This is a genomic window from Stenotrophomonas sp. LM091 (assembly GCF_001806305.1).
Classification (GTDB): domain Bacteria; phylum Pseudomonadota; class Gammaproteobacteria; order Xanthomonadales; family Xanthomonadaceae; genus Stenotrophomonas; species Stenotrophomonas bentonitica_A.
Window position 1 is genome coordinate 1,030,128 of sequence record NZ_CP017483.1, and the last position, 57,671, is coordinate 1,087,798.

44 protein-coding genes (2 of these 44 cut by a window edge) are annotated in these 57,671 nt (G+C 68.3%); 17 read left to right on the forward strand and 27 right to left on the reverse strand.

Annotated features, from left to right (window positions below; translation table 11 throughout):
- Window positions 1-847 carry the 5' portion of an amino acid permease gene (locus BIZ42_RS04610; protein ID WP_167390317.1) on the reverse strand. It extends 554 nt beyond the left edge of the window, so the window shows 847 of its 1,401 coding nt (coding positions 1-847); it begins with the start codon at window positions 845-847; the stop codon falls past the left edge of the window.
- Between the two features lie 75 nt (window positions 848-922).
- Window positions 923-1,633 carry an AraC family transcriptional regulator gene (locus BIZ42_RS04615; protein ID WP_019183477.1) on the reverse strand — a complete coding sequence of 237 codons (711 nt, stop codon included), beginning with the start codon at window positions 1,631-1,633 and terminating at the stop codon, window positions 923-925.
- A 182-nt stretch (window positions 1,634-1,815) separates the two neighbouring features.
- Here BIZ42_RS04615 and BIZ42_RS04620 point away from each other — a divergent pair, with 182 nt between their 5' ends.
- Both BIZ42_RS04620 and BIZ42_RS04625 read left to right on the forward strand, forming a co-directional pair.
- Window positions 1,816-3,906 carry a catalase gene (locus BIZ42_RS04620; protein ID WP_019183478.1) on the forward strand — a complete coding sequence of 697 codons (2,091 nt, stop codon included), beginning with the start codon at window positions 1,816-1,818 and terminating at the stop codon, window positions 3,904-3,906.
- Window positions 3,907-3,942: 36 nt separating this feature from the next.
- The gene (locus BIZ42_RS04625) at window positions 3,943-4,428 is read left to right on the forward strand and encodes a HupB (protein ID WP_070425685.1); all 486 of its coding nucleotides are present in this window, start codon (window positions 3,943-3,945) and stop codon (window positions 4,426-4,428) included.
- A 26-nt stretch (window positions 4,429-4,454) separates the two neighbouring features.
- Here BIZ42_RS04625 and BIZ42_RS04630 read toward each other — a convergent pair whose 3' ends face one another.
- Genes BIZ42_RS04630 through BIZ42_RS04640 form a run of 3 tightly spaced genes read right to left on the reverse strand, consistent with a single transcriptional unit; the run spans window position 4,455 to window position 7,534 of the window.
- Window positions 4,455-5,720, reverse strand: a complete 1,266-nt coding sequence (locus BIZ42_RS04630) for a HAMP domain-containing sensor histidine kinase (RefSeq protein ID WP_070425686.1) — start codon at window positions 5,718-5,720, stop codon at window positions 4,455-4,457.
- Window positions 5,717-6,403: a response regulator transcription factor gene (locus BIZ42_RS04635; RefSeq protein WP_070425687.1), complete on the reverse strand. Its 687-nt coding sequence runs from the start codon at window positions 6,401-6,403 to the stop codon at window positions 5,717-5,719. The genes BIZ42_RS04630 and BIZ42_RS04635 overlap by 4 nt, the downstream gene beginning before the upstream one ends.
- A gap of 3 nt (window positions 6,404-6,406) precedes the next feature.
- The gene (locus BIZ42_RS04640) at window positions 6,407-7,534 is read right to left on the reverse strand and encodes a DJ-1/PfpI family protein (RefSeq protein ID WP_083279784.1); all 1,128 of its coding nucleotides are present in this window, start codon (window positions 7,532-7,534) and stop codon (window positions 6,407-6,409) included.
- Window positions 7,535-7,724: 190 nt separating this feature from the next.
- Between BIZ42_RS04640 and BIZ42_RS04645 the strand changes: the two genes are divergently transcribed.
- On the forward strand, window positions 7,725-8,585 hold the full coding sequence (locus tag BIZ42_RS04645; RefSeq protein WP_070425688.1) for a PA4780 family RIO1-like protein kinase: 861 nt from the start codon (window positions 7,725-7,727) through the stop codon (window positions 8,583-8,585).
- A gap of 95 nt (window positions 8,586-8,680) precedes the next feature.
- Here the strand turns inward: BIZ42_RS04645 and BIZ42_RS04650 are convergent, their stop codons facing one another.
- On the reverse strand, window positions 8,681-10,813 hold the full coding sequence (locus BIZ42_RS04650; protein ID WP_070425689.1) for a methyl-accepting chemotaxis protein: 2,133 nt from the start codon (window positions 10,811-10,813) through the stop codon (window positions 8,681-8,683).
- Window positions 10,814-11,019: 206 nt separating this feature from the next.
- Here BIZ42_RS04650 and BIZ42_RS04655 point away from each other — a divergent pair, with 206 nt between their 5' ends.
- Window positions 11,020-12,000, forward strand: coding sequence for a L,D-transpeptidase (locus BIZ42_RS04655; RefSeq protein ID WP_070425690.1), 981 nt, complete (start codon window positions 11,020-11,022; stop codon window positions 11,998-12,000).
- A 4-nt stretch (window positions 12,001-12,004) separates the two neighbouring features.
- Complete coding sequence (locus tag BIZ42_RS04660; RefSeq protein WP_070425691.1) at window positions 12,005-12,703, forward strand: M23 family metallopeptidase; 699 nt, start codon at window positions 12,005-12,007, stop codon at window positions 12,701-12,703.
- On the opposite strand, the gene BIZ42_RS04665 is transcribed toward BIZ42_RS04660, so the two are convergent.
- Window positions 12,663-13,094, reverse strand: coding sequence for a hypothetical protein (locus tag BIZ42_RS04665; RefSeq protein WP_216636706.1), 432 nt, complete (start codon window positions 13,092-13,094; stop codon window positions 12,663-12,665). The two genes, BIZ42_RS04660 and BIZ42_RS04665, sit on opposite strands and share 41 nt — an antisense overlap.
- Before the next feature lie 165 nt (window positions 13,095-13,259).
- On the opposite strand from BIZ42_RS04665, the gene BIZ42_RS04670 reads away from it, so the two are divergent.
- Window positions 13,260-13,670, forward strand: a complete 411-nt coding sequence (locus tag BIZ42_RS04670; RefSeq protein ID WP_070425693.1) for a hypothetical protein — start codon at window positions 13,260-13,262, stop codon at window positions 13,668-13,670.
- 90 nt (window positions 13,671-13,760) lie between these two features.
- Here BIZ42_RS04670 and BIZ42_RS04675 read toward each other — a convergent pair whose 3' ends face one another.
- The 4 genes from BIZ42_RS04675 to hflK form a co-directional block, all read right to left on the reverse strand.
- Entirely contained in the window at window positions 13,761-15,053 is a 1,293-nt protein-coding gene (locus BIZ42_RS04675; protein ID WP_019183490.1) for an adenylosuccinate synthase, read from the reverse strand.
- 290 nt (window positions 15,054-15,343) lie between these two features.
- The gene (locus tag BIZ42_RS04680) at window positions 15,344-15,532 is read right to left on the reverse strand and encodes a DUF2065 family protein (RefSeq protein ID WP_070425694.1); all 189 of its coding nucleotides are present in this window, start codon (window positions 15,530-15,532) and stop codon (window positions 15,344-15,346) included.
- A gap of 70 nt (window positions 15,533-15,602) precedes the next feature.
- A complete protein-coding gene (locus BIZ42_RS04685) occupies window positions 15,603-16,466 on the reverse strand; it encodes a protease modulator HflC (RefSeq protein ID WP_070425695.1) in 864 nt (287 codons plus the stop codon).
- Entirely contained in the window at window positions 16,463-17,584 is a 1,122-nt protein-coding gene (gene hflK, locus BIZ42_RS04690) for an FtsH protease activity modulator HflK (RefSeq protein ID WP_070425696.1), read from the reverse strand. Before hflK ends, BIZ42_RS04685 begins: the two co-directional genes overlap by 4 nt.
- 176 nt (window positions 17,585-17,760) lie before the next feature.
- Between hflK and BIZ42_RS04695 the strand changes: the two genes are divergently transcribed.
- Together BIZ42_RS04695 and pilH are read left to right on the forward strand one after the other, a co-directional pair.
- A complete protein-coding gene (locus BIZ42_RS04695) occupies window positions 17,761-18,756 on the forward strand; it encodes a YhdH/YhfP family quinone oxidoreductase (RefSeq protein ID WP_070425697.1) in 996 nt (331 codons plus the stop codon).
- A gap of 89 nt (window positions 18,757-18,845) precedes the next feature.
- Window positions 18,846-19,229, forward strand: a complete 384-nt coding sequence (gene pilH, locus BIZ42_RS04700; protein ID WP_019186088.1) for a twitching motility response regulator PilH — start codon at window positions 18,846-18,848, stop codon at window positions 19,227-19,229.
- Window positions 19,230-19,239: 10 nt separating this feature from the next.
- Here pilH and BIZ42_RS04705 read toward each other — a convergent pair whose 3' ends face one another.
- Window positions 19,240-20,136, reverse strand: a complete 897-nt coding sequence (locus tag BIZ42_RS04705; protein WP_019186087.1) for a DnaJ C-terminal domain-containing protein — start codon at window positions 20,134-20,136, stop codon at window positions 19,240-19,242.
- A 250-nt stretch (window positions 20,137-20,386) separates the two neighbouring features.
- Here BIZ42_RS04705 and BIZ42_RS04710 point away from each other — a divergent pair, with 250 nt between their 5' ends.
- Window positions 20,387-20,869, forward strand: coding sequence for a peroxiredoxin (locus BIZ42_RS04710; RefSeq protein WP_070425698.1), 483 nt, complete (start codon window positions 20,387-20,389; stop codon window positions 20,867-20,869).
- A 29-nt stretch (window positions 20,870-20,898) separates the two neighbouring features.
- Complete coding sequence (locus BIZ42_RS04715) at window positions 20,899-21,483, forward strand: ferritin-like domain-containing protein (protein WP_070425699.1); 585 nt, start codon at window positions 20,899-20,901, stop codon at window positions 21,481-21,483.
- 181 nt (window positions 21,484-21,664) lie between these two features.
- Here BIZ42_RS04715 and pbpC read toward each other — a convergent pair whose 3' ends face one another.
- The 9 genes from pbpC to prpB form a co-directional block, all read right to left on the reverse strand.
- A complete protein-coding gene (gene pbpC, locus BIZ42_RS04720; RefSeq protein WP_070425700.1) occupies window positions 21,665-24,040 on the reverse strand; it encodes a penicillin-binding protein 1C in 2,376 nt (791 codons plus the stop codon).
- Between the two features lie 53 nt (window positions 24,041-24,093).
- The gene (locus BIZ42_RS04725) at window positions 24,094-29,013 is read right to left on the reverse strand and encodes an alpha-2-macroglobulin (protein WP_070425701.1); all 4,920 of its coding nucleotides are present in this window, start codon (window positions 29,011-29,013) and stop codon (window positions 24,094-24,096) included.
- Between the two features lie 144 nt (window positions 29,014-29,157).
- A complete protein-coding gene (locus tag BIZ42_RS04730) occupies window positions 29,158-30,615 on the reverse strand; it encodes a bifunctional 2-methylcitrate dehydratase/aconitate hydratase (protein WP_070425702.1) in 1,458 nt (485 codons plus the stop codon).
- A 20-nt stretch (window positions 30,616-30,635) separates the two neighbouring features.
- Window positions 30,636-31,820 (reverse strand): 2-methylaconitate cis-trans isomerase PrpF, encoded by a 1,185-nt coding sequence (gene prpF / locus BIZ42_RS04735; RefSeq protein WP_070425703.1) that lies wholly within the window; start codon window positions 31,818-31,820, stop codon window positions 30,636-30,638.
- Between the two features lie 73 nt (window positions 31,821-31,893).
- Window positions 31,894-32,220, reverse strand: coding sequence for a type II toxin-antitoxin system RelE/ParE family toxin (locus BIZ42_RS04740; RefSeq protein ID WP_070425704.1), 327 nt, complete (start codon window positions 32,218-32,220; stop codon window positions 31,894-31,896).
- Window positions 32,217-32,465, reverse strand: coding sequence for a type II toxin-antitoxin system ParD family antitoxin (locus BIZ42_RS04745; RefSeq protein ID WP_070425705.1), 249 nt, complete (start codon window positions 32,463-32,465; stop codon window positions 32,217-32,219). Before BIZ42_RS04745 ends, BIZ42_RS04740 begins: the two co-directional genes overlap by 4 nt.
- Before the next feature lie 78 nt (window positions 32,466-32,543).
- Entirely contained in the window at window positions 32,544-35,159 is a 2,616-nt protein-coding gene (gene acnD, locus BIZ42_RS04750) for a Fe/S-dependent 2-methylisocitrate dehydratase AcnD (protein WP_070425706.1), read from the reverse strand.
- A gap of 139 nt (window positions 35,160-35,298) precedes the next feature.
- On the reverse strand, window positions 35,299-36,456 hold the full coding sequence (prpC, locus tag BIZ42_RS04755) for a 2-methylcitrate synthase (RefSeq protein ID WP_070425707.1): 1,158 nt from the start codon (window positions 36,454-36,456) through the stop codon (window positions 35,299-35,301).
- A gap of 28 nt (window positions 36,457-36,484) precedes the next feature.
- Window positions 36,485-37,375 carry a methylisocitrate lyase gene (prpB, locus tag BIZ42_RS04760; protein ID WP_070425708.1) on the reverse strand — a complete coding sequence of 297 codons (891 nt, stop codon included), beginning with the start codon at window positions 37,373-37,375 and terminating at the stop codon, window positions 36,485-36,487.
- Window positions 37,376-37,532: 157 nt separating this feature from the next.
- Here prpB and prpR point away from each other — a divergent pair, with 157 nt between their 5' ends.
- Window positions 37,533-39,152, forward strand: a complete 1,620-nt coding sequence (gene prpR, locus BIZ42_RS04765; protein WP_172838033.1) for a propionate catabolism operon regulatory protein PrpR — start codon at window positions 37,533-37,535, stop codon at window positions 39,150-39,152.
- Window positions 39,153-39,161: 9 nt separating this feature from the next.
- On the opposite strand, the gene BIZ42_RS19750 is transcribed toward prpR, so the two are convergent.
- Together BIZ42_RS19750 and pdxH are read right to left on the reverse strand one after the other, a co-directional pair.
- Entirely contained in the window at window positions 39,162-40,595 is a 1,434-nt protein-coding gene (locus tag BIZ42_RS19750; protein ID WP_237393559.1) for a DoxX family protein, read from the reverse strand.
- A 36-nt stretch (window positions 40,596-40,631) separates the two neighbouring features.
- Window positions 40,632-41,231, reverse strand: a complete 600-nt coding sequence (gene pdxH / locus BIZ42_RS04775) for a pyridoxamine 5'-phosphate oxidase (RefSeq protein ID WP_070425709.1) — start codon at window positions 41,229-41,231, stop codon at window positions 40,632-40,634.
- 41 nt (window positions 41,232-41,272) lie between these two features.
- Here pdxH and BIZ42_RS04780 point away from each other — a divergent pair, with 41 nt between their 5' ends.
- Window positions 41,273-42,100 carry a kinase gene (locus tag BIZ42_RS04780; RefSeq protein WP_070425710.1) on the forward strand — a complete coding sequence of 276 codons (828 nt, stop codon included), beginning with the start codon at window positions 41,273-41,275 and terminating at the stop codon, window positions 42,098-42,100.
- Window positions 42,101-42,127: 27 nt separating this feature from the next.
- On the opposite strand, the gene BIZ42_RS04785 is transcribed toward BIZ42_RS04780, so the two are convergent.
- Window positions 42,128-42,331, reverse strand: a complete 204-nt coding sequence (locus BIZ42_RS04785; protein WP_019186071.1) for a dodecin family protein — start codon at window positions 42,329-42,331, stop codon at window positions 42,128-42,130.
- Between the two features lie 95 nt (window positions 42,332-42,426).
- Here BIZ42_RS04785 and BIZ42_RS04790 point away from each other — a divergent pair, with 95 nt between their 5' ends.
- From BIZ42_RS04790 to mdtD, 5 genes are all read left to right on the forward strand, one after another.
- Window positions 42,427-42,969, forward strand: a complete 543-nt coding sequence (locus BIZ42_RS04790) for a shikimate kinase (RefSeq protein WP_070425711.1) — start codon at window positions 42,427-42,429, stop codon at window positions 42,967-42,969.
- On the forward strand, window positions 42,966-44,075 hold the full coding sequence (gene aroB, locus BIZ42_RS04795; protein WP_070425712.1) for a 3-dehydroquinate synthase: 1,110 nt from the start codon (window positions 42,966-42,968) through the stop codon (window positions 44,073-44,075). The genes BIZ42_RS04790 and aroB overlap by 4 nt, the downstream gene beginning before the upstream one ends.
- Window positions 44,076-44,146: 71 nt before the next feature.
- Window positions 44,147-44,398: a WGR domain-containing protein gene (locus BIZ42_RS04800; RefSeq protein ID WP_019186068.1), complete on the forward strand. Its 252-nt coding sequence runs from the start codon at window positions 44,147-44,149 to the stop codon at window positions 44,396-44,398.
- A gap of 61 nt (window positions 44,399-44,459) precedes the next feature.
- Window positions 44,460-45,533: a uroporphyrinogen decarboxylase gene (gene hemE, locus BIZ42_RS04805; RefSeq protein WP_070425713.1), complete on the forward strand. Its 1,074-nt coding sequence runs from the start codon at window positions 44,460-44,462 to the stop codon at window positions 45,531-45,533.
- Between the two features lie 183 nt (window positions 45,534-45,716).
- Window positions 45,717-47,120 carry a multidrug transporter subunit MdtD gene (gene mdtD / locus BIZ42_RS04810; RefSeq protein ID WP_070425714.1) on the forward strand — a complete coding sequence of 468 codons (1,404 nt, stop codon included), beginning with the start codon at window positions 45,717-45,719 and terminating at the stop codon, window positions 47,118-47,120.
- A 58-nt stretch (window positions 47,121-47,178) separates the two neighbouring features.
- Here the strand turns inward: mdtD and BIZ42_RS04815 are convergent, their stop codons facing one another.
- The 3 genes in view from BIZ42_RS04815 to BIZ42_RS04825 are tightly spaced (at most 53 nt apart) and all read right to left on the reverse strand, a layout consistent with a single transcriptional unit that may run on beyond the window.
- Window positions 47,179-50,730, reverse strand: coding sequence for an ATP-binding protein (locus BIZ42_RS04815; protein WP_070425715.1), 3,552 nt, complete (start codon window positions 50,728-50,730; stop codon window positions 47,179-47,181).
- A gap of 53 nt (window positions 50,731-50,783) precedes the next feature.
- Window positions 50,784-54,293, reverse strand: coding sequence for a response regulator (locus BIZ42_RS04820; RefSeq protein ID WP_172838034.1), 3,510 nt, complete (start codon window positions 54,291-54,293; stop codon window positions 50,784-50,786).
- Window positions 54,290-57,671, reverse strand: the 3' portion of a protein-coding gene (locus BIZ42_RS04825) for a sensor histidine kinase (protein ID WP_070425717.1). 125 nt of this gene lie beyond the right edge of the window; the window shows 3,382 of its 3,507 coding nt (coding positions 126-3,507); the start codon falls outside the window, past its right edge; the stop codon is at window positions 54,290-54,292. Before BIZ42_RS04825 ends, BIZ42_RS04820 begins: the two co-directional genes overlap by 4 nt.

Here is a 57,671-nt window from a genome sequence, read left to right on the forward strand (position 1 = left end):
CGGCGAACGGCGAGCGGAGCGCCTCGCTGGTCCACGGCACCACCGCGATGATCACGCTCAGCGAGCCGATGTAGAACACCAGGATGCGCCAGGCCACGGTGCGGATCGCGCGGGCGATGCTGCGCTCGGGATCTTCGGTTTCCGCCGCGGCCACCGCCACGATCTCGGTGCCGCCGAAGGCGAACACCACCACCAGCAGCGCCGCGCCGATGCCGGCCAGGCCTTTGGGCATGAAACCGCCGTGCTCGGTGAAGTTGCGCAGGCCAGGCGAGGCCACGTCCGGCAGCCAGCCCATCAGCAGCGCCACGCCGATCAGGATGAAGCCGACGATCGCGGCCACTTTCAGGATCGCGAACCAGAATTCGAACTCGCCGAAGTTCTTCACCCCGAGCAGGTTGATCGCGGTGAAGAACAGCATGAAGGCCAGCGCAGCCATCGGCACCGGGATCGCCGGCCACACCGTGGCGAGCAGGCCAGCCGCACCGACCGCTTCAGCGGCGATCACGATCACCAGCTGCACCCACCACAGCCAGCCCACCGTGGCACCGGCAGTGGCCCCCATGGCATCAGCGGCGTACACCGAGAACGCGCCGCTGGTCGGCTTGGCTGCGGCCATTTCGCCCAGCGCGTTCATCACGATGATCACCAGCGCGCCGGCCACCAGATACGACAGCAGGACCGCCGGGCCGGCGGCCTGGACGCCCACGCCGGAGCCGAGGAACAGGCCGGCGCCGATCGCGCTGCCCAGGCCCATCATGATCAGCTGGCGGGGCTTGAGCGCGTGCCCGAGGCGGGTATCGGCGGGCGGAGTGGCAGGAGCCGGAGTCTGGGATGCGGGCATCGGAATCGATTGGCGGGCAACAAGTGCGACACCATACCCTGTCGGCCGCGCGGCGGCATAGGCCACAAGCCCCACCCCGCCTCAGGCGGCGGCGCGCTCCCCGATCTGGGCGCGATAGGCCCGGGGCGACAGCCCGACCTCGGCCTTGAACTTGCGGGTGAACGCACTCTGGTCGGTGAAGCCACAGGCCTGCCCGATGCTGGCAATGCTGTCTGGGCCGTGCAGCAGGTGCACCGCCATCTGGATGCGCAGCCGGGTCAGCACCTGCTGCGGGGTCATCTGGAACACCTTGCGGAAGGTGCGCTCCAGCTTGGACAGCGAGAAGCCGGTGATGTCGAGCAGGGTCTGCATGCGCACGTTCTCGGCGTAATGCGCATTCAGATGGGCCAGGGCCAGGCGCAGCTGTTCGTACTGGGTGCCCAGGCTGTCCTTCTGGCCGAGGTCGCGCGAGATGCCGATCAACCCGCGGATCTGCCCGTCCACCAGCAGCGGCCGCTTGCAGGTCAGGCACCAGCCCGGCTCGCGGTTGGCGAACAGATGCAGTTCCATCAGGTTCTCGATGACCTTGCCGGCCAGCACCTGCTCGTCCTGGGTGGCGTAATCGGCCCCCAGGCCGGTGGGATAGATCTCCGCCGCGGTCCGCCCGATCACCTCCTTGCGCGACTTCAGGCCCAGCCGGCGCAGCATGGTCTGGTTGATGTGCGTATAGCGCCCGTCGCAGTCCTTCATGAAGAACAGGACGTCGGGGATCGCATCAAACAGGGCTTCGATGTCGGCGGGTTCAACGCGCATGCGGCTGGGAAAGACAGGAGAAGACGCGCCCAAGGATACCTGCCCGCGCGCGCCTCACCCAGCGCCCGGGCGCCGCATGTGAAGCGCGGGTGCAAGCAGCGTCGTGTTTTCGCACCTTCGATTAACGCCCGGCCCGCCAGTGTGAGGTGATCCCCCTTCCCGCCAGCTCCCGGAGTCGCCTCATGGCCGCCAGCAAGAAAAGCACGAAGAACGCCCCCGCACCCGCCACCGATGTCCGCGGCGAAGGGGATGAACTGCACCAGCGCGCGGGCAACGGCCACCCCGGGCTGACCACCAACCAGGGCATTCCGGTCGGTGACAACCAGAACTCGCTGCGCGCCACCCCGCGCGGGCCGACCCTGCTGGAAGACTTCATCCTGCGCGAGAAGATCACCCACTTCGATCACGAGCGCATCCCCGAGCGCATCGTGCATGCCCGCGGCAGCGCGGCGCACGGCTATTTCGAGCTGACCCGCTCGCTTGGCGAGTACACAAGGGCGCGGATCCTCAACGAAGTGGGCGTACGCACCCCGGTGTTCACCCGCTTCTCCACCGTGGCCGGTGGCGCCGGGTCGGTCGACACCCCGCGTGACGTGCGCGGCTTCGCGGTCAAGTTCTATACCAAGGAGGGCAACTGGGACCTGGTCGGCAACAACATCCCGGTGTTCTTCATCCAGGACGCGATCAAGTTCCCCGACCTGATCCACGCGGTGAAGATGGAGCCGGACCGGGCATTCCCGCAGGCAGCCAGCGCGCACGACACCTTCTGGGACTTCGTCTCGCTGATGCCCGAGTCGATGCACATGATCATGTGGGCGATGAGCGACCGCACGATTCCGCGCTCGCTGCGCACCATCGAGGGCTTCGGCATCCACAGCTTCCGCCTGATCAACGATGCCGGCGAGTCGACCTTCGTCAAATTCCACTGGCGGCCGAAGCTGGGCATCCAGTCCACCGTCTGGGACGAGGCGGTGAAGCTGCAGAGCGCGGACAACGACTTCCACCGCCGTGATCTGTTCGAGGCGATCACCACCGGCAACTTCCCCGAGTGGGAACTGGCGGTACAGCTGTTCACCGAGGAACAGGCCGAGGCCTTCCCGTTCGACCATCTGGATTCGACCAAGATCATTCCCGAGTCGCTGGTGCCGCTGACCGTGATCGGGCGCATGGTGCTGGACCGCTGGCCGGACAACTTCTTCGCCGAAACCGAGCAGGTCGCCTACTGCCCGGCCAACGTGCCGCCGGGCATCGACTTCAGCAACGATCCGCTGCTGCAGGGCCGCCTGTTCTCCTACCTGGATACCCAGCTCAGCCGCCTGGGCGGCCCGAACTTCCATCAGATTCCGGTCAATGCGCCCAAGTGCCCCTTCGCCAATCATCAGCGCGACGGGCACATGCAGATGAACATCCCCAAGGGACGGGTCGCCTACGATCCCAGTTCGCTGCAGGGCGACAGCCCGCGCGAGACCGCCGATGGCTTCCCGAGCCACGCCACCGCGCCGGATGACGGCCGCAAGGGGCGCGTGCGGGCAGACAGCTTCGCCGATCACTACAGCCAGGCCCGGATGTTCTTCCGCAGCCTGGAGGCACCGGAACAGGCCCATCTGGCCTCGGCGCTGGTGTTCGAGCTGTCCAAGGTGGAGACGGTCAAGGTGCGCGAGCGCACCGTGAGCCATCTGCGCAACATCGATGAGGCCCTGGCCAAGCGGGTTGCCGATGGTCTGGCGATGCCGGCCCTGCCCGAGCCGGCCGCCACCCAGACCCCGGCGCAGGATTTCCCGAAGGCGCCGGAAGTGCGCATCATCGGCCGCACCAAGGACCTGCTGACCGGTCGCTGCATCGGCATCCTGTTCGACGAGGGCTCCGATGCGGCGCTGATCGCCAACCTGCGCAAGGCGGCCGACAAGGCCGGCGCCAGCGTCAAGCTGGTTGCGCCCAAGATCGGCGGCGCCAGGCTCAGTGACGGCAAGACGCTGGCGGCGGATGGCCAGCTGGCCGGTACGCCGTCGGTGGTCTTCGATGCGGTGGCCGTCGTACTCAGCCCCGAGGCGGCAAAGAAGCTGGGCAAGGAATCGGCCGCAATCGATTTCGTCAGCGATGCCTGGGTCCACCTGAAGGCGATCGCCGCCGATGATGGCGCGCAGGCGCTGTTGAAGATCGCGCGTGTCGGCAACGATGCCGGGGTGGTGGAAGCCGAGGATGCCAAGGCCTTCCTTGCCGCCGCCGCTACGCGGCAGTGGGCCCGCGAACCGAAGGTGCGCACGCTCTCCTGAGCGGCGCCACCTTCGTCACCAGACAGGAGCATGACCATGCCGCGCGGTGATAAATCCAGCTATACCGACAAGCAGAAGCGCAACGCCGAGCACATCGAGGAAAGCGAGAAAGACCAGGGCCGCAGCGAAGCGGCTGCGGAGCGCATCGCCTGGGCCACGGTCAACAAGCAGGATGGTGGCGGGAAGAAGAGCGGTAGTGCGAACAAGACCGCCGCCAAGACCACGAAGACCTCGAAGACCGCGGCGACGAAGAAGGCAGCGGTAAAGAAAACAGCTGCGAAGAAGGCCGCTGCGAAAGCAGCGCCCGCGAAGGCCACCAAGAAGACTGCAAAGAAGACGGCGAAGCAGGCCGCTGAAAAAGCGACGACGAAAACCGCGATCAAGAAAACGGTAAAGAAGGCGACGAAGAAGACCGTCGCCAAGCAGGCCACCGGCAAAGCAGCCTCGAAAACCGCCACCGGGGCGCCGGCGAAAAAGACGGCAGCGACCGGCGCCCGCAAGCGAGCGGCCGGCAAGTCCTGACATACGCGCAGGGCCGGCCGTGCATCTTACTGCACGCTGAAACTGGCGACCGTGGCGTGCTCGGTTCCCTCGATGCGCAGATCGATGGCGAAGCGGTCGCACAGCCGGTGCACGATCGCCAAGCCGAGCCCGAAGCCGGCGCTGCCCTCGCCTTTCGCGAATGGCTGCATGATCGTGTCAGGGTCACCTGCCGGCGCCGTGTTGCGGATGCGCAGTCGTCCAGCCGCCACATCGATGTACACCTCACCCGCCCGGGTATGCGCGAACGCATTGCCGACAAGATTGGCCAGCAGCATGTGCAGCACCGGCCCCGGTACCGGCAGCCTCACGTCGGCTGGCACGTCCACCCGCACCGCCACCGGCTTGCCCTCCAGCAGCACGGCCTGCTCGACCACCACCTGTTCCAGCACCGGCAGCACCGCCAGTGGCGTCGCGTCCTGTTCCACGTTCTCTTCGCGGGCCAGTGTCAGCAGGGTGATGACGGTCTGTTCGAGTTGACGCGCCGAATGCTGGACATGCGCGAGCTGCCGCCGCCCGGCCCCGGACAGGCCAGGTTCGCTGGCCAGCTGTTCGGTGGCACTGCGGATCACCGCCAGGGGCGTGCGCAGCTCATGGCTGGCATCACGGGTAAAGGCATGCTCGCGCGCAATGAAGGCACGCACGCGCCCGCTCAGATTGTCCAGGCCGCGGGCGAGCACGCCGACCTCGTCATCGGGGAAGTCCCCGGCGAACCCCACCGGCAACCTGTCCGGCGCCATGCCGTCGACCAGCGCCGCCAGCTTCGACAAGGGACGCGTGGTCCGTCGCGCCAGCCATGCGCCGGCCAGGATGGCGACCACCACCACGGCCAGCCCGGACCAGACCAGCAGCGCCAGAATCTGGCTGCGCATCGGCCGCACCACCAGCTGCTGGCTGACCTCGGCGACCAGCCATCCCGGTGTACCGGCTCCGCCCGGCGGCAGCGCGCGCAGGTGATAGTGCCGCCCTTCGGTGCCGCCGATCTCGCGGCGCCACGGCTCAGCATCGAAGGCGGCCTTGAGATCCGTGGGGAAGCTGGCAGGGCTGTCATGGACCGCCATGAACGCATTGCGCGGTGGCGACCAGGTCCCACTCGCGGCCCGCTGCTCCAGTTGCTGCTGCGCTTCCTGCTCAAGCATTGCATCGAAGAACCGGTCTTCGACGCTGTACACGAACACCGCCACGTACAGGCCGAACAGGCCGGCCACCGCCAGCGCGAACACCGCGAAGGCCAGCATCAACCGGTTGCGCAGGCGATGCACCCGTGCCGTCATGCGTCGGCCTCCAGCCTGAAGCCGACCTCGTGCACGGTCTTGAGCATCGGCCGGTCGAAGGGCTTGTCCAGCCCCTGTCGCAGCAGATACAGATGCGAGCGCAGCGGATCCGAGGGCGGTGCTTCATCGCCCCAGAGGCGCCGGATCAACTCGCTGCGGGTCACCGTACGCGGCCAGGCTTCGGCAAGCAGCACCAGCAGGCGGTAGGCCGTCTGCGGCAACTCGATCGGCTGCTCACCGCGGTGTACGGTCCCGCTGCGGCGGTCGATGCCGAGAGATCCGACGCGCAGCACATGCCCGTCGCGTCGGCCGTGCCGATGGGCCAGGGCCAGGCACCGCGCCAGCAGTTCCTCGCCTGCGAACGGTTTGACCAGGTAATCATCGGCACCGGCCTGGAAGCCGACCAGCTTGTCGGCCAGCGTGTCGCGCGCGGTCAGCATCAGGATCGGGATGTGGCGGTCGGCCTGCTCACGCAGATGGCTGCATACGCGCAGGCCATCCATGCCCGGAAGGGTGAGGTCCAGTACCAGCACATCCGGCGGTTCTTCCAATGCCATCCGCAGGCCACTGCGGCCATCGGCGGCGAAGGCCACGCGATGGCCGCGGGCCTCCAGCAGCGTGGCCATGCCGGCGCGCAGCGCCGGGTTGTCCTCGATCACCAGGATGTGCAGGCCATCGTCCATGGGTCAGCCTTCGATCGTGTCCTTGAGCTGCCTAGCTTCGGCCATGTCCGGGTGGGTTTCCAGCAGTTTGCCGAGTACCGCGCGCGCCTGTGCCACCTCGCCCAGCCGCCAATGCGCCTGTGCGATGCCCAGCGGCAGCTGCGGTTCGCTCATGTACGGGGCGGCCAGCTGCATGATCGACAGCGCGTCACGTACCGCCGCATCGTCCTGCGCGGCCTGCAGCTGGTAGTAGCCGAGCACGCCGATCAGCTGATCGTGATAGCCGGTACGGTTGCTGGCCAGCTCGCGCTTGACCGCCTCGCCTTCACCGGCCAGCAGGCGTTGCACCAGCGCCATGCTGGCCTCATCGCGCCACGGCGTGCGCGCGATCGGCGTGCGGCCGGTGGCCCGCACGATCGCCTCGGCCACGGCCGGTGTCGAATAGGGGTTCTGCCCGGTGATCAGGCGCCCGTCCACCACCAGCTTGGGCATCATCAGCGGCGCCTGCTCCCAGCGCGCGCCACGCTCGCGCAGCGCGGTTTCCAGCAGGAACGGAAACTCCTTCGCCCAGCGCTTGCCGAACACCCCTTCCTCTGCATTGGTGAAGCCGGTCATGCGGCGCCCGGCCACCAGCAGCGATCCGTCCGCCAGCCGCACGTCCACCAGTGCGGCCGGGCCGTGGCAGACCGCCGCGACCACCGCGCCACGGTCGTGCATCGTGCCGAGCAGCCCCCGCAGCGCGGCGTCGGCCGGCAGGTCGAACATCGCGCCCTTGCCACCGACCACGTAGACCGCCGCATAGTTGGCGGCGCTGAGGGTCGCGGTGGCGCGGGTATCGGCCAGCAGTGCGGCCGCGGCCGGATCGGCCAGGACGCGTGCGTTGAAGGGCTCCTCGGCGTTGAACTTGTCGGCCTCGACCGGTCCGCCTTGCGGGCTGGCGACCTGCACCGCCAGGCCGTTGTCGCGGAAGATCAGGTAGGCCTGCGCGAACTCGTCCATCTCGAAGCCGGGACGGGTCCTGCCCTGGTCGCGGCCTTCGCCGCTGACCACGATCAGCACGGTATCGGTGGCCGCAGGGCGGGCATGCACGGTGGAAACGGCCAGCAACATGGCCAGGGCGGCACCGGTGCGGCGCAGCAGGGACAGCATCATGGGCGACACTCCTTGGAAGGTGGCCCCAGCCTGCCGCGCCGATGTGAATCAGATTTCAAGCTGTCGCGCACGTACACGCAGCTGAACGACCTCACTGCGCCGGGCCGGGTCGATGGCTCCCCCGGCCCGAAGATGCGAAAATCCCTCCCCCTCCAGGGCAGGCCCCGCGCCAGCCGATTCCCGAGATACCGTGAAGACCCCCCAAGGCTTGCAGGCGCTGATCGACGACGGCGTGATCGATGAAGTGCTCCGCCCGCTCAAGAGCGGCAAGGAAGCAGCGGTATACGTGGTCCGCAGCGGCGACGATGTGCGCTGTGCCAAGGTCTACAAGGACATGGCCCAGCGCAGTTTCCAGCAGCGCGTGCAGTACCAGGAAGGCCGCAAGGTTCGTGGCAGCCGCGAAGCGCGCGCCGTGGGCAAGGCGAGCAATTACGGCCGCAAGCAGCAGGAAGCGGCCTGGAAGAACACCGAGGTCGAAGCGCTGTACCAGCTGCGCGATGCCGGCGTGCGCGTGCCCGAGCCGTACGGCTACTTCCACGGCGTGCTGGTGATGGAGCTGGTCACCGATGCCGAGGGCTATTCCGCCGCGCGCCTGGGCGAGGTCGAGCTCAGTCCTGAACAGGCCCGCGAGTTCCACCGGATCCTGGTCCGCCAGGTGGTGCGGATGCTGTGCTGCGGCCTGATCCACGGCGATCTGTCGCCGTACAACGTGCTGGTCGGCCCGGAAGGCCCGGTGGTGATCGATTTCCCGCAGGTGGTCAGTGCGGCGGGCAACAACGCCGCGCGCACGATGCTGCTGCGCGACGTCAACAACCTCACCGCCTATCTGGGCCGCTGGGCGCCGGAACTGCTGGAGACCTGGTACGGCGAAGAGATGTGGGCGCTGTTCGAGGCCGGCGACCTGCTGCCGGACAGCGTGCTGACCGGCGAATTCGAACAGGATGAAAGCAGCATCGACCTGGATGGCGTACGCCATGCCATCAACGATGCGCGCGAAGAAGCGCTGATCCGCCAGCAGGGTCGCGAGGCGGCGGAAGAGAACGACGACTGAGCCCGTCCGCCGGCAGCGTGCGCCGGCGGACGGGTTCGACCGGCACAACGCCCCGCCGACGCGGGGCGTTCCGGTTTACCCGGCGGGCCGCGCGATCATGCCGCCTGCAACGGCGCCGGCCGGACCCGCGCCGTGGCATCGGGTTCCAGGGTGAACACCGCCACCGACCCGGTCAGTGCGTGCGCCTGCTGCTCCAGCGCGCGGCTGGCGGCGGTGGCTTCTTCCACCAGCGCCGCATTCTGCTGGGTGACCTGGTCCATCTGCACTACCACCTGGTTGACCTGCTCGATGCCCGCGGCCTGTTCCTTGGTCGCCGCGGCGATGTCGCTCATCAGCTGGTTGGTGCGCGAACTGGCCTGGGTCAGGCGGGCGATCGCCGCTTCGGACTGCACCGTGACATTCAGCCCGGTCCTGACGTTGGCGCTGGCGTCGTCGATCAGCTCCTTGATCTCCTTGGCCGCGGTGCCGGCACGCTGGGCCAGGGTCCGGACCTCGGTGGCGACGACCGCGAAGCCGCGCCCGTTCTCGCCGGCGCGGGCCGCTTCCACCGCAGCGTTCAGCGCCAGGATGTTGGTCTGGAACGCGATGCCGTCGATGACCGAGGAGATCTCGGCGATGCGCGCCGAGGACTGGTCGATCTGGCTCATCACCGCCGCCATCTGCGCGATCGCCTGCTCGGTCGCCTTGACCGCGGCACCGGCTGCATGGGCTTCAAGGTCGGCCTGGTTGGCCAGTTCGGCGTTCTGCCGGACCGTGGAGGTCAGCTCTTCCATCGACGCGGCCGCCTCCTCCAGATTGGCGGCCTGCTGCTCGGTGCGGCGCGACAGGTCATTGTGGCCGGCCGCCAGTTCCTGCGCGGCATCGTTGATGCTGCCGGCCGCGCCCTGGATCTGACGCACGATGCCGGTCAACTGCCCGGCGGTCGCCGTGGCATCGTCGCGCATCTGCGCGAAGACACCCTCGTAGTGGCCCTCCATCCGCGCGGTCAGGTCGCCGGTGGAGATCGCGCGCAGCACCTGCGACAGGTCGGCGATGCTGCTCTGTGAGCTGGCCATCATGCCGTTGAGCTGGGCCACCATGGCCCGGAACTGGAACTGGAAGGCCTGCTCGCTGCCGCGCACCGAGAAGTCACCGGCACGCGCGGCGGCGGCCAACGTTTCGATCTGCTGGTTGATCGCCATCAGGCTGTCCTTGACGTTGGCCATGGTGGTGGTCAACACGGCCTTCTCGCCGGGGTAGCTGTCCAGGTCGCGACTGAGGTCGCCGATCGCGTAGCGCTGCATCACCTCGACCATGTGGAACTCGACGGCGACGTGAGAACCGACCAACGCGTTCGTGGCGTGGATCATCCGCCCGAAATCACCGGGGAAGGCCGTCTCATCCATGCGATGGCTGATGGCCCCGGCTTCATGCTGACGCGCCATGTCCAGCTGCGCGGCGATGGCGCCCTGGACGCTCTGCCGAACCGTGGCCATCGCGTTGCCGAGCTGGGTGATCTCATCGCGGCCGCCCAGATCCACGTCGTCGGCCAGATCACCCTTGGCCATCCGGTTGGCCAGACCGACGGCGCGGGCCAGCGGACCGGTCAGGCTGCGGCCGATCAGCACGGAGGCGGCGATGCCGACCACCAGCGCGATCGCCCCCAGCACCAGCAACTGCAGCAGGGTCCGCTCACCCAGCCGGATCGCCTCGGCAGCGGCCTGGCGGCTTTGCTTTTCCTCGTAGACCACGCCATTGCTGAGCGCCTGGTTCCAGCCATTGGCCGCCTGCTGCACGGCGCCGAGGGTGAGCGCCGTGGCACCGGCAACATCGCCCTGCTGCAGCTGTTCGCTCATCTGCTTGTTGAGCGGACGCGCCACCGCGCGGGCCGCCGCGATGGCCTCGCCGATGGTCTTGTCCTCGGGTTGCGTGGGCAGCGCCTGGTAGGCGGCCCAGCTGGCTTCATAGCGCGCGACCAGCGCGGCGATGCGCGCTTCGTCATCGGCCAGACCGTCGCCCTGGCGGATCAGCATCTCCCGGCGCACGACCATCATCTGGTTGTTGGCATCGAGCATGTCCGAGAGCAGCCTCACCTTGGTCACGTTGACCTCGACCACCTGCTGCATCGCGCGCTTCTGCACGGCGCTGCCGGTCGCGCCGGTGGTCACGACGGCCGCCACCAGCAGCAACAACAGGCCAAAACCCATACCTAGACGCCAGACGACACTGACGTTGCGCAGATAATTCATGAGACATCCAAAAACGTGGGGGGTGGGCTGGTATCGGCGCCGGGGCCAGCGGCTTGACCGACTGCCGTGATCACGCTGTGAATGGATTCACCTTAGGCGCGCCGTAGGCGGATTCCCGTACGCCACTCAGCCGCGCGTCAGGGTTTTCACGGCGAGTGCGCACACCGGGCAGGCATGGTGGAAACACGTTCCCGCTGGAGTTGCCGATGTCCCTTCGCCTGCACCGAATCGCCCGCCTCACCGCGCTCGCCCTCGCCTTGGGAGCGTCCTCCGGCTGGGCGGTCGCACAGACGGCACCCGCGCCCACTCCCGCTGACACGGCCACCGCCAAGACACCCGTGGCGACCGGCGTCCGCTCTGATCTGCACGCGCAGGTGTTGCTGGATCGCGCCCATTTCTCGCCGGGGCAGATCGATGGCGAAGTCGGTTCGAACCAGAAACGCGCGGTCTCCGGCTTCCAGGCCGCGCGAGGATTGAAGGTCACCGGCGAACTGGACGATGCGACGTGGAAGGCCCTGCAGCCGGACAGCGCTCCGCCCCTGGTGCGCTATACGCTGACCGCCGAGGACGTTGCCGGCCCGTTCAACCCCGTGCCGAAGGGCCCGGCCGAACAGGCCAAGTTGAAAGCGCTCGGCTTCGGCTCGGTGGAAGAAGCGCTGGGCGAACGCTTCCATGCCTCGCCGGAACTGCTGAAAACCCTCAACCCGGGCGTGGACCTGGGCAAGGCCGGCAGTGTGATCCAGGTACCGAACATCTCCGTCACGCCGCTGGCCAAGGCCAGCAAGCTGGTGATCGACAAATCCGACTCGACGCTGCGCCTGTTCGATGCCGAGGGCAAGGTGTATGCGCAGTTCCCGGTTTCCTCGGGCAGCAAGCATGACCCGCTGCCGATCGGGAAGTGGAAGATCCTGGGCATTTCGCGCGATCCGACCTTCCACTACAACCCCAAGCTGTTCTGGGACGCCAAGGCCGGTGACAGCAAAGCGGTGCTGCCGCCCGGCCCGAACAATCCGGTCGGCGTGGTCTGGATCGATATCTCCAAGCCGCACTACGGCCTGCACGGCACCCCGGAGCCCGGCCACGTTGGCAAGACCGAATCGCACGGCTGCGTGCGCATGACCAACTGGGATGCGCTGCAGGTGGCCGACGCCGTGGATGCCTCCGTGCCGGTCGTGATGCAGGAGTAAGCAGATGAAGATCCTGCGACTGCTGGCGGTGGGCCTGGTCATCGGCGTGGTCGGGTATTGGCTGCTGGGGCCTGGCCCCTCTGCCCGCCTGGGAGCCGCCGAGCCGGCCAAGATAGGCTCGGCCACGAGTTCCACCCGCGCCGCACTCGATGCGCCACCGCCACCTGCTGCCACCCCGGCCCCGACGCCGGTACCGATCCAGACCACGCCCACACCGCCCGCGCCTGACGCGGGCGGTGCCGCACCGGCACCGGAAAACGCGGCCGGGGCCTTGCTGCTCCCGGTGCAGGGCATCGGTGCCGAGCAACTGCAGGACACCTTCACCGATGCACGCAGCGAAGGTCGCGTGCACGATGCGATCGACATCCTTGCGCCAAACGGCACGCCGGTGCTGGCGGTTGCCGATGGGACGGTCGAAAAGTTGTTCGACAGCGTGCGGGGCGGGCTGACCGTGTACCAGTTCGAGCCGAGCGGCCGCTACTGCTACTACTACGCGCACCTGGACCGCTATGCCGACGGTCTGGCCGAGAAGAAGACCATCAAGCGTGGCGAGGTGATCGGCTATGTCGGCAGCACCGGCAATGCCAGCCCCGACGCGCCGCACCTGCATTTCGAGATCCACGTACTGGGCCCGGAAAAGCAGTGGTGGAAAGGCGAATCCATCAATCCCTATCCGGTGCTGAAAGGTCAGCAGGCGCTCTGATCAACGGGGGCCGGGTAGCGTCCCGGATCGCCCGCGCCAGTTCCCAGGCACGGCCGCGCAGCGCATCCAGGCGGTCATTGAGTTCGCCAGCGTCTGCCTTCCACTGGAAGCGGCCGTTGCTGTAATCCTGGCCAAGCGCGAGGTCGTTGAAAGACCCCATGCCACCGTAGGCGCGCAGCAGGCTTTCCGGCGCGCCGGCATTGCCCTGCTCGAGCTGGGTGATGACGCGCCGCATCCAGTCCGCCCAGTGGCGTTCGCCGTCGCCGCGCAACAGCACTTCAAGCTCGGATACCACCGCATGCAGGGCGAGGTACGCGCTGCTCATGCCGATGCCCGCCTGATCTCCCGTTTCCATGCCGCCCCGGCGTCTCGTTGAGTGGCTGCACAGCATGCCATGGTGTCGATGGCGCGGGCGCGAACGTTGCGGTCAGCTGCCCGGGCGCACTCAGTAAAACTACTGGCGCGAATGCGGGAAATTGCCGTTGTCGTGGTCATCCACGCGGCGGACACTGGGCCCTGACGGCACGCCCTGCCCGTTCTGGAGAAGACCGTGACGATGTCCGCGCCCCGTATCGCCCTGCTCGCGTTGTCTGGCGTACTCGCAGCAGGTGCTGCCGCGGCGCAGGACCTGCCTGCCACCGCATCGGACCGCTTCGCGATGCTGGATCGCAATGGCGATGGCAAGGTCAGCCGTGATGAGTACGACGGTGACGCGTTCTTCCGTGTGGTCGATGCGGATCACAACTACCGCGTGAGCGTCGATGAAGTGCAGGCGGTGCTGGGGCCGCAGCGTGATGGCGAGTTCTCGGCAGCCGAATGGGTACGCATCGCCGACCAGAACGGTGACGGCGAAATGAGTGCCGAAGAGATGCGCCGCTCCTCGGAGATGCGTTTCCAACGGCTGGATGCGAACCAGGACGGCAACCTGGAGTTGTCCGAAGTGCGGATGGGCATCGGCCAGCGCTGAGGCGCCCCCGCCACGAAAAAGCCCCGCTTTCGCGGGGCTTTTCCTGCACCTTCAGGCACTACCGGGCATGCCCGGCACGCCCGCGCCTGATCAGGCGAACGGGTCCTGCAGGACCATGGTGTGGTCGCGGTCCGGGCCGGTCGAGACGATGCTGACCGGGCAACCGGCCAGCTCTTCCAGCGCGCGCAGGTAAGCGCGGGCGGCCGGCGGCAGGTCATCCCAGTTGGTGATGCCGTGGGTGTTCTCGGTCCAGCCCGGGAACTCCAGGTACACCGGCGTGCATTCTTCCCAGCCCTGCGCGTCCAGCGGCGCGTACTCGGTACGCTTGCCACGGTATTCGTAGGCGATGCAGACCTTCAGCTTCTCCATGCCGTCGAGCACGTCCAGCTTGGTGATGCACAGGCCGCTGATGCCGTTGATGGCCACGGCGCGCTTGAGCGCGACGATGTCCATCCAGCCGCAGCGACGCGGGCGGCCGGTCGAGGCGCCGTATTCGGCACCGCGGTCGCGGATGCCCTGGCCGACTTCATCGTCCAGCTCGGTCGGGAACGGGCCACCGCCGACGCGGGTCGCGTAGGCCTTGGCGATGCCCAGCACGTAGTCGATCGCATCGGCGCCGACGCCGGCACCGGCCAGTGCACCACCCACGGTGGTGTTGGAGCTGGTGACGTACGGGTAGGTGCCGTGGTCGATGTCCAGCAGTGCGCCCTGGGCGCCTTCGAACAGCACGCGCTTACCCTGCTTGCGCAGGTCGTGCAGGATGCCGGCGACGTCGGACTTCATCGGCTCGACGTATTCGCCGAAGGCCAGTGCTTCGTCGTAGGTCTTCTGGAAGTCGACCGCGTCGGTATTGAGGTACTTGGTCAGCACGAAGTTGTGGTAATCCAGCGCGGTGCGCAGGAGTTCTTCCAGCTGGGCCGGGTAATGCAGGTCGGCGATGCGGATGCCGCGACGCGCCACCTTGTCTTCATACGCCGGGCCGATGCCACGGCCGGTGGTGCCGATCGCCTTGCCGCCGGCAGCGCGTTCGCGCGCCTGGTCCAGGGCGATGTGGTACGGCATGATCAGCGGCGCGGCCGGGGAGATCTTCAGGCGCGAACGCACTTCCACGCCGGAGGTTTCCAGCTCGGCGATTTCCTTCTGCAGCGCGGCCGGCGAGATCACCACGCCGTTGCCGATCAGGCACAGCGCGTCTTCGCGCAGGATGCCCGACGGGATCAGGTGCAGCACGGTCTTCTTGCCATTGATGACAAGGGTGTGGCCGGCGTTGTGGCCGCCCTGGAAACGCACTACGGCACCGATTTCCTCGGTGAGCAGATCGACGATCTTGCCCTTGCCTTCATCGCCCCACTGGGCACCAAGCACTACGACAGACTGACCCATGACGGGCTCCTCATATGTTGCGGCCATCGGGGCCGCGGACGGGTAAACCGTGGCAGGGCTGGCCAGCGCGGTGATGGCGGCTCCAAACGGGGAGCGGCCGGCGATGGAAGGCCCAGACACGGAAAAAGCCGAACGGGGAGGCCCGTCCGGCTTTTTTGCATTATCCGGGTTTCCCTGGGCAGGTGCCACCCCGCTGGCGGCCCGTGTTGGCAACCGGTCAGGACGGGGGCCCACCGGGTAGTACCGGCCAGAGGCCGGCAACCGTGTCAGGGGCCGGGCAACGTCCGGCGCTATGCGTGACGGATCCACCAGAGCGTGGTCAGGCCGGCCAGCAGGATCATCCCGCCCCACGCACGCAGGGCGCTGCTGCGCAGCATCAACAGCTGTTCGGCCATGCGCTTCCAGGCCAACGGGGCGGCGAACAGGAACAGGCCTTCAAGCACGGCGACCAGGCACAGGGCCGAGAACAACTCTTTCATGACATCTCCACCAACAAAACGGGGACCCGGTCTGCACCGGGTCCCCGTGGGTTACCTGCCGCCTGCGGCCTCAGCGATCGCTCTTGAGGTACTGCAGGAACGGGTCGTTCTTGTCGAGCACGATCACGCCGTTACCGTCGGCCATCGACCCACGATAGGCCTCCAGGCTGCGGTAGAAGGCGTAGAACGACGGGTCGGCCGAGCCGGCCTTGCCGTAGATGCGCGCGGCTTCGGCATCGCCGGCACCACGCAGCTGCTGCGCATCGCGCTCGGCTTCGGCCACGATCACCGTGCTGTCGCGGTCCGCCTGGGCACGGATGGTCAGCGACTGCTCCTCACCCTCGGCGCGCAGCTTTGCGGCCTCCTGCTTGCGCTGAGCGCGCATGCGCTCGTACACATCGTTGATCACCTGACTGTCGGTGGGCAGGTCGATCTGCTTGATGCGCAGGTCGACGATCTCCATGCCCAGTTCCTTGACCGCCTTGTTGATGCCGGTCAACTGGTTGGCGATCAGTTCGGTGCGGTCGCCCGACACCAGCTGCTGCAGGGTGCGCGAGTTGATCTGGTTGCGCAGCGAGTCGGTGATGATCGGCGCCAGGCGGGCGTTGGCCAGGGTCGCATCGCCGCCGGTGGCGCGGTAGTAGCTGCGCACGTCGGAGATCCGGCCGATGGCGAAGAAGTCCACGCTGACGTCCTTCTGCTCGGCGGTGAAGTAACGCGCCGGCGCGGTGTCCAGCACCTGGAAGCGGCGGTCGAACACCCGCACCGTTTCCACCAGCGGCACCTTGAAGTGCAGGCCCGGCTTGATGTCCGCACGGACCACCTTGCCCAGGTTCAACACCATCGCGGTCTGGTCCTCACGGACCACGTACACCGAGCCCAGCAGGCCCAGCAGGACCGCTACGGCCAGACCAATCCACAGTGAACTTCTCATCGGCTGCCCTCCTCACGACCGGTCGGGCGCGTCGTCGGACGCTCCGCATTGCGAACGCCATCCACGGCCGTGCTGGCAGGCAGCGACGGCAGCATGACTTCCGGGGTCACCGCCGGAGCGGCGTTGGTGCTGGTGCGGGTGTCGCCCGGCATCGGCACGTAGATCAGCTGGCGGCCATCGCCGCCGATGATCTTGCGGTTCTCCGAGAGCACCGTCTGCACCGTTTCCAGCCACAGGCGCTTGCGGGTGACTTCCGGGGCGTCCTTGTACTGGGCCTGCAGCAGGCTGAAGCGCTCGGCATCACCCTCGGCCTTGGCAACCACGGCCTGCTTGTAACCTTCGGCGGTGGTACGTGCACGCGAGGCCTGGCCGCGCGCTTCCGGCACGACCTTGGCCGCGTAGGCCTGGGCTTCGTTGATCAGGCGTTCCTTGACCTGCTGGGCACCGTTGACCTCGTCGAAGGCCGGCTTCACCTCTTCCGGCGGGCGCGCATCGGGCAGGGTCAGGCCGGTCACGACCAGACCGGTCTGATAGGCCTTCAGCGAGGTCTGCAGGCGCTCTTCGGCGACCACGGCCAGCGGGCCGCGGTTGTTCAGCACGGCATTGAGATCGGCACGACCGACCTGTTCGCGCACCGCGCTCTGCGCCGACTGCTCCAGCACCTGGTCGGCCGAGACCGAACCGAACAGGTACTGCTGCGGATCGGCGATGCGGTACTGCACGTTGACCGAGACGTTGACGATGTTCTCGTCCCGGGTCAGCACCGGTACCTGGCTGCTGAAGGTCTTGATCTGGGTGGCGTTGACCTTGGTCACCGACTCGATCGGCCAGGGCAGCTTGAAGTTCGGGCCGGGCCCCAGGATGCGCGAGAACTGGCCAAAGCGCAGGACCACACCGCGTTGCTGTTCGCCGATCAGCTGGAAGCTGGAGAACAGCAGCAGCAACACCGCAGCCACCGCGACCCACCGCAGGATGCCGCCATCGAACAGGTCTTTCAACGGACCGGGCAAACCGCCCCAACCGCCGCCATTGCCGCCACCGCGAGGACCGAACGGCCCACGTCGATTCTCGTCGGGGCCTTGTCCGCCCTTGTTGCCGCCGGGTGTATTCCAGGCCATGCACGCTCCATCAAGGTAAGGTTGCCTGCGGGCCACTCCCGCACCGTCAACCGTTAAAACGTTGTCGATTCTACTAGATGGGGCAGATCGACAGGATTGGAAGGGGTCACGCATCTCCGGGAACGATTCATAACCGCAGCGGGTAAGGTAGTGGTTTCCCCCCGTCAGGCATCTTCATGGCAATTCCCGACCGGTTCAACGCCTTCCGCATCCACCAGGACGATACCGGCTACCACGCCGGGCTGGAACCGATCGGGCTGGCGCAGCTCAACCCGGGCGAGGTGGTGATCCGCGCGCACTGGTCCTCGGTCAACTATAAAGATGCGTTGGCTGGCACCGGCAAGGGCAGGATCCTGCGGCGTTTCCCGCTGGTCGGCGGCATCGACGTGGCAGGCACGGTGGTCGCCTCGACCGATCCGGCCTACGGCGAGGGTGATGCGGTGCTCGCCACCGGCTGCGGGCTGAGCGAGACCCGCGATGGCGGCTACAGCCCGTATGTGCGCCTGGCCGCCAGCGCGGTGATCCGGCAACCGACGGGACTGACCCCGCGCGAGGCGATGATCCTGGGCACGGCCGGCTTCACCGCCGCGCTGGCCCTGGTGCGGATGCTGGACAACCGGCAGACCCCTGCCCACGGGCCGCTGGCCGTGACCGGGGCCACCGGCGGGGTCGGCTCGCTGGCGGTGGACATCTTTACCCGCGCGGGCTTCGAGGTGCATGCGATCAGTGGCAAGGCCGACCAGGCCGACTATCTGCGTGGCCTGGGTGCGCGCGAGGTCCTGCCGCGTGAGGTGCTGGCAACCACCCGCCCGATGGAGTCGGCGCGCTTCGGCGGTGGGCTGGACAACGCGGGTGGCGCGATGCTGACCAGCCTGCTGGCCCAGACCGTGCCTTACGGGTCCGTGGTCAGTGCCGGCCTGGCCGCCAGCGCGGAGCTGGAGATGACGGTGATGCCTTTCATCATCCGCGGCGTGTCGCTGATCGGGGTGTCCTCCTCCAGTGCACCGCGCGAGCTGCGCGAAGCGGTCTGGGAGAAGCTGGGTGCTGCGTGGAAGCCGGCGCATCTGGACGCCATCTGTACGGGCGAAATCGGGCTGGATGGCCTGCCGGCGGCGTTCGATACCCTGCTTGCCGGCGGCAACCACGGCCGCACGGTGGTACGAATCGACTGAGCGTGGCAGCCGGGCGACGGACGGCACGCCCGGCGCTTCACGACGGCGCGATGCCCGCACTACACTGCGGGCATCACACGGGGAACACCATGGCACGCATTCTGATCGTCGACGATTCACCGTCGCAGCTGTTGGGGATACAGCGGATCGTCGAGAAACTCGGGCACCAGATCCTGACCGCCACCGACGGCGCGGCCGGGGTGGAAGCGGCCAAGGCCGAGCTGCCCGATCTGGTGCTGATGGACGTGGTGATGCCCAACCTCAACGGTTTCCAGGCGACCCGGACGCTGGCCCGCGACGCCTCGACCAGGCACATTCCGGTGATCCTGGTGACCACCAAGGACCAGGACACCGACCGCATGTGGGGCATGCGGCAGGGGGCGAAGGCCTACATCACCAAGCCGTTCTCCGAAGACGAGCTGTCGGAGGTGCTGGAGCGCGTTTTCAGCCACCAGGAACCGCCGACGGCGTGATGCCGATGCCTCACACCTTCTCGCCGAAGGCCTTGGCCAGCGCCTTGTAGGCCTTCTTCTGCGCCTCATCGGTGGGCGCCGGTGCGATGATTTCCAGCTCCACGATCTGATCGCCATCCGGGTTGCCCGGCAGGCCACGGCCACGCAGGCGCAGCTTGCGCCCGGCATCGGACTCGGCCGGCACCTTCAGGTCCACCGCACCGCCCAGGGTCGGCACGCTGATGCTGGTGCCCAGCGCCGCCTGCCACGGGGTCACCTGCAGGGTGTACAGGATGTTGCGGCCATCCACCTCGAACTGCGGGTGCTCGGCGTACTCCACTTCCAGCAGCAGGTTGCCGCCACCGGTGCCCTGCCCTGTCAGGCGGATCACCTGGCCCGGGCGGATGCCCTTGGGCACGCGCACATCCAGCTGCTTGCCGTTGACGTTGATGCGCAGGCTGTCGCCCTGGTAGGCGGCCTCCAGCGGGACCGACAGCTTGGCGCGGGTGTCGCGGGTCGGCTGCGGGCCCTGGCTGGCACCGCCGAAACCGCTGGCACGCCCGCCGCCACCGCCGCGCTGGCGCGCGAACAGACTTTCGAAGAAATCGCTGAAGCCGCCGCCACCGGCGCCGCCCCCGAACACCTCCTCGAAATCATAGCCCTGCCCACCGCCGTAGTTCGGCGGGGTATGGAACTCCTCGCCGGGCCGGTAGCCCTGCGCCTTGAGCTGGTCATAGGCCGCGCGCTTCTGCGGATCGCGCAGCGCCTCATACGCCTCGTTGACCGCCTTGAATTTGTCCTCGGCCCCGGCTTCCTTGCTCACATCCGGGTGGTACTTGCGCGCCAGGCGGCGGTAAGCGGTCTTGATCTCAGCATCGCCCGCGGTGGGTTCCACCCCGAGCGTGGCGTAGTAATCCTTGAATTCCATCCAAACACCTCGACTAAGTTCGGCCACCCGCGTGGGCGGGCGCCGTCCGCGCAATTCTAGCTGCTGCGGGTCGGCCCACCGTGACGCCGGGGGCGAATGATCCTGCGCAATGCGGCGGACATCCCGGGCGGCTACGCTGCCCCCGTGGCCCGCCTTTCCCACTGAAGATGGGTCTGCACGGCCGGTTTTCAACATGTTGACATGGCCATCCCATGCCCCTCACTACCCTGCCTGTGTCCAAGGAGTCCGCATGACCATCCACGTTGGCGACCGCATTCCCGAAGTCACCCTCAAGCGCATCCGCGAGGGCATGGAGACCATCGACACCCATGCCCTGTTCGACTCGCGCAAGGCGGTGCTGTTCGGCGTGCCCGGCGCATTCACCCCGACCTGTTCGGCCCGGCACCTGCCCGGCTTCATCGAGCAGTTCCCCGAATTCCGCCACCGCGGCATCGAGGTGTTCTGCATGGCGGTCAACGACCCGTTTGTCATGAAGGCCTGGGGCGAGAGCCAACAGGTCCCCGAGGGGCTGCAGATGCTGTCCGACGGCAATGGTGAATTCACCCGGGCGCTGGGCCTGGAAATGGATGCCAGCAGTTCGGGCATGGGCACGCGCTCGCGTCCCTTCGCGCTGTATGTGGAAGACGGTGTCGTGCGCGAAACCTTCATCGAGGAACCCGGAAAATTCGAGGTGTCTTCAGCGCAGTACGTGCTGGAGCATCTCCCCCGCTAGACCCACGCAACAAAGGAAACCGGCCAGCCATGTCCAAGCCAGCCAACAAGCAACACAACGCCGCTCCCGACAACGCCCGTCCGCCGGGCATCAGCGACACCGCGACCCTGCGCGCCAAGGCCCGCAAGGATATCGAAGACGGCGCGATCACCGACAGTTACAGCGCCGACCGCGAGGCGGTGATCAAGCTGCTCAACGATGCGCTCGCCACCGAATACGTGTGCGTGCTGCGCTACTACCGCCATTACTTCATGGCCAAGGGCATGCTCGCCGACGCGATCAAGGCCGAGTTCCTGGAGCATGCACAGCAGGAACAGGCGCACGCCGGCAAGCTGGCCGAACGCATCGTGCAGCTCGGCGGCGAACCGGACCTCAACCCGGATACGCTTACCGCGCGCTCGCACGCCGAGTACAAGGAAGGCAGCGACCTGCGCGACATGGTCCGTGAGAACCTGATCGCCGAACGCATCGCGATCGACAGCTACCGCGAGATGATCAACTTCGTGGGCGACAAGGACACCACGACCAAGCGCATCCTGGAAGAGATCCTCGCCCAGGAAGAGGAGCACGCCGACGAATTCGCCGATCTGCTCGACGGCTGGATCGGGGAGTAACCCCGGCCACGTACCGGCTCCGCGCAGGACCCGGACAGACGTGTAGTGCCGGCCGCTGGCCGGCTCCGCGCAGGATCCGAACAGACGTGTAGTGCCGGCCGCTGGCCGGCTCCGCGCAGGATCCGAACGCACTGCGATGCCGGCCAGCGGCCGGCACTACCGGCGTCTTCGCGGCGCGACGTCAGCGCAGGATACGGAACCGCACCTGCGTCCATGCACCATCGGCCGCCAACGCGGTCAACGTGTGCTCGCCCACCTCGTCGAAATCACGCTGGAACAGTCGCGCGCCTTCGGTGCGGGCGATCCAGCGGTCGTCCAGCAACCAATCGACCGTGGTCTCATTGCCCAGCGCCCGCAGTTGCAGGCGCACGCCGTGTTCGGCATTCGGTGCGCGTGCGAGGGTGGCGCGGTCGTTCAACCCTTCGATGTGCAGGGTGCCACCGCTCTCACGCCCATCGTCGCTGCAATCCGGCGACAGGGCCGGCAACTGCGAGGCCTGGCGCTGGGCCTGCGGCAACCACGGTGACAACAGCGCCGGCCAGCGCGCGATCTCGCGCTGCTCTACTTCGTGCGGCCGACTGCACTCGGGCGACAGCCGCAGCCCGGTGCGCGCATCCACCTGGAACCGCTGCAGACCCGGTTGCCACAGCCGCGCCTCGCGCTCGGCAAAGGTCGGCGGTACCACGCCATCCAGCACGAAGGCCGGCATCCGCCGTTGGCACAGCGTCGCTGCAGTCTGTTCGGCCAGGCCACCGGTGGGCCAGCAGATGTCGGTCTGCGCCACGCTCGCCGGCATCGGTGCCGCGCTCGCATCGCCGGCCTGGCGCGGCAGACTGTCGACCACTTCAAACATCAACGGCAGGGCGGTCACCGCACCGTATTGGCCGGGCAGCGGCGTGCCATCCGGTCGCCCGACCCAGACGCCCACCGTGTAATGCCGCGTGGTGCCGATCGCCCAGGCATCGCGGTAGCCGTAGCTGGTGCCGGTCTTCCAGGCCACGCGCGGGCGGCCGGTGACATCGAAGGTACCGGTGCCATAGCCCGGGCGTGGATTGGACTCGAGCACCTCCCGCGTGATCCACGCCGCGCCGGGCGACATCAGGCGCCGCTCGATCACCGCATCCCCGGCGGTGTAACGCACCCGCCCGGCGATGCCGTTGCGGTTGAACGCGGCGAAGGTACCGACCAGATCCTCCAGCCGCGCACCGGTGCCGCCCAGAATCAGCGACAGGTTCGGCGCACTGCCGTGGGGAAACCGCAGGTTGATGCCCGCATGCGACAGGCGTGCGGCGAAACGGGCCGAGCCGACCCGGTCGAGCAGGTCCACCGCGGGCACGTTGAGCGACAGGCGCAGGGCCGTGGCGGCACTGACCGGCCCGTTGAAGGCCGCATCGAAGTTGCCGGGGCGATAGCCGCCAAAACTCTGCGGCGCATCCACCATCAGGCTTTCGGAATGGATCAGGCCATCGTCCAGCGCCATGCCGTACAGGAACGGCTTGAGCGTGGAGCCCGGCGAGCGCCACGCCTGGACCATATCCACATGGCCCAGCCGCTGCTTGTCGCCGAAGGCCACCGAGCCGACGTACGCGCGGGCTTCCAGCGTGCGGTTGTCCACCACCAGCAGCGCCGCCGAGGTGCGCTCGGGCAGCTGCGAAAAGTACGAGGACACCCGTTCCTCCAGCGTGCGCTGCAGGCCGATATCCAGCGTGCTCTCGATCCGCGCGGCCCGTGGCTGTGCCGAACGCAGGCGCTGGGCGAGCAGTGCGGCATGCAGCGGCGGCTGCAGGGCGCGGGTGACCACCGGTTCGATGCGGGCGTCGTCGACCTCCTCGCGTGACCACACACCGAGGGACACCATGCGTTCGAGCACCTTGTCGCGCGCGCGTTGGGCCGCTTCCGGGTGGCGGTCCGGGCGCAACCGGCTGGGTGACTGCGGCAGCACCGCCAGCAACGCCGCCTCGGCGTGCGAGAGCTGCGAGGCCGGTTTGCCCAGATAGGCCCAGCTCGCCGCTTCCACGCCTTCGATGGTGCCACCGTAGGGCGCACGCTCCAGGTACAGCGCCAGGATCTGAGTCTTGCTCAGGTGCAGTTCCAGCTGCACCGCGCGCAGCAGCTGCTTGGCCTTTCCCCAGGGCGTGCGCGTATGCGGATCGAGAATACGCGCGACCTGCATGGTCAGGGTTGAACCACCGGAGACGATCCGCTGCTCGAACAGCCATTGCTTGCCGGCCCGCAGCAGCCCCCACGGATTGATACCCGGATGCCGCCAGAACCAGCGGTCTTCGTAGTTCAGCAGTGCCTGCAGATACAGTGGCGACACACTGTCGGCCGAGGCCGGGTAGCGCCACACGCCGTCGGCGTCGGCGAACGCGCGCAACGGGGTGCCATGGCGTGCGACCACCAGGGTACTGGTATCACGCTGCCTGGGCAGCGGTGGCGGAAACGCGAGATCCAGCACCAGCAGCAGCGTGAGCACCGCAGCCGTACCCCAACGCAGGTACGGCAGCACACTGCGCACCGCCGACGCCCACCACCGCTTGGAAAAATGAGACGTCATGTCAGGTCAGCAACGAGGCAGGCGGGCCGTCACGCGGACGGCCCGCCCTGCGATCAGGGCTGCACCACGGTCAGCGATGCCGGGAGGCTGCGCCCTACGCCGCGCAGGTCCGGACGGTACATGTCCTCCACCAGCGGTGGCGGCACGCGGTAGGTGCCCGGCGTGACCGCACGCACCAGATAGAACACCTTGGCAGTGCTGCCACGCGAGAGTTTCAGCGCGGCCACATAGCGATCGTCGCGGAACTCTTCGTGCTTGATGTTGGCCGCATCGCCGCGGTCGTTGACGCTCAACCCATCGACCACCACATCGGCCCACTGCTTGGCATCGCCCAGGTTGAAGTTCTCGATCTCCAACCCGGCCGGAAGCAGATCGGTCAGCAGTGCATCGGGCATGTCCACGTTCGGGGTGACACTGACCCGCACGATCAGGGCCTCGCCTTCCTTCAGCGGCCGCGGCGTCCACGGCTTGCCGTCGGTGGTGTACCAGCTGCGCTCCACGCCCAGCGTGCGGCTGTCCGGTTCGGGCGGGTTGCGCGGAATGCCGGCCACTTCCAGGCTGGCGAACATCGGCGGCTCCCCCTGCGGGGTGAAGCGCACGCCCTTGGCCAGCGCGGCGTAGTCGAAGCTGCGGCCGAACATGCGGCGCGCGGAGATGCTCTCGCTTTCGCCACCGACCACCAGTTCACCGGATACCAGCTTCTTCTGGTTGGCCGACAGCGCCTTGCCCATGCGCGCCAGCGCCACCTGCTCCTGGGTGCTCAGCCACATCCAGCCACTGTTGCGGCGGGCGTCCAGCGCGCGGCCGAGATCGACCGCACGTGCATCGTAGGCCGGCTTGGACAGCTTGCGCTCGTGCAGCAGCGCGATCATCAACGCGTCATCGCGCACCGCGCTGCCGTAATCGCCGAAGTAGGCCGGGCGGTCGTCCGCGCTCTTGGCGAAGCCGGCGGCAATGGCCGCATCGCCGCGCTTGTGATCGCCCTGCAGCGACAGTGCGATGCCCAGGTGCACCAGCGACAGGCCGGTCAGCGACTTGCTGCGCTCGTTGTCGTACAGCGCGCGCAGGGTCCCCAGCGGTGCACGGTTGACCCGTGCCAGCACGTAGCCCGAATACGCCTGGTTGGCGAACTTCAGGTTCTCGCGGCGGTCCTCGCCATAGAACTGGTTGCCACCGGACAGCAGGTCTTCGCTCAGCCGGTTCAGTGCCTTCTGCAGCACGTTGTCCGGCACGGCGAAGCCGGCGTCCTTGGCGTCGAGCAGGAACTCGGCGATGTACGGCGTCAGCCAAGGATTGATGTAGCCGTCGTCGCCCCACATCGAGAAGTTGCCGTTGGCGACCTGCATCGAGGCCAGGCGGCCGAAGGCCCCTTCCATGCGCTCACGGCGGGTCTTGGCATCCAGCCCGTCCGCGCCCAGCATGGCCGAGGTCGCCTCATCCAGCATCAGCGCCGCGTAGCCCTTGCTGGTGGTCTGCTCGGCGCAGCCATACGGATAGTTGAGTGCGCCGTTCAAGGCACTGGCGAACGGAATCGGCGGCAGCGCACTGACCAGCATGCGCGCGGTCACCGAGTCGTTCATCAGGCCATCGGCGAGCCCGGCCTCCATCGTGACCGCGGCCAGCGGATCCAGCGTGCGGGTCTGTGCGCGCAGCACCTGCGGCCACGCCGCGCGTACCGGCAGGTCATAGCGGCGATCGACCTTGAAGCCGTTGCCATCCACGCGTACGCGGACCTTGGCTACCGTGTAGCCCTCGCGCGCGGTCAGCGGGAAGCTCAGCGTGCTCTTGGCGTCGGCGTTGAGCTTGAGCGTGCGGCTGGATTCGCCCAGGGTGAGCGGCCCGATGCCATCGACCTGCACCTTGAACTCGCCCGGCGTGCCGGTGAAGTTCTGCACGTCCAGGGTCACGGTGCTGGTATCGCCGGGCGCCATCACGCGCGGCATGCTCGCCTCGGCCAGGATCGGCGCGCGCACCACGGTCTCCACGTCACGCTTGCCGTACTGGTCATCGGCATACACCAGCGCCGAGACGCGCAGGGTGCCGTTGAAATCAGGCACCTTCAGCGCGACCCGGGCGATGCCCTTGGCATCGAGCTTCACCGGGCCGGAGAACAGGTCCACCGTCTGCACGCGCGCGGTCGGGCGCTTGGCCTGCGGCATCGCCGCCAGTGCCATGTCGCCGCCGAACTTCAACTTGCCGCTGCTGCCGTCGAAGCTTTCGATCACGCGGCTGTAGATGTCATAGGCATCCACACCCAGGCGGCGCTGCGCGAAGAAGTGCGCGGCGGCATCGGGCACCGGGAAGCGGGTGATGTTGAGGATGCCCACATCCACCGCCGAGACGGTCACATGCGCGACCTTGCCGGCCAGCTGCGGGGCACTCACGGTGACCGGCAGCGTCTGCTCCGGACGCATCTGCTTGGGTGCGACCAGGCCGACCGCGATCTGGCGTGCCTTGCGGTCCATCGGCACATGCACCACGCCGACCGCACGGGCCGGGGTGATCTTGCTCGGGGCACTGCCGCCACGGAACACCAGCGCGGTGATGTAGACGTCGTGGCGTTCCCACTCGGCCGTGACCGGAATGTCGTAGGTGCTGCCCGGCTTGGCGTCGATATCCTGGACGTAGAGCATCTTGTCGCTCTCGACCATCAGCACGCCCTTGCCGGCATGCGGCGGGGTCACGGTGACGCGCACGGTATCGCCGGCCTTGTAGCCGGTCTTGTCCAGCGCGAGCTTGACCTTGTCCGGGCGCGCATCCAGGCCGCGGTTGTCGTCGTTCCAGCTCCAGCCGGCATTGAACGGATAGCGGCTGGTCAGCCCGGTGGCCGGGTCGAACACGTCCAGCCGGTACTCACCCCACTCCACCGGGACATCGACACCGACCGCCGCACTGCCGGCGTCGACGGTGCGGGTGTCCTTGTTCTCGAAGCGACGGGTGAAATCGTAATCCCAGCGGTTGTCGTTGAAGGTCCAGTGATAGTCGCGCAGCTCGCGCACCAGCGTGACCTTCAGGCCCTTGGCCGGCTGCGGCCTGCCCGCCGCGTCCACGCGCATCAGTTCGAAGCGCGCATTACTGTTGGCATCGGCGCCGTCCTTGGGATCGAACAGCGGGCGTACACCGACCAGCGCCGTTGCCGGCCACATCACCCGCTTCAGGGTGCGGGTCACCGTGCGGCCACCGGTTTCATACACGCTGCCGGACAGTACGACGGCGATCGGCGCGGTCGGCTTGACCTCGGCCGGCAGCTCCACGTCCTGGCGCAGCTTGCCGTCGGCCGGGAACTCGGTATCGATGACGTCACGCGCCTCGCGCGGCAGCGCGGTGGTCGGGTCGCCGAAGAAATAGCCCGGCAGGGACTCGACCGGCGACTGCTCGGCCGCCACGGCCAACCGTGCGGTGAAGCGGTTGCCGTCGGCCGGCGCACCGTACAGATACGCGGCATCGGCCTGCAGCTTGAGCGGCTCGCCCGGCTTGAGCGTCTTCTGGGCGCTGTCCAGGTCCAGCTTCATGCGCTCGGGCAGGAATTCCTCGATGCGCAGGGTCATGCCCTGGATCGCTTCCTTGCTGGCCGGGTTGGTGCGGAACTCCACCTGCCAGCGCCCGGTCGGGGCCTCGGCCGGAATCAGCTGTTCGAAGCTGAAGTAGCCCTGCTCGCCCGGGGTCAGGCGGGTCTCGCGGAAGGTCTTGCCGTCCGGCTGCTTCAGGCGCAGGAACACGGGCTGAGGCTTGACCGGCTTGCCGTCGTTGTCACGCAGCAGGGCGGAGATGCGCACGGTCTCGCCCGGGCGGTACAGATCGCGGCCCGACCAGGTGAACACGTCGAACCAGGCGTTGTCGCGCCCGGCCACGGCGAACTCGCTCAGGTCCAGCGCGGGCTGATTGAACGGCAGCATCGAGGTGTCACCGCCACTGCTGGCGATCAGCACGTGGCTGGCATCCAGCGTGTAATTGAGCAGCGCATTGCCGTTGCCGTCGGTTGCGCCTTTGAGCACCACCTCGCCTTTTCCATCCAGGATGCGCAGCTCGATTTTCTTCAGCGACGCCCCGCTCTGCAGCGAGGCGGTGTGCACGAACAGTTTGTCCTTGTAGGCGCGCGTATGCAGGCCGATGTCGCTGACGGTGAAGAAGGCGGTGTCGTACTCGCCTTCGAACGAACCGCTGCGCTTCATCACCGCGAAGTACAGGCCCGGCTGCTGCAGCTCCTTGATGTCCTGGGTCGGCAGGTAGGTGAGCACGCGCTCGTTCTGCTTGCCGCCGATCACGAAGCGGTTGACGTAGACCGGCTCGGCCAGCTGCGACATCGGCGTCTTGTCGCCGTAGTCGCTGTCCAGCTCCCAGCTGCCGCGGCGGCCGCCGCGCTGGTACTGGCTGAAGAAGTTCGGCAGTTCCTTCTCGCGCACGCGCAGGAACTCCACGTCCACTTCGGGCACGTTGACCGAGACCACCGGCAGGCCGCGGCTGTCCTTGGCCGGCAGCACGCTGCCCTGCGAGGCGAACCCGGCCACCGGCTTGAGCTCGCCGGTGAAGACCTTCTGACGCAGCTCCTTGCCGATCCGGCTGCCATCGGCGGCGAGCAGATCGGGGGAGACGATCAGCGAGTATTCCTTGGCCGCCTCCACGAACGGATAGCGCAGGGTCTTGCCGTCATCGGACAGCGACCAGCTGCTGTCCTCGGTGCCGACCTTCTCGGCGAAACGGACCAGCGCGTCGAAATCCTGGGTGCCGACCAGCGGGCGCGAGAACTCCAGCGCCAGCGACAGGCCGTCACTTTTCTGATCGGGGTAGGCCCGGACCAGAGTGAACTCGGTGATGGCCTCGGCCTTGGCCGCGATCGGTGCGCCGGAGGGGGCTGGCAGCTGGCCACTGTCGTTGCGCTTGCAGCCCCCGACGCCGATGGCCAGGCCGGCGACCAACGCCAGGCCTGCGATTCCCTTCCAGCTCCACTGCCCGAACCGACTGCGGCTAGCCATGACGTCACTCCTTGAACAAGGCGGCCAGTATACGGGCCGTCCCGGTCCGTCCGGGGGGCGGGGAGCCCTGCCAGTGCGGGCGTCATGGTGGGCGGGCAGGTGCGCGGCGAGAGGCAGCGAAGGGCAGCCGACCAACGGTCGGCTCTACGTGGCGAGGTAGAGGTCCACGTACTCGTGGACGGGCATTGCCTCCAGCGCGACCGGGTCCAGCGAGGCCTCGAGGATCCGGCGCTGCTGCACGGTCGGGAACACCCCGGCCAGGTGCCGGCGGAACTTGTCCTCCAGCAGCGGGATGCCCTCGGCCCGGCGCCGGGCGTGGCCCAGCGGGTACTCGACGACCGCCTCCATCGTGCTGCCGTCGGCGAAGGTGACGTGCAGCGCGTTGGCGATGCTGCGTTTGTCCGGGTCCAGGTAGTCGGCGGTGAACTTCGGGTCTTCCACGCAGGTGATCTTCGCCCGCAGCGGATCGATGCGCGGATCGGCAGCGACGTCATCCTCGTAGTCCTCGGCGACCAGGCGGCCGAAGATCAGCCCGATCGCCACCATGTACTGCACGCAGTGGTCGCGGTCGGCCGGGTTATGCAGCGGGCCAGGCTTGTCGATGATGCGCAGGCAGGCCTGCTGGGTGCGCAGGGTGATCTGCGCGATGTCCTCGCTGCGTTTTCCGGTGGCGCGCATCTGCGCATGCAGCTGCATCGCCGCTTCGACCGCGGTCTGCCCATGGAACTCGGCCGGATAGCTGATCTTGAACAGCACGTTCTCCATCACGTAGCTGCCGTACGGCCGCTGGAAGCGGAACGGCTGCCCGCCGAAGGAGACATCGTAGAAGCCCCAGGTCGGCGCGGTCAGCGCACTCGGGTAGCCCATCTCCCCGGCCGCGGCCATCAGCGACAGGCGCACCGCACGGCTGGTGGCGTCGCCCGCCGCCCAGCTCTTGCGCGAGCCGGTGTTGGGCGCGTGCCGGTACGTGCGCAGCGACTGCCCATCCACCCACGCCAGCGACACGGCATTGAGCATGCGCTCGCGATCCAGGCCGAGCATGTGCGACACGACCGCCGTGGAGGCCACCTTGACCAGCACCACATGATCCAGCCCGACCCGGTTGAAGGCGTTCTCCAGCGCCAGGCAGCCCTGGATCTCATGCGCCTTGACCATCGCGGCGAGCACATCACGCATGGTCAGCGGGGCGCGCCGCAGCGCCTCGGCATTGCGGCTGAGCCAATCGGCCGTGGCGAGGATGCCGCCGAGATTGTCGGAGGGGTGCCCCCACTCCGCCGCCAGCCAGGTGTCGTTGAAATCCAGCCAGCGGATCATCGCACCGATGTTGAAGGCCGCCTGCACCGGGTCGAGCTCGAACCGGGTGCCGGGCACGCGTGCCCCGTTGATCACGCGCATGCCCGGCACCACCGGCCCGAGCAGCTTGCTGCAGGCCGGGAACGAGAGCGCGGCCAGCCCGCAGCCCAGCGTATCGATCAGGCAGTGCCGCGCGGTGGTATACGCCAGCGGCGAGCTGACCTGGTAGTCGCGGGCGTAATCGACGATGTCGGTCAGGACCGTGTCCCACGGTGGGCGCTGGTTGCTGTGGCTGTCATGACCGGACATCGTGATGCTCCTGTTGGGGGTTACAAGGTCGTCGCGGGCACCCGTACGGCACCGTCCATCAGTACGCGGGCACTGCGGCTCATGATGGCCTTGGTGACCGTCCACTGACCGTCAACGAGGGCCGCCTGCGCGCCCACGCGCAAGGTGCCCGAGGGATGACCGAAGCTCACCGATTCGCGCTCGCCGCCCCCGGCGGCCAGGTTCACCAGGGTGCCCGGGATCGCGGCGGCGGTACCGATGGCGACTGCGGCAGTGCCCATCATCGCGTGGTGCAGCTTGCCCATCGACAACGCGCGTGCGTGCAGATCGATATCACCGGCCGCGATCTGCTTGCCGCTGGAGGACACGTAGTCCTGCGCCGGGGCGACGAACGCGACCTTCGGCGTGTGCTGGCGGGTCGCTGCCTGCTCGATGGTCTCGATCAGCCCCATGCGCACCGCGCCGTGGGCGCGGATCGCCTCGAAGCGGGCCAGTGCGGCCTTGTCCTCGTTGATCGCCGGCTGCAGTTCGGTGCCGGTGTAGCCCAGGTCGGCCGCGTTGAGGAAGATGGTGGGAATGCCGGCGGTGATCATCGTCACCTGGAAGCTGCCCATGCCGGGTACGTCGAGCGTATCGACCAGGTTACCGGTCGGGAACATCGCCCCGCCCTCGCCATCGTCGGACGGGTCGAGGAACTCCAGCTGGATCTCCGCCGCCGGGAAGGTCACCCCGTCCAGCTCGAAATCGCCATCCTCCTGCACCTGGCCGTCCACGATCGGCACATGCGCCAGGATGGTCTTGCCGATATTGGCCTGCCAGATCCGCACGGTGCACAAACCGTTGTGCGGGATCCGGGCCGGGTCAATCAGTCCGTTGCTGATCGCGAACGGGCCGACCGCGGTGCTGAGGTTGCCGCAGTTGCCGCTCCAGTCCACGAAGGCGGTCTCGATCGAGACCTGGCCGTACAGGTAGTCCACGTCGTGATCCGGCACCGACGGCGCGGAAATGATCACGCACTTGCTGGTGCTGGAAGTCGCGCCGCCCATGCCATCGGTGTGTTTGGCATACGGATCGGGCGAGCCGATCACGCGCATCAGCAGCGCATCGCGCGCCGGACCAGGCACCTGCGCAGCGGCAGGCAGGTCGGTCAGCTTGAAGAACACGCCCTTGCTGGTGCCGCCGCGCAGGTAGGTGGCGGGAATGCGGAGTTGCGGGAGATGGGTCATGACGTTGAGCGCTCTGCCAGGTTGAAGTGAACTCGACCACGCCACGCGGCGCCCATCCGGTAACGGATGTGCATCAGAGCGAGTCCAGGACCAGCGCGTCGAGTCCGCGCCGGGCATTCCAGATGCGGATCACCTGGATCCGCGCAGCGTGTTCGATGTAGTAGACAAGATGGTCGTCAAAATGACGTATCGGATGGAACCGCAACAGTGTTCCCGTTGTCGCCAACAGCTCCGCGTGCCGCGTCGATCCCGCGCCAGGATGCCGTTCGAGCATGCCGACCGTGGCTTCCAGCGCGTCAATGAAGCTCAGTTCCAGCGTTGTGCCACCGTGCTGTGCGTACCGCGCGGCCGCGTCATCAGCGTCCTGCACCGCCAGGGGATGCCACCGCGCACGCGTCATTTCCCCGCGCGCGCCCGTGCACGTTTCCGCATCTGCTCAAAATGACCGGGCTCAAGCGGGGCCGCAGGTCCGGATGCAAGACCGTCGGCGATCAACTGCCGCAAGAGGTCCTCAGCCTTGCGACGCTGGCGTTGGCGAATGAGATCACGCACGTAGTCGGAGGTGCTGGAATACCCTCCTTCGCTGACTTCCTCATCGACGAACTGCTTGAGTGGGTCGGTGAGCGAGATGTTCATGGTGGCCATGTAGAGCCCTCTTGGCAATTTTTGCCATCAAAGTGTGCGCCTGCGGCCCCACGGCCGCAAGCGCATGCTGTTCATGCGTCACATCACCTGCGCCGATTCCAGGAAGTCCTGGGCGAACCGCTGCAGCACGCCGCCGGCCTCGTAGATCGAGACTTCTTCAGCGGTATCCAGGCGGCAGGTGACCGGCACCCGCAGCTGTTCACCGTTGCGGCGATGAATGACCAGGGTCAGCTCGGCACGCGGCACACGCTCGCCGAGCACGTCGAAGGTCTCGGTGCCGTCGATGCCCAGCGTCTTGCGGTTCACGCCTTCCTTGAACTCCAGCGGCAGCACGCCCATGCCGATCAGGTTGGTGCGGTGGATGCGCTCGAAGCCTTCGGCCGCGATCGCTTCCACACCGGCCAGGCGCACGCCCTTGGCGGCCCAGTCACGCGAGCTGCCCTGGCCGTAGTCGGCACCGGCGATGATGATCAGCGGCTGCTTGCGGTCCATGTAGGTTTCGATCGCTTCCCACATGCGGGTGACCTCGCCTTCGGGCTCCACGCGCGCCAGCGACCCCTGCTTGACCTGGCCATCAACCACGGCCATTTCGTTGATCAGCTTCGGGTTGGCGAACGTCGCACGCTGCGCGGTGAGATGGTCGCCACGGTGGGTCGCATAGGAATTGAAGTCTTCCTCGGGCAGGCCCATCTTGGCCAGGTACTCACCGGCCGCGCTGCTGGCCATGATCGCGTTGGAAGGCGACAGATGGTCTGTCGTGATGTTGTCGCCCAGCACCGCCAGCGGGCGCATGCCGGTGAGGCTGCGGGCACCGGCCAGCGCGCCTTCCCAGTACGGCGGGCGGCGGATGTAGGTGCTCTGCGGGCGCCAGTCGTACAGCGGGCTGATCGGTGCGCCATGTTCCACCTTGAAGGTGAACATCGGGTCGTAGACCTTGCGGAACTGCTCCGGCTTGACGCAGGCCTTGACCACCGCGTCGATCTCGGCATCGCTCGGCCACAGGTCCTTCAGCGTGATCGGGTTGCCGTCGGCGTCATGGCCGAGCGCGTCCTTTTCGATATCGAAGCGCACCGTACCGGCGATCGCATACGCGACCACCAGCGGCGGCGAGGCCAGGAACGCCTGCTTGGCGTACGGATGGATGCGGCCGTCGAAGTTGCGGTTGCCCGAAAGCACGGCGGTGGCATACAGGTCGCGGTCGATCACTTCCTGCTGGATCTTCGGGTCCAGCGCGCCACTCATGCCGTTGCAGGTGGTGCAGGCGAAGGCCACGATGCCAAAGCCCATCTGCTCCAGTTCGGTCAGCAGGCCGGCTTCTTCCAGATACAGCTGCACGGCCTTGGAGCCGGGCGCCAGCGAGCTTTTCACCCACGGCTTGCGGGTCAGCCCGGCGCGGTTGGCATTGCGGGCCAGCAAGGCGGCGGAGATGACGTTGCGCGGGTTGCTGGTGTTGGTGCAGCTGGTGATCGCGGCGATGATCACGGCGCCATCGGGCATCAGACCATCGGCCTGTTCCTGCTTGCCCGAGGCCAGCTTGCCTTCGTCGGCGATGCCGCGCGCGGCCAGGTCGGTGGTCGCCACACGCTTGTGCGGATTCGACGGGCCGGCCATGTTGCGCACCACGCTGGACAGGTCGAACTGCAGCACGCGCTCGTACTGCGCGGTGACCAGATCATCGGCCCACAGGCCGGTGGCCTTGGCGTAGGTTTCCACGAGTGCGACCTGGTCGTCCTCGCGGCCGGTCAGGCGCAGGTAATCCAGGGTCTGCTGGTCGATGTAGAACATCGCCGCAGTGGCGCCGAACTCCGGCGTCATGTTGGAAATGGTGGCGCGGTCGCCGATGGTCAGCGCATTGGCGCCCTCGCCGTAGAACTCGATCCACGCCCCGACCACGCGCTCCTTGCGCAGGAACTCGGTCAGCGCCAGCACCACGTCGGTGCAGGTGATGCCCGGCTGCGGGCGACCGGTGAGTTCCACGCCGATGATGTCGGGCAGGCGCATCCACGAGGCACGGCCGAGCATCACGCTCTCCGCTTCCAGGCCGCCCACGCCGATCGCGATCACGCCCAGCGCGTCCACGTGCGGGGTGTGGCTGTCGGTGCCCACGCAGGTATCGGGGAAGGCCACCCCGTCGCGCACCTGCACGACCGGCGACATCTTCTCCAGATTGATCTGATGCATGATCCCGTTGCCCGGCGGAATCACGTCGACGTTCTTGAACGCCTTCTTGGTCCAGTTGATGAAGTGGAACCGGTCTTCATTGCGGCGGTCTTCGACGGCGCGGTTCTTCTCGAACGCGGCCTTGTCGAAGCCCGGGAATTCCACCGCCAGCGAGTGATCCACGATCAGCTGGGTCGGCACCACCGGGTTGATCTGCGCCGGGTCGCCGCCGGCATCGGCGATGGCATCGCGCAGGCCGGCCAGATCGACCAGGGCGGTCTGGCCCAGAATGTCATGGCACACCACACGCGCCGGGAACCACGGGAAATCCAGGTTCTGGCGGCGCTCGATCAGCTGGCGCAGCGAGGCCTCCAGCGTTGCCGGGTCGCAGCGGCGCACCAGGTTTTCGGCCAGCACGCGCGAGGTGTACGGCAGCGTGGCATAGGCACCGGGCTGGATCGCATCGACCGCGGCACGGGTATCGAAATAGTCCAGCGCGGTGCCGGGGAGGTTCTTGCGGTACTGAGTATTCATGGCTGGCGATAGCTGCTTGTTGGCGGGCCGGGGCGTCGTGACACCGGCGAAGAAGGAGTAGCGACGCCGCAACGGAGCAGACCGGCATCGCGCCGGCCTGTTCCGCAAAGCACCCGCGAACGGGTGCGGTACGTCGGTCTTACTTGCGCTGGTCGATCGGCACGAAGGCCTGGTCTTCCGGGCCGGTGTAGTTCGCGCTCGGGCGGATGATCTTGCCGTCGATGCGCTGCTCGATGATGTGCGCGCTCCAACCGGAGGTACGCGCGATCACGAACAGCGGGGTGAACATCGCCGTCGGCACGCCCATCATGTGATAGCTGACCGCGCTGAACCAATCCAGGTTCGGGAACATCTTCTTGATGTCCCACATCACCGATTCCAGACGCTCGGCGATGTCGTACATCTTGACGTTCTGCTGCTCGGCGGACAGGTCGCGCGCGACCTCCTTGATGATGTTGTTGCGCGGGTCGCTGACGGTGTAGACCGGGTGGCCGAAACCGATCACGACCTCCTTGCGCTCCACGCGGGCCTTGATGTCGGCCTCGGCATCATCCGGGCTGTCGTAGCGCTTCTGCACTTCGAAGGCCACTTCATTGGCGCCGCCGTGCTTGGGACCGCGCAGGGCACCGATACCGCCGGTGATCGCGCTGTACATGTCGCTGCCGGTGCCGGCGATGACGCGGCAGGCGAACGTCGAGGCGTTGAACTCGTGCTCGGCGTACAGGATCAGCGAGGTGTGCATCGCCTTGACCCACGAATCCTGCGGCTTCTCACCGTGCAGCAGGTGCAGGAAGTGGCCACCGATGGAGTCGTCGTCGGTTTCCACGTCGATCGCACGACCGTTGTGGCTCCAGTGGTACCAGTACAGCAGCATCGAGCCCAGGCAGGCCATCAGCTTGTCGGCGATGTCGCGCGCGCCCGGATGGTTGTGGTCATCTTTCTCCGGCGACACGCAGCCCAGCACGGAGACGCCGGTGCGCATCACGTCCATCGGGTGCGCCGACGGCGGCAGTTCTTCCAGCGCGGCCTTGACCGCGGCCGGGATGCCACGCAGCGACTTCAGCTTGGTCTTGTAGGCGACCAGCTCGGCGCGGGTCGGCAGCTTGCCGTGGACCAGCAGATGCGCGATCTCCTCGAACTCGCTGCTGTTGGCCAGATCGGCGATGTCATACCCGCGGTAGTGCAGGTCGTTGCCGCTGCGGCCGACGGTGCACAGCGCGGTGTTGCCGGCGGCGGTGCCCGACAGGGCGACGGATTTCTTCGGCTTGAAGCCGGGGGCGGTAGTGGTGTCGCTCATGATCCCTCCAGAAAACTAGTGTGCGGTCTTACTTCTTGGCGGCGAACAACGCATCGAGCTGCTGCTCGAAGGCGTGGTAACCGATACGGTCGTAGAGTTCCTCGCGGGTCTGCATCGCCTCCACCACATTACGCTGGTGGCCCTCGCGGCGAATGGTCTCATACACGTTCTCGGCCGCCTTGTTGGCAGCACGGAACGCGGACAGGGGGAACAGCTGGATGGCGACGCCGGCCGAAGCCAGTTCATCGCGGCTGAACAGCGGCGTGGCACCGAACTCGGTGATGTTGGCCAGCACCGGCACCTTCACCGCATCGACGAAGCGGCGGTAGGTGTCCAGATCGTAGGCGGCCTCGGCGAAGATGCCGTCGGCACCGGCCTCGACGCAGGCGATGGCGCGCTCGATCGCGGCATCCACACCGTCCACCTGGATGGCATCGGTGCGCGCGATCAGGAAGAAGTCCGGATCGGTCTTGGCATCGGCGGCGGCCTTGACCCGATCCACCATCTCGCCCTGCGACACGATCTCCTTGCCCGGCCGGTGACCGCAGCGCTTGGCGCCGACCTGGTCTTCGATATGGCAGGCAGCCGCGCCGGCCTTGATCAGCGACTTGACGGTGCGCGCGATGTTGAACGCGCTCGGGCCGAACCCGGTGTCGATGTCCACCATCAGCGGCAGGTCGCACACATCGGTGATGCGGCGCACGTCGATCAGCACGTCTTCCAGGGTGTTGATGCCCAGGTCCGGCAGGCCCAGCGAGCCGGCCGCGACGCCGCCGCCGGACAGGTAGATGGCCCGGTAACCGGCACGCTTGGCCAGCAGCGCGTGGTTGGCGTTGATTGCACCGATCACCTGCAACGGGGATTCGGCGGCCAGTGCGGCGCGGAAACGGGCGCCAGCGGAGGAAACAGGGGTGCTCATGCGGCATTCCATCGTGGTTGACCGGTGGATGAGCGCAAGGGCCGTGCCAGCTCGCAAGTGGCTGATTTCATTGATTCAACACCGTCACGGGGATGTTTCACCTTGAAACATTGAAACACCTGTAACATGGCTGGAACTGAAACATTGAAACACGCCCATGTCGATCAGCCTGCCCCGCCACCGCTCCCGCCTGTCTGATCCGGAGGCCGGCCAGCTGCCGGTGATCTGGACGGTCAGCGTGTCGCGCTTGACCGGCCTGCTCGGCGATGTGATCCCGGAGTTCGACCGCCGCGCCCGCATCGTGCCCATCAACCTCGGCTTCGAGGAGGCGGTGGATGTGATCGGCCAGCGCCTGCGCCGCGAACACTGTGATGTGGTGATCGCCGGCGGCTCGAATGCGGCCTACCTGCGCAGCCGGCTGGAGGTGCCGCTGGTCCCGATCCAGGCCAACGGCTTCGACCTGATGGAAGCGCTGGCGCGCGCACGCCGGATCGCCCCCAGGATCGGCCTGGTCACCCATGCCACCGATGTGCCGACCTTCGGCAGTTTCCAGCACAGCTTCGGGCTGGACATCGAGCATCGCCGCTTCGTCACCCGCGAGGACGCGCGCGACTGCATCGCCGACCTGCGCGCCAATGGCATCGAGGTCATCGTCGGCACCGGCATGGCGATCGACCATGCCGAGCAGGTCGGGCTGCCCGGCGTGCTGCTGTATTCGGCCGACTCGGTACGACAGGCCTTCGAACATGCGCTGGAGCTGACCCAGACCCTGGCCCGCTCCGGTGCGTCCTCACTGCGGCGGCGGGCACCGCCCAAGCGACGCGATGCCGACCATGCCCTGCTCGGCGACAGCGCCGCGATGCAGCAGGTGCGCGAGCACATCGCACTGTATGCGCCTTACGACAGCACGGTGCTGATCACCGGCGCCACCGGCACCGGCAAGGAACTGGTGGCCCGGCAACTGCACAGCGCCAGCGGCCGGCGTGGCCGCTTCGTCGCGCTGAACTGCGGGGCGATCAGCGAATCCCTGCTCGAAGCCGAGCTGTTCGGTTACAACGAAGGGGCATTCACCGGCGCCCGCCGCGGCGGTCGCGTGGGCCTGGTGGAAGCGGCCGACGGCGGCACCCTGTTCCTGGATGAGATCGGCGAACTGCCGTTGCCGCTGCAGACCCGGTTGCTGCGTGTTCTGGAAGAACGTGAAGTGCTGCGCGTGGGCGCCACCGAGCCGACGCCGGTGGACGTACGCGTGGTCGCGGCCACGCTGCAGACGCTGGAATCGCTGGTGGAGGCACAGCGCTTCCGCCGTGACCTTTACTACCGCCTGGCCGCACTGCGCATCGGGCTGCCGACGCTGCACGAACGGCGCGAGGATGTGCCGCTGCTGCTGGAACACTTCTTCAGCCTGCTGGGCGGCACGCCGTCGCCGCTCGCCGCCCCGGCGCTGCAGCGGCTGTGCGATTACGCGTGGCCGGGCAACGTACGCGAACTGCGCAACATGGTCGATCGGCTGCGCATCCATTGGCCGCACGGGCGGGGCGAGCTGGCGCTGGCCCAGATGCAGGCCTGGCTGCCGGAGCTGGCGTCCTCGCCCGTCGCCGCGCGCGCCGTAGCAGACGCAGCGCCGGACGGCCCGCCCCAGCGCGCGGCCACGCGCCCCGGCAACGACACGCTGCAGCAGCTGCTCGATGCCCACGGCGGCAACCGTGAGCAGGTCGCCCAGGCGCTGGGCGTGTCGCGTACCACGCTGTGGCGCTGGCTGCGCAGCACCGCCGGGTAAGGACGCGGCTTACGCCACCCCGCGCAGGTCCACCGTGGGCCGATGCGATGCCGAGCCATCCCAGTCCACCACCAGCCCTGCTGCAGTGAACGCGTCCACAATCCTGCGCCCGACCTGCTCCATGGCAGCGCCGGCGCCCTCCGGCCCGGCCCAGAAGCCCAGGCTCAGATCGCTGCTGCGCTTAGCGCGGTTGAGGTCCTGCCGGGTGTAGAAGCACAGTCCGATCAGGCCGGCGTCCATGCCGCCGCGCGCGATGAACTGCTGGGCGGTGTCGGTGAAGCCATCCTCCTGAGTCAGGCCAACGTCCTGCGCGGTGACGATGCCCTGTTCTTCCAGACGGGCGAACACCGCGGTGATCCTGGCGTGCGCGGCGCGCCAGTCGGCGGCCCGCATCTTCTGCGGCGGCCGCGGCTCGGCCTTCACCGGGATGGGGTGGCCGGTCACCCCAGACAGCAGCGCCTGCACCTCCGGCACCATCGCGTTGACGACAATATGGTTGCCAAAGCCATCGTGCACCGCCGGGTTCGCACCGGCGTCGAGCAGCATCTGCACCGGCGCGCACTCCCGCGCGAATTCCGCGGCCAGGTACAACGCGGTCCGCCCGCCGCGACCGAGGTGTTCCAGCGGGCTTCCTGCATCGATGAGCAAACGCAGTACCTGCAGATGCTGGGCGGCCGGGGTGTCATTCGTGGCGCGCGCCGCACATTCCAGCGCAGTGAAGCCGTAGGCGTTTTCTGCGCTGACATCGGCGCCCGCCGCAAGGCCGGCCTGCACGGTCGCCACGTCGGCTGCCAGGGCGGCCGCGCACAGATCGATGGCGGGCGAAGAAGCGGATGCGGTCGTCATGTAACAGGTCCGTGCACAGGTGGATTCCTCCGGAAGTATGCAGGAGCCCGCATCGCGGGCGCTGCGCGCCACTGTTCGCGCCGTTGGCGAAGCGCCGCGGCCGGTCCACAGCGCATAACGCCCCGCGCCCAGCACGCACACCCACGCCAGGGCCACGCCCAGCGGCACCTCCGGCAGATACAGGAACCAGCTCAGCCAATCCAAAGGCCCCAGGCCGGCCGGGATCCGCCCGATACCGTCGGTGAAGGCCGCTACCGCGCAGATCATCATCAGCGCTGCGGCCGACAGGCGCGGCAGCACGCCAAGCACCACGGTGGTGCCCAGCACCCATTCCACCATCGCCACTGCAGGGGCGCTGACCTCCGGCCACGGGATACCCGCCTCCACCAGTGTGGCCAGCATGCGATCCCTGCCGTCGTCGGTGAACAGCTTGTTCCATCCCGATACGGCGAACATGGTGCCCGCGGCGATGCGCGACAGCAGTAACAGCAGCGAAGGGGCGACACGGGATTCAGCAGGCAGGACAAAAGGAAACATGGCAGGGCGGTCCCAAGGCAGACATCGTCGTCCGCCCGATCCTAACCGGCGCCTTCCCACCCGGCGCGCCCCGTGCAGTTTGCGAGGAACGCGCCCTTACGGGAACAGCAATCGCTTGCTCCACTGCCCGTCGTGATCGACCTCATAGCACCAGCGCTCGTGCAGGCGGAACTGCGCGCCGTACCAGAACTCGATCCGCTGCGGCACCACGCGCAGGCCGCTCCAGCCGTCCGGGCGCGGCACATCGCGGCCGTCGAAGCTGGCCTCGGTGGTCGCCACGCGTGCATCGAACTCCTCGCGTGAGGCCAGCGTCTTCGATTGCAGCGATGCCCACGCGCCAATCTGGCTCATGCGCGGGCGCGAGGCGAAGTACGCATCAGCCTCGGCATCGCTGACCTGCTCCACTCGCCCTTCGATGCGCACCTGGATGCCGGCCTCGCGCAGGCTGCGCCACAGAAACAGCAGCGCGGCCTGCGGATTGGCCTGCAGCTCACGGCCCTTGTGGCTGTCCAGGTGGGTGTAGAACACGAAACCGCGTTCGTCGAAGGCCTTGAGCAGCACCGTGCGCGCCGAAGGCTGGCGGTTCTGGTCGGCCGTGGCCACCGTCATCGCATTGGGTTCGACTTCCCGGCTCGCCTTGGCTTCTTCAAACAGCCCGGCAAAGGTGGACAACGCTTCGGCATACAGATCGGTCATGGCGGTTTTCTTGTCACGCGGTTTGGGTTTATTGTCGCTGCATGCCTGCACCTGCGTACATGCCCCCGACAAAAGGTTTTCCGGATGCGCTGGTCGCGCAGGCGCTGGATGACGCATTGAGCTGCGGTGCGGCCATCCCAGTATTGGCGATCAGCGGCCTGCAGGGGAGTGGCAAATCGACGCTGGCCGCCCAGGTCGTGGCGCTGGCGGAAACGCGCGGCCTGCGCGCGGCCATGCTGTCCATCGATGATGTCTACCTGACCCGTGCCCAGCGCCAACGCCTTGCGCGGCAGGTCCACCCGCTGCTGCTGACCCGCGGCCCGCCGGGCACCCACGATCTGGCCCTGGCTCATGCCACGCTGGACGCGGTCGCCGCCGGTGGGCCGGTCGCCTTGCCCCGGTTCGACAAGCTCGCCGACGAGCGCCTGCCCGAGAAGGATTGGACACGCATCGACGGTCCCCTCGACCTGCTGGTGTTCGAAGGCTGGTTCCTTGGCACGCCCGCGCAGGGTGAGGCCGAATTGGAGCCCCCGCTCAATGCACTCGAGCGCGAGGCCGATGTGGATGGCCGCTGGCGGCGCTGGTGCAATCAGGCACTGGCCGGGCAGTACCCCGCGCTGTGGCAGCGATGCGACCGGCTGTGGTTCCTGCAGCCGCCGGATTTCTCGGTGATCCCGCGCTGGCGGTGGCAGCAGGAGCAGAACCTGCAGGCCGCCCAGCCCGACCGCAGCAGCATGAGCCGCGCCCAGCTGGAGCGCTTCGTGCAGTACTACGAACGGGTCAGCCGCCAGGCACTGCGCACCCTGCCGGAACGGGCAGACAAGGTGATCGCGCTGGACGAGCAGCGCCGGATCGTCGCCACGCGCTGACCGGCGCGGGAGCCGGGCCCGCGGCGATCAGCTGACCAGGAAGGTCACGCGCAGGTTTACCCGCCACTCGGTGATATTGCCTTCGCCATCGGTCACCACCTTGGTTTCATTGATCCAGGCGCCCTGGATGCCTTTGACCGTCTCGGAGACCTTCTTCAGGCCGCTGCGCACGGCGTCTTCGACGCTGGTCTTGGACGAGGCGTTGATCTCGATGATCTTGGCGACAGACATGGTTCGCTCCGGTGGCGCGCGGGACAGTCCGCACCCGCCCACCATGGGGGCCGCCGCGTAAAGGCGATGGCACGGAGATGTTAGGATCGAGGGTAATGAATCCCGCTCCGAACCTGATCCTGATTGGCCCGATGGGCGCCGGCAAAACCTGCATCGGGCGCCGGCTGGCCGAGCGCTTCACGCTGGACTTCGTGGATGCCGACCAGGCCATCGTGGACAGCACCGGGGCCAGCATTCCGGCGATCTTCGAACTCGCCGGGGAAGCCGGGTTCCGCCAGCACGAACGCCAGGTCCTGCACGCTCTGCTGGACGGCCATGGCCAGTTGATCTCCACCGGGGGGGGCGCCGTGCTGGACCCGGACAACCGCGCGGCCATCGCCCGGCGCGGCTTCGTGGTCTACCTGCGGGTGAGCGTGCCGGCCCAGCTGGAGCGGCTGGCCCGCGACCGCGGCCGCCCGCTGCTGCAGCGCCCGGACCGCGAGCAGGTGCTGCACGAAATGGCCGCCGCCCGCGATCCGCTCTACCAGGGCCTGGCCGACCTCACGCTGGATACCGATCTCTACACGCCCGCCGAGGCCACTGCGCAGCTGGTGCTGCGCCTGGCCGCGCAGTGGCAGCGACAGGAAACACCCGAATGACCCCCGCCCCGCGTACCGTTGCCGTCAGCGGCGACACCCCCTACACCATCCACATCGGCCCCGGCCTGCTTGGCCAGGGAGAACTGCTGGCCCGCCATGTGCGTGGCCGCCACGTGCTGCTGCTCAGCGACTCCTCGGTCGCCCCGCTTTACCTGGCAGGGGTGAAGGCGGCGCTGCTGGCCACGCGCCCGGACCTGCTGATCGGCGCGCTGGTGCTGCCGGCCGGCGAAGCCTCCAAGACCCTGGCCCACTTCGGCGATGCGATCACCGCCCTGGCCGCCCTCGGCGCCACCCGCGATGCCTGCGTAATGGCCCTCGGCGGTGGCGTGGCCGGTGACCTGGCCGGCTTCGCCGCGGCCTGCTGGATGCGCGGCGTGGACTGCGTGCAGCTGCCGACCTCGCTGCTGGCGATGGTCGATTCCTCGGTCGGCGGCAAAACCGCGGTAGACATCCCCGAAGGCAAGAACCTGGTCGGGGCGTTCCACCCGCCGCGCGCCGTCATCGCCGATACCGCCGCCCTGCGCACCCTGCCGCCCCGCGAACTGCGCGCCGGCCTGGCCGAAGTGATCAAGTACGGCGCGATCCGCGATCCGCTGTTCTTCCAGTGGCTGCAGGCCGAGCATGCCGCGCTGCTGGCCGGCGATGACACCGCGCTGGCCCAGGCCATCGCGCGCAGCTGCGAGCACAAGGCCGAGATCGTCGCGCGCGATCCGCTGGAAAAGGGCGAACGCGCCCTGCTCAACCTCGGCCATACCTTCGGCCACGCGATCGAGACCGAACAGGGCTACGGCGCGCCGGGCAACGACAACCTCAACCACGGCGAAGCGGTCGCGGTCGGCATGGTGCTGGCCGCGCGCCTGTCGGCCCAGCTGGGCATGAGCGAGGAGGCAGACACCGAGCAGCTGCGCGAGCTGCTGCTGCGCTACGAACTGCCGGTGGCCATTCCGGCCGGCCTGGCGCCCGAGGCGCTGCTGGCCCGGATGCGGCTGGACAAGAAGAATGTCGCCGGCCGGTTGCGGCTGGTGCTGTGGCGTGGCATCGGCCGCGCCGAAGTCGTCGCCGACGTCGACGAGGCCGACGTGCTGCGCGTGCTGGCCGCCGGCTGAGCCTGCGACGTTCCGCCGCACCTGCCCCGTTGCTGACGGCCGCCTCCGGCGTTCACGGCTACAATCGGGGCATGCGCGTCTTCCTGCACCAACATCCCCGCGGTGCCGATCCGGCCCGCTATCTCCAGCTCACCCTGCAACCGGACCTGTTCGGCGGCTGGGAGCTGCTGCTGGAGTCCGGCCCGATCGGTGGGCGCGGGCAACTGCGCCGCGAGCTGTACCTGCAGGAAGACCTGGCGCTGGCCGCGTTCGAAAAGGCACGCGATGCGCACCTGCACCGCGGCTACGAAGTGACCTACACCAGCGGCGACGCGCCGCACTGAGCGGCCACCGCCGCACTGACCCCATTCGGCCCCGCGCCACCAGATCCCAAGGAAGCGTTCCGTGACCAGCCCCTCCCGCCATGATCGCCTGCTGCGCGCCCTGCGCCGCGAACCGGTGGACTGCACCCCCGTCTGGCTGATGCGCCAGGCCGGTCGTTACCTGCCCGAGTACCGCGCCACCCGCGCCAAGGCCGGCAGCTTCCTGGCGATGGCCAAGAACCCGGATATCGCCTGCGAAGTCACCCTGCAGCCGCTGCGCCGCTTCGACCTCGACGCGGCGATCCTGTTCTCGGACATCCTCACCATCCCCGATGCGATGGGCCTGGAGTTGTACTTCGTCGAAGGCGAAGGCCCGAAGTTCCGCCACCCCGTCCGCGACGCCGCCGCCATCGCCAGACTGGCCGTGCCGGACATGGAAACCGAACTGCGCTACGTGATGGACGCCGTGCGCGTGATCCGCCGCGAACTGGACGGCAGCGTGCCCCTGATCGGCTTCTCCGGCAGCCCGTGGACGCTGGCCTGCTACATGGTTGAAGACGGTGGCAGCAAGGACTTCGCCCGCATCAAGGCGATGGCCCTGAACGAACCGGCCGCCCTGCACCAGCTGCTCTCGGTCGTCACCGATGCGGTGATTGCCTACCTCGCCGCCCAGCGCGCGGCGGGCGCCCAGGTCCTGCAGGTCTTCGACACCTGGGGCGGGGTACTCAGCCCGACCATGTACCGCGAATTCTCCCTGCGTTACCTGACCCGCATCGCCCAGGAACTCGAACGCGGTGAAGGCAGCGACCGCACCCCGCTGATCCTGTTCGGCAAAGGCACCGGCCTGCACCTCGGCGCCCTGGCCGACACCGGCGCCGACGCGCTCGGCGTGGACTGGACCCTGGACCTCGCCGACGCCGTCGCCCGCACCGGCGGCCGCGTCGCCCTGCAGGGCAACCTCGACCCGACCACGCTCTACGGCAATCCGGCCGCCATCGAACGCGCCGCCGGCCTGGTCCTGGACAGCTACGCCCAAGGCAACGGCGGCTCCCGCGAAGGCCATGTCTTCAACCTCGGCCACGGCATGTCCCCGGACATGAATCCCGAGCACGTGCAGGTGCTGGTGGAAGCCGTACATCGTTTGAGCCGACGCTGATCGCCAGCGGCAGGTAGCCGGCCAGCGGCCGGCACTACACGGGCACGGCCGACGAAGCACGCGTTCTGCATCCAGGACGCGTGCTTTCGTTGTTGCACGCCCAATGCTTCGGCTTCGGCTCTTGACCACACCCTGATCCCACATCGGCGATCATATCGCCCTCGTTGACGAAGGCCCCGCACCATGACGACCAGCAGCTACGCCTCGATCCGGCCCCTGTTGTGGCTCGTATCGCTGGCCATCTTCATGCAGATGCTGGACTCCACCATCGTCAACACCGCATTGCCCGCCATGGCCCGCAGCCTCGGCGAAAGCCCGCTGCAGATGCAGTCCGTCGTCTTCAGCTACGCCCTGGCCGTCGCCACCTTCATCCCCGCCTCCGGCTGGATCGCCGACCGCTTCGGCACACGACGCACCTTCCTGGTCGCGATCATCCTGTTCACCCTCGGCTCGCTCGCCTGCGCCCTCGCCCAGACCCTGCACCAGCTCGTCGGTGCGCGCGTCCTGCAGGGCATCGGCGGCGCCATGCTGCTGCCGGTCGGGCGCCTGGCCGTCATGCGCTCCGTCTCGCGCGAAGAATTCCTTCGCGCGATGAGTTTCATCGCCATCCCCGCCCTGATCGGCCCCCTGATCGGCCCGACCCTGGGTGGCTGGCTGGTCGAAGTCGCCTCCTGGCACTGGGTGTTCCTGATCAACCTCCCGATCGGCATCATCGGCTACGTCGCGGCGATGAAGATCATGCCGGACCACTACGCCGAACACCGCACCCGCTTCGACATCGCCGGCTACCTCATGCTTGCCTTCGGCATGGTCGTACTGTCCCTCGCGCTGGACGGCATCTCCGGCATGGCCACCCCGCATGCACTGGTCATGCTCATGACCGTCGCCGGCCTGGCCGCCCTCGTCGGTTACTGGCTGCACGCCGCCAACTCCACGGCGCCGCTGTTCTCGCTGGCGCTGTTCCACGTGCCCAGCTACCGCATCGGCATCCTCGGCAACCTGTTCTCACGCATCGGCAGCAGCGCCATGCCGCTGCTGATTCCACTGCTGCTGCAGGTCGGCATGGGCATGAGCCCGATGAAGGCCGGCCTGTTGATGATCCCGGTCGCCGCAGCGGGCATGGTCTCCAAGCGCTACGCGGTCAAGCTCGTCGAGCGCTTCGGCTACCGCCGCGTGCTGATGGTCAACACCGTGCTGGTCGGCCTGGCGATGGCCAGTTTCATCTTCATGACGCCCGGCCAGCCGCTGTGGATCCGCATCATCCAGCTGGCCCTGTTCGGTGCGGTCAATTCACTGCAGTTCACCGTGATGAACACCGTGACCCTGCGCGATCTGGACCGCGACTTCGCCAGTGCCGGCAACAGTCTTCTTTCGATGGTGATGATGCTCGCCACCGGTTTCGGTGCGGCCGCTGCCGGCAGCCTGCTGGCCGCGTTCAATCATCTCGATGCGTCGCACGGCGCGACGGCCGCGCTGCACGCCACCTTCGTCTGCGTCGGCGCCATTACCCTGACCTCCACGCTGATCTTCTGGCAGCTGCCGGACACGCGGCCCTCGCCGCGCGATGTCGAGGAAGTCGCCGAGTAACCGCGCGCAGACGTCCAGCGGTCTGCGGTCTGCGGTCTGCGATCAGCTATAGGGACCGTCAGCGGACCAACGGTCCGCTGCTACCGGGGGCGTGCAGCACCCGCGCGATCGCCTCCACCAGCAGATCGCCGGTAACCGGTTTGCGCAGGAAGGCATCGAAGCCTGCGTCGCGGGCCTGCTGCTCGATCGATGGATCGGTGCGCGCGGTGACCGCGATCAGCGGCATCTCGAACCCTTGGCTGCGCAGATGCTCAGCCAATGCGATGCCGCCCAACCCCGGCAGATCCAGATCCATCAGCACCACCTCGAACGGCGCCTCGCTGACCTCGCGCAGCGCCGACAACGCGTGCTCGGCATGCACCACCTGGTGGCCACGCGCCGACAGCAGGCCGCTGACCACCTCGGCCACGGTCAGATCGTCCTCCACCAGCAGGATGCGCAGCGGCGGCAACACCCATTGCTCGCCCTCGGCCGCGCCCGGCATGCCGGTGGCCCCCTGCTCCAGGGGCAACGGCAGGGTCACCGTGAAACGCGTTCCCACGCCGAGCTGGCTCTGCACGCCGATCTGCCCCTGCATCGCCAGTGCCAGTTCGCGGCAGATCGCCAGGCCCAGCCCGCTGCCCCCGTACTGCGCGGCGGTGCGGGCGCCATCGGCCTGCTCGAAGCGGCGGAACAGTCGCTCCTGCTGATCGGTGCTGATGCCCGGCCCGGTATCGGATACCTCGATGTGCAACCCGCGGCCGGCCGTGATCGCACGCAACGTCAACCGTACTTCGCCGTGGCTGGTGAACTTGACGGCGTTGCCCAGCAGGTTCAGCAGGATCTGGCGCACGCGCAGCTCGTCACCGACCGTGCGGGTGCCGGCCGGCAAGGTGTTGTCGACCACGAACCGCAGCCCCTTCTGCCCGGCCAGCGCGGCCATCAACGCACAGACATCATCGATCGGTCGCTGCAGCTGGAACGGCTGCGCCTGCAGTTCCAGGCGCCCCGACTCGATCCGGGCCAGGTCCAGCGCGTCGTTGACCAGATGCAGCAGGTGCTCGCCGGCGTGGCGGATCGACTCGGTATAGCCACGCTGCTGGGGGTTCAATGGCGAGGACAAGAGCAGCTCGCTCATGCCCAGCACCCCGGTCATCGGCGTTCGCACCTCATGGCCCAGGTTCGCCAGGAAACGGGTCTTGGCCGCCGAAGCCTGCTCGGCCAGTTCCTGCTTCTGCAGGGCCAGCTGGTACGCATGCCGGCGCTGCAGCCGGCGCCGGTACAACCAGGCGAACAGACTGAGCAGCAGCAACACGGCCGAGGTCAGCAGCAGCAGGCCCGACAGGCTCCGCCACCACGGCGGCAGCACCCGGAACTCCAGCACCTGCACCCGCGACCAGATGTGGTCGGCCGAGCGGGCCTGCACTTCCAGCCGGTAGCGGCCCGGCGGCAGGCGCGAGAACAGGCGTTCGCCGCCGGGTCCCACTTCCACCCAATCCGGGTCGTAGCCGGCCAGCCGGTAACGGTAGTTGTTCGAGGTGGAATCGGCGAAGGACAGCAGCCGCGCGACGATCCGCAGGTCGCGGTCGCCGTCGGCGATGTCCAGCGGCACCGCATGGGTCAGGTCCAGGACACGCTCGCCACGGCGCACCTCGACCCGCTCGATCACCAGAGGCGCCCGTCGCGTCGCCGGCTTGACCTGTGCCGGATCGAACACCACTACGCCGGCCGGCGTGCCACCCACGATGCGACCACTCGGGGTCAGCGTCAGCGTGCGGCGGCGGAATTCCTGGCTGGGCAGGCCATCATGGACGCCGTACTGGCGCACGCTGCCGGCTTCCGGATCGACACGCACCAGGCCGCGTGCATTCGCTGCCCAGACCACCCCCTGCCGGTCCACCACCAGCCCGGTGGCGGTGATCGCGGGGTAGCCGGCACTGCTGCCGACCACTTCCTGCAGGGTCAGCCGATCGCCCTGCCAGCCGTAGTGCGAGAGCTTGCCTTCCTCGGAAAGCCAGACACTGCCATCGCCGGCCAGCGCCATCGCATGCACGCTCGCCGCGGGGCCACCGGGCAGCGGCTCGAAACGCGAGCGCGCCGCGACCCACTGCAGTAGTCCCTGCCCGGTGGCCACCCACAGGCGGTCCTGGGGACCGCACCGGATATCGAGCGCGTTCTGGCCCGCGCTCAATCCAGCGTGGCCCAGCGCGATGCGATGCAGGACGCGCCCATCGAGATCGCGCTGCTGCAGCCCGGTGGCCGACGCTGTCCACAGGCGCTGCCCGTCGCACAGCGCCAATGATTCGATCGCGCCCTCCATCGTGGCGTCCACCGCCGCGTCGCTGCCCCAGCGCCGCATCCGCTTCTGCCGGGGGTCATAGCGCAGCAGCGCGTCCCAGGAGCCGATCCAGACCTGCCCTCGCGGATCCTCCAGCACCGACTGCAGCCATTGCGTGCCGTCCACCCAGGTCCGGTGCTGTTCGATTTTCCCGCTGACCGGGTCGAACTTGTCCAGCGCGCCGTGCGTGCCCACCGTCCACACACCGCCGTCGGCGGCCGCGCCCATGCCCAGCACATACGCATTGCGCAGCGAGGCCGGGTCATCTTCCAACCGCGACAGCACCGAGAACTGCCACCATCGCGGCAGCAGATGCCACAGGCCGCCGTTGGTGCTGGCCAGCCAGATGCCACCCTCGCGATCTTCGTAGGCGCCGGTCCAGTTCGGCCGCACCTGCCCGCGCGCGATCGCGCTGTACAGCGGCACCTGCTGGAACTGGCCGTCCATCGCACGGCCCAGGCCCGAGCGGGTATCCAGCCAATACCCGCCCTGCTCGTCGCGCAGCATCATGCCCAGGATCTGATCGCCATCGGCAACGGCCCAGGGTGCCGGTTCGAAGCGGCCATCCGGGCGGCGCACCGCCACCCCGACATTACTGCTGATCCACAGGCTGCCATCGGCCTCGGCGGTGAGGCCGTTGATGACGCGCGCCGACAACTGGGCACTGGGCACCGGTTCGAAATCGTGTCCGGTCCAGCGCGCCAGGCCGGCCTTGGATCCGATCCACAAGGTGCCATCCAGGGTGGTGGCCAGATTGCCGACCGATGCCGCCGGCAGGCTGCGCGGGTTGCCGGGCTCGGGCATGAAGCGGGTCAGCGTGCCATCACGCTCCAGCCGGTGCAGGCCGCCCTGGTAAGTGCCGAACCAGATCGCACCGTCCGGCGTGGAAGCCACGCTCCAGATCGTGTTGCTGCCCATCTCCGGATGGCTGTCGCGATCGTAGAAGCGGATCTCGCGGCGATCGGCCGACATCATCGCCAGGCCGGCGTTCTCCGTACCGATCCACAGCTGATTGCGCGCATCCACGTGCACGCTCCAGACATGGTTGTCGCGCAGGCCGTCCTCGGCGCGCCAGATGCGGTAATTGCGACCGTCGTAACGGGCCAGCCCATCATTGGTGGCAATCCACAGATAGCCGTAGCGATCCTCGGCCATGCGATTGACGGTGTTGGATGGCAGGCCATCGAACACGGTGAGCTGCCGCGGCGTCGGCGGTACCGGCTGGGCCGACGCAAGCGCCGGCCAGAGCACACACAGGCCGATCAGCAGCGGCCACAGCACACGCAACACCAATGGCTCTCCCGGGTCTGTCCCTCGATTCACTGCCGTCGCCCGGAACGGGCCTGTCACCCCTGACCACCCCGGTCGTCGGGCAACGCCCCGCATAGTAAACCGTTCCCTGCGCCGGCACGATCCACGCGCGGCAGGGCGAGCCGTTGCATCGCCGTATGCAGCGCATCGCCCTGCAGCGGCTTGTGCACCAGACCGTCCGCGCCGGCGGCGATGACCTGCAGCTCCAGGTCCAGCTCCCGTCGCGCCGTCAGCACCAGTATCGGCAGGCGTTGGCCCTGCTGACGCAGCAGGCGCAGCAGTGACAGCCCGTCCATGCCCGGCAGGTCCAGGTCCAACAGCATCAGCTGGGTGCCGGGGCGGGCCAGCGCGGTCAGTGCCGCCAGCGCGTGCGCGGCATGCACGACGGTGTGACCGCGCAGCCGCAGCAGTGCGCCGACCACCTCGGCCACCAGCGGATCATCTTCCACCAGCATGACCTGAAGGGCATCGAGCGCATCGCCCTGCGGTGCGGTCGCGTGGGGCTCGATCGCCTGGCAGCCTTCCAGCGGGACACTCAGCATCCCCTGCCAACGATGGTCAGGCAGCCGCGACACGCGCAGGTGCCCGTGCATCGCGCCGATCAGCACGTCGACGTCGGCCAAGGCCTCGCGCACCTGCAACGGCGCTGGGGACGGACAGGCCCCCGGTTCGGCGAGCACATCCAGCAGCAGGCCACTGCAGCCTGGCCGCCAGGCGATGCGCAGGGTCAACCGCACAGCCCCGGTCTGCCCTGCCAGCCCGCACGCGAGCAGTTCCACGGCTTGCCGCAACCGGTCCGGGTCGCCCACGGCACTGGCACCGGGCTGCAATGGCGGAGCCAAAACAAGGCGGCAGCCACCCGCCTCCAGACCCCCGGCCACGGCGGCATGTACCTCGTCCCACCACGGACCGATGGCAAAGCCCCGTGGATGCAGCACCACCTTGCCGGCCTGCAGCCTGGCCATCTCCAGCGCTTCGTCCACCACCTGCAGCAATGCACGCCCGCCCTGCTGGATATGCAGCACCTGTTCGCGCGCGCCTGCGGGTAACGGCGTAGCCAACAGCAGTTCGCTCATGCCAAGCACGCCGGTGAGCGGTGTCCGGACTTCATGCCCCAGCGTGGCCATGTAGCGCGCCTTGGCCTGCGCGGCCTGTTCGGCACGTGCCTGGCGGCGCGTGGCCGCCCGCCAGGCGAGCGCGCGCTGCCGCCGCTGCCTCAGCGTCCACACCAGCAACGTGCCTGCACTGGCGGCGAGCAGCCACAGCAACGCCCACGCCCCGGGATGCGCCCAACCGTTGTAGGCCACGTGCAGGTGCACCTGCTGCAGGGCCGACCATTGCCCATCCACGTCACGTGCCTGGAATTCCAGTACATGCTCGCCGGCCGGCAGGCGGGGGAAGCCGCGCGCGCCGCGTCGCCCGGCGCGGACCCATTCGGGGTCTTCGCCCCGCAGCCGGAATCGATACCCGCTCACACCGTCGGGCCGGCCGCTCAGCAGGCGCGCCGACAACTGGATGTCGCGATCATCGGCGTTGAGCTGCAGTGGATCGGTGGAAGGCAGCTCGACCCAGCGCCGTTGTCGGCGCACCTTCACCCGGTCGATCACCAGCGATGCCGGCGTCGTGGCGTCGACCATGCCCGCCGGATGCAAGGCGAGCACGTCGCCGTTGGCCTCCAGGGCGAGCAGATGCACTCCGGCAGCAACCAGGCCAGTATCGAACACCATCAGCGGCAGGCCATCATCGGCGGTGTACAGCCGCGCATTGCCGCGCTCCGGGGCCAGGCGCACCACCCCGCGCGCCGTGGTCGCCCATAAGGCACCATCCGGGGCGCCGCTCAATCCGCGTGGCAACGCGGCCGGTACTCCCTGCGCCGCGTCAACCCGTTGGCTGTGAGGCGGGCGGCCGGGCGCATGCTGGTAGGCCGACCAGCCCTCCGCATCGGCTGCCCACAGCCACCCATCGGAGGCCAGATGCAGCGCGCCGATCTCCCGCCGGCCGCTGCCCGGCACCGGGAGAAAACGGCTGGCCGCCACATGCCACTGTTTGAGACCTTCGCCGTCCCCCAACCATACCTCTCCGCCAGGGCTGCACTGGAGCGCGAGCTCCGCCACGCCCGGACGCAGGCCCGCCGCCGCGTAGGCAGCACTGGCCAGGACGCGGCCATCGCCCGCACGCTGCTCCACGCGGCCATTGCCGGCCAGCCACACGCGATCGCCACAGGCCAGCAACGCGGCCTGCGGCGACGTGCCCGGCGACACACTGGCCGCCCCCACCTGCCAGCGCTGCCGACGCCGGCGCAGCGGATCGATCCGGGTCAGCCACGGCGCCGCGAAGACCCACACCACGCCCTGCGGATCTTCAACCACCACATGGCGATCGGCACGTGCTGGATCCTGTGCATAGGACCACCGCGCGGGGGAGAAGCCCTGCTCCGGCGAGAGACGGGCGAGCGTGCCGCCGCGTGCCCACCATGCGTGTGCGTCTGCCGCCGGGGCCAGGCTGCCTGCCGCACCGGCGACGGGTCCGGCCGGTGCGGCGAAACGCTCGAAGTGCCGCCACTGGGCGCCGAGTCGCCATACGCCCTGGCGGCTTCCCGACAACCAGACCCGCCCCTGCCGGTCCTCGAACGCCTGCCCGATACGCGACACCTCGCGCCCGTGCGGCCGGGGCAGTTGAAGTGCGTGGTGGTTCCGGCCGTGCTGATCCTGCCACCACACCTGGTCGCCATCGCCGAACCAGTCCCCGCCACGCCGCGCCGCGCCGAGCCAACGGGCGGGTGTGCGGTGCCCGGAAACGGGTTGCAAGGACGGCAGCTGCCGCACCCGCGAACCCTCGCCCGTGCTGGAATGCAACCGCCCCTGCGAATCCAGGCCGAGCGCGGTCACCGGCCGAGCGGAAGCGCCGAGCATCGCAGGCGTCTGGAACCGGTCGTGCTGCCACCTGGCCAGCCCGGCGGCACTGCCGATCCACAGGCCGCCGTGCGGATCGGACACGAGCCGCTCCACCCGTGCCGACGGCAAACCACCACCGCCAGCGGCCGGCAGGTACTGACGCAGGAAGTGATCGCGGTCGAGCCGGAACAGACCGGCCTCGCGGGTACCAAACCAGACGCTGCCATCGTCCATGGGCTGGATCGCCAGGATCGGGCTGGCCGCCACCGTGGGTACCGCCGGCCCCGCCCACCGGGCGAACTGCTGGCGGTCAGCGGAAAAACGCTGCAGATAACCGTTGCCGGTGCCGATCCACAGCTGGTCATGGCCATCGAGGGCCAGGCTGCGCACCACGTTGTCGGCCAGGCCGTGTTCCATCCGCCAGATCCGGAACCCGCTGCCGTCATAGCGCGCCAGGCCGTCGCCGGTCGCGAACCAGAGATAGCCCTTACGGTCCTCCACGATCTGATGCACCACGTTGGACGGCAATCCGTCGACGGTCGTCATCCGTACGCCATGGCTGGGCAGCGCCAGCACCGGAAACGCCTGCAGCAGCCAGACCAGCAGCCCCCACCGTCCCCACCGGCACCCTCGGTGCGGCGTGCCGCTCATGCGCTGCGCCGGCATCTGGCCAGTCCATCGCCCAACGCCGCCCGGCTCACGGGCAGGCGCAGGAACAGCTCGAAGCCGGCCGCGATCGCCTCGCGCTGCGCAGCGGCATCCGCACGCGCAGTCAGTGCTACCCGTGGCACCCCCGGCCACCGCCGCGACAGCCGTGCCCCCACGCGTTCGCCATCGACCCAAAGGGCGGGATCGACCACGATGACGTCCCAAGCCGCACCGTCCGCGGCGGTGGGCGGCAATGCATCCGCGCCGGGAAAGTGGGTGGGCAGATGGCCCAGGGAGGCCAGCATGGCCAGCAGCACCTCGGCGACGACCGCTGAGGGATACACCACCAGCACCCGCAGTGCGCCGGCCGCAGCCGGCCCCGGCAGCGCACATGCTGCAACGATGCCGGTGGGGAGCTCACCGCGCGGCAAGGGCAGCGCCACCTGGAAACAGGTGCCCTGGCCGGGAGCGCTGGTCACGGTGATATCGCCGCCCATGGCCACTGCCAGATCGCGTGAGATCGACAATCCCAGCCCACTGCCGCCGTAACGGGCCGCGGTCTGCGCGCCATCGGCCTGTTCAAAGCGCTGGAACAGGCGCTGGCACTGCGCCGGCGTCATGCCCGGTCCGGTATCGCACACCCGCAGCACGATCCCTTGGCCATCGTGTACGCCGTGCGCCTCCAGCCGCACCGTTCCCTGCGCGGTGAACTTCAGCGCGTTGCCGAGCAGGTTGAGCAGGATCTGGCGCAGGCGACGCGCATCGCCGATGACGCACGCCGAGGCCGGCAGCGTGCTGTGCCACTCCAACGCAAGCGCCTTGCCCTGCGCCACCGGCAGCAGCAGCGCGTGCAGTGCTTCGATCATCCGCTGCAGCACGAACGGTGCCGGCTGCAACTGCAGTTCCCCTGATTCGATGCTGGCCAGATCCAGTGCGTCATCCATCAGCCGCAGCAGGTGCTCACCGGCATGGTGCAGGCTGTTGACCCGGCTGCGCTGGCCTGGCGGAAGCGGTGAGCGCCGCAGCAGTTCGCTCCATCCCAGCACCGCGGTCATCGGCACCCGGATGCGGGTCCCCAGCGTGGTCAGGAAACGGGTGCGCTGCACGGATGCGCGCTCGGCATGCCCCTGCCGGGCACGCAGCCAGCGCCAGCGCCGCTGCCGACCGCGGCGTACGTGGAAGCGCCATCCCCAGAGCCACACCGCGCCCAGCCCCGCGGCCGCGGCGGCCCACCGCGCCGGCGGCGCCTGCCACCATGCCGGGGCCACCTGCAATGTCACCCGGCGCACCGGCGACCACCGGCCGTTTCCCTGCCGGGCCTGCACCTCCAGCGTCTGCAGCCCCACCGGCAGACGCTCGAACACGCGCAGCCCGGTGGCATCGCTTTCCTGCCACTGGGCCTCGTGATCCTGCAGCCGGAACCGATACTGCACGTGCGACGGCGCACCGCTGCTGAGCAGCCGCGCGGCAACGCGCACATGCCGATCAGCACCCGAGAGCGGCACCGGGCCGGCGCCGACCGGCAGCGTGATCTGTGCCTTGCCACGGCGAGCAGTGATTGCATGGATGACCAGGCCCGGCGCGCGCTCAGGGCCCCCGACACCGGCCGGATCAATCAGCAACAACCCGCCTTCGCTGACCGCAGCGGCAAGCCGACCGTCGGCGGTGCGCACCAGCCCGTGCGGCAGCACGCCCTGCGCCGGCAGCCCCTCATCGCCGCCGAAGTGGCGCACGCCGCCGCCGTGCGGGTCGACCCGGACCAGGCCACGTGCATCGCCTGCCCATGCAACGCCCGCTGCGTCGACCACCAGTGCGCGTGCCAGCAGACGCGGATACCCGTGCGCAGGGCCGAAGCTGTGCGTCTTGCGCAGCTGCTGGCCATCCCAGCAGTAGCGCCGCAGTACCCCGAGGCTGCTGATCCAGTAGTGGCCATCCTCGCCGCGGGCGATCGCCCCCACTTCGCCGCGCGGCGCTCCCTCCACGACCGCGAAGCGTTCCTGCGCCGGCAGCCAGCGTTTGACGCCGCTGCGGTCGGTTGCCCACAGCCGGCCATCGTCATCGCACAGCAACTGGGGGCCATGGCTCGGCGGCACCAGCCCGAGGGTGTGCGGCGCGGCGGACAACTGCAGCACACCGTCGGCATCGCGTCGCTGGATGCGGTCGGCACGCCCGAGCCACAACGATCCATCGCCGCAGGCCTGCAGATCGACCCTCCCCGCCTCGCCGCCCACGCCCAGCAACCAGTGACGGCGCCCACCGCTGCCCGGCAGATAGCGCGACAACGTATTGCCACTGGCCACCCATACCTGGCCGCGACGGTCTTCGGCGATGGCCACGGTGCCGGCACGCAGGTGATCAGGGCGGTAGTCGATGCCCAGGTCGCTGCGCCCGCTCACCGTATCCACGCGCTGCAGGCGCCCGCGATCGCCGGCGATCCACACCCGCCTGCCATGGGAGGGCGCCAGGGCCAGCACGTGGTCGCCATCGAGTCCGGGCCAACCATCACGGGCGGCCGCCAGCAGCGTGAACTGGCGCCACCGCGCGGGCAGGTGCCACAGGCCCTCGCCGCGGCCGACCCACCACAGGCCGCCGACCCGGTCCTCCAGGGCATGGCTGACCGCGGCCGTGCTCATCACGGCGCCGGCGTATCCACGCAGCGGCACCGGCTGCGGCGCCTGCCCGCGCGCGTGAAGTCGCAGTCCTGTTGCGCCGGCGCTCCAGAGGTCGCCCGCGGTACTGCGCAGCACCGGCATCGCCGTGCCCTCCGGCATCTGATACAGCTCGCCATCGCGCCACCGGTACACCCCCTGCGGTGTGCGCACCCACACCCCGCCGTCCGGATCGGGCCAGAGCGCGCGCACGTCACCGCCCTGGTCGTCCTGCAGCGGCACCTGGGTGAAACGATGGTCCTCACGCCGCAGTGCCCCTGCCGGCGTCCCGATCCACAGCCGGCCCTGGCGGTCGGTGACCAGGGCAGTTACGCGGCGCACGGGGCCGCCGTGCAGCTGCAACGGCACGCGTTGCCAGCGGCCGTCCGGCTGCCGTGCGAACAGGCCGTCGTCGAGGGTGCCCACCCACACCACACCATCGGGGGTGCTGGTGATCTGCATGACGCCGATGCGCGGCAGGACCACCGCGCCATTGCCCGGCACGCTCTGGATCTCGCGGCGATCAGCAGACAGCGTCAGCAGGCCCTGCGAGGCGGTCGCCAGCCAGAGCTGGTCCTGCGCATCCAGATGCAGCGCGCGTACGTCCACATCCAGCAGCCCCTGTTCCCTTCGCCACGCGCGGAAACGGTGACCATCAAAGCGCAGCAGTCCATCGTCGCTGGCGAACCACAGATAACCGTCGCGGTCTTCCACGACCGCACGCAGCGCTGCG

What these genes read in the sequence shown, in the direction of transcription:
- BIZ42_RS04615 (WP_019183477.1), bottom strand. Translation starts at nt 1,633, where the DNA reads ATGCGCGTTGAACCCGCCGACATCGAAGCCCTGTTTGATGCGATCCCC.
- BIZ42_RS04620 (WP_019183478.1), top strand. Translation starts at nt 1,816, where the DNA reads ATGGCCGCCAGCAAGAAAAGCACGAAGAACGCCCCCGCACCCGCCACC.
- BIZ42_RS04625 (WP_070425685.1), top strand. Translation starts at nt 3,943, where the DNA reads ATGCCGCGCGGTGATAAATCCAGCTATACCGACAAGCAGAAGCGCAAC.
- BIZ42_RS04630 (WP_070425686.1), bottom strand. Translation starts at nt 5,720, where the DNA reads ATGACGGCACGGGTGCATCGCCTGCGCAACCGGTTGATGCTGGCCTTC.
- BIZ42_RS04635 (WP_070425687.1), bottom strand. Translation starts at nt 6,403, where the DNA reads ATGGACGATGGCCTGCACATCCTGGTGATCGAGGACAACCCGGCGCTG.
- BIZ42_RS04640 (WP_083279784.1), bottom strand. Translation starts at nt 7,534, where the DNA reads ATGATGCTGTCCCTGCTGCGCCGCACCGGTGCCGCCCTGGCCATGTTG.
- BIZ42_RS04650 (WP_070425689.1), bottom strand. Translation starts at nt 10,813, where the DNA reads ATGAATTATCTGCGCAACGTCAGTGTCGTCTGGCGTCTAGGTATGGGT.
- BIZ42_RS04655 (WP_070425690.1), top strand. Translation starts at nt 11,020, where the DNA reads ATGTCCCTTCGCCTGCACCGAATCGCCCGCCTCACCGCGCTCGCCCTC.
- BIZ42_RS04660 (WP_070425691.1), top strand. Translation starts at nt 12,005, where the DNA reads ATGAAGATCCTGCGACTGCTGGCGGTGGGCCTGGTCATCGGCGTGGTC.
- BIZ42_RS04665 (WP_216636706.1), bottom strand. Translation starts at nt 13,094, where the DNA reads ATGCTGTGCAGCCACTCAACGAGACGCCGGGGCGGCATGGAAACGGGA.
- BIZ42_RS04670 (WP_070425693.1), top strand. Translation starts at nt 13,260, where the DNA reads ATGTCCGCGCCCCGTATCGCCCTGCTCGCGTTGTCTGGCGTACTCGCA.
- BIZ42_RS04675 (WP_019183490.1), bottom strand. Translation starts at nt 15,053, where the DNA reads ATGGGTCAGTCTGTCGTAGTGCTTGGTGCCCAGTGGGGCGATGAAGGC.
- BIZ42_RS04680 (WP_070425694.1), bottom strand. Translation starts at nt 15,532, where the DNA reads ATGAAAGAGTTGTTCTCGGCCCTGTGCCTGGTCGCCGTGCTTGAAGGC.
- BIZ42_RS04685 (WP_070425695.1), bottom strand. Translation starts at nt 16,466, where the DNA reads ATGAGAAGTTCACTGTGGATTGGTCTGGCCGTAGCGGTCCTGCTGGGC.
- hflK (WP_070425696.1), bottom strand. Translation starts at nt 17,584, where the DNA reads ATGGCCTGGAATACACCCGGCGGCAACAAGGGCGGACAAGGCCCCGAC.
- BIZ42_RS04695 (WP_070425697.1), top strand. Translation starts at nt 17,761, where the DNA reads ATGGCAATTCCCGACCGGTTCAACGCCTTCCGCATCCACCAGGACGAT.
- pilH (WP_019186088.1), top strand. Translation starts at nt 18,846, where the DNA reads ATGGCACGCATTCTGATCGTCGACGATTCACCGTCGCAGCTGTTGGGG.
- BIZ42_RS04705 (WP_019186087.1), bottom strand. Translation starts at nt 20,136, where the DNA reads ATGGAATTCAAGGATTACTACGCCACGCTCGGGGTGGAACCCACCGCG.
- BIZ42_RS04710 (WP_070425698.1), top strand. Translation starts at nt 20,387, where the DNA reads ATGACCATCCACGTTGGCGACCGCATTCCCGAAGTCACCCTCAAGCGC.
- BIZ42_RS04715 (WP_070425699.1), top strand. Translation starts at nt 20,899, where the DNA reads ATGTCCAAGCCAGCCAACAAGCAACACAACGCCGCTCCCGACAACGCC.
- pbpC (WP_070425700.1), bottom strand. Translation starts at nt 24,040, where the DNA reads ATGACGTCTCATTTTTCCAAGCGGTGGTGGGCGTCGGCGGTGCGCAGT.
- BIZ42_RS04725 (WP_070425701.1), bottom strand. Translation starts at nt 29,013, where the DNA reads ATGGCTAGCCGCAGTCGGTTCGGGCAGTGGAGCTGGAAGGGAATCGCA.
- BIZ42_RS04730 (WP_070425702.1), bottom strand. Translation starts at nt 30,615, where the DNA reads ATGTCCGGTCATGACAGCCACAGCAACCAGCGCCCACCGTGGGACACG.
- prpF (WP_070425703.1), bottom strand. Translation starts at nt 31,820, where the DNA reads ATGACCCATCTCCCGCAACTCCGCATTCCCGCCACCTACCTGCGCGGC.
- BIZ42_RS04740 (WP_070425704.1), bottom strand. Translation starts at nt 32,220, where the DNA reads ATGACGCGTGCGCGGTGGCATCCCCTGGCGGTGCAGGACGCTGATGAC.
- BIZ42_RS04745 (WP_070425705.1), bottom strand. Translation starts at nt 32,465, where the DNA reads ATGGCCACCATGAACATCTCGCTCACCGACCCACTCAAGCAGTTCGTC.
- acnD (WP_070425706.1), bottom strand. Translation starts at nt 35,159, where the DNA reads ATGAATACTCAGTACCGCAAGAACCTCCCCGGCACCGCGCTGGACTAT.
- prpC (WP_070425707.1), bottom strand. Translation starts at nt 36,456, where the DNA reads ATGAGCGACACCACTACCGCCCCCGGCTTCAAGCCGAAGAAATCCGTC.
- prpB (WP_070425708.1), bottom strand. Translation starts at nt 37,375, where the DNA reads ATGAGCACCCCTGTTTCCTCCGCTGGCGCCCGTTTCCGCGCCGCACTG.
- prpR (WP_172838033.1), top strand. Translation starts at nt 37,533, where the DNA reads ATGTCGATCAGCCTGCCCCGCCACCGCTCCCGCCTGTCTGATCCGGAG.
- pdxH (WP_070425709.1), bottom strand. Translation starts at nt 41,231, where the DNA reads ATGACCGATCTGTATGCCGAAGCGTTGTCCACCTTTGCCGGGCTGTTT.
- BIZ42_RS04780 (WP_070425710.1), top strand. Translation starts at nt 41,273, where the DNA reads ATGCCTGCACCTGCGTACATGCCCCCGACAAAAGGTTTTCCGGATGCG.
- BIZ42_RS04785 (WP_019186071.1), bottom strand. Translation starts at nt 42,331, where the DNA reads ATGTCTGTCGCCAAGATCATCGAGATCAACGCCTCGTCCAAGACCAGC.
- BIZ42_RS04790 (WP_070425711.1), top strand. Translation starts at nt 42,427, where the DNA reads ATGAATCCCGCTCCGAACCTGATCCTGATTGGCCCGATGGGCGCCGGC.
- aroB (WP_070425712.1), top strand. Translation starts at nt 42,966, where the DNA reads ATGACCCCCGCCCCGCGTACCGTTGCCGTCAGCGGCGACACCCCCTAC.
- BIZ42_RS04800 (WP_019186068.1), top strand. Translation starts at nt 44,147, where the DNA reads ATGCGCGTCTTCCTGCACCAACATCCCCGCGGTGCCGATCCGGCCCGC.
- mdtD (WP_070425714.1), top strand. Translation starts at nt 45,717, where the DNA reads ATGACGACCAGCAGCTACGCCTCGATCCGGCCCCTGTTGTGGCTCGTA.
- BIZ42_RS04820 (WP_172838034.1), bottom strand. Translation starts at nt 54,293, where the DNA reads ATGAGCGGCACGCCGCACCGAGGGTGCCGGTGGGGACGGTGGGGGCTG.